Genomic DNA, 57671 nt, shown 5'->3' with positions numbered 1-57671 from the left:
CGTCTCCTGATGCACGAGGTACGAAGCCACTGGCTCGCCACCCACCGCTGCCTCGACAGCCTCGGCTACGAGGGCCGGGTAGTAGCCGCTGCGCTCGATCGCCTCACGCAGACCCTGCGTCGTCGTACCGGTCTTCGCCATGACAGCCATCCTAAGGGCCGTTCGGCGGCGCGGCCCCGGCCCGCTCCCCACCGTACGCCCCCGGTGCGCCGTCAGTACGCCGGGAGGCGACGGGCGCCCAGGTCGGGACGGGTTCCGAGCTCGGCGACGCGGACGGAAGCGCTCAGCACAGTCACACCCCGGGGTGCCACCACGACCGGGTCGAGTTCGACGGCGACGACCTGCGGATGATCGTCCATCAGCAGCGAGACCCGCAGCAGCACCTCCTCCAGCGCGGCGGCGTCCGAGGGCTCGGCCCCGCGCCAGCCGAACAGCAGCGGCGCCGAGCGGATCGCCCGGACCAGCCCGGCGGCCTCCTTGTCGGTGACCGGCACCAGCCGGTGTGCCGTATCGCCCAGCAGCTCGGAGGGCGGGCCCGCGAGACCGAAGGACAGCACGGCGCCGATGGCCGGGTCGAGCGTGCCCCGCACCACGGTGCCCACGCCCCGCGGTGCCATCGCCTGCACGACAGGGCGCAGCTCCTCGGGTGCGCCGAGCGCCTGGATCAGCTCCCCGTAGGCGCGGCGCAGCCCTGCCTCGCCCGCGATGTCCAGCCGTACCCCGCCGAGGTCGGCACGGTGCCGCAGATGGGGCGCCGTGGTCTTGAGCGCGACGGGGAAGCCCAGGGCGCGGGCCGCCTCGACGGCCGTGTCGGCGTCCGGCGCGGGGAGCGTGGGCTGGACGGCGATGCCGTAGCTGTGCAGCAGCCGGGCCGCTTCCTCGTCCGTGAGGGCACGGCCGCGCTCGGATGCCGCAGGGGTCGCGCGGGCCAGCAGCTGGGCGGCGGCGGACTCGTCGACCTCCAGGTCGGGGACCTTGCCCGGGTCGCCGGCTTCCGCGCGCCACCGGGAGTAGCGCACTGCCTCGGCCAGGGCACGGGCGGCCCGCTCGGGCGTCGGGTAGGAGGGCAGCCCGCGCCTGGCGAGCGCCTTCTGCAGGCCCTCCATCGCCAGGTGGACGACCGCCACCGGCTTGCAGGGGGCACCCTCGGTCGCGGCGACGGCCTCGACGGCTTCCCGCAGCGCGTCGGCCAGGGCCTCGACATGGCCGTCGGGTGGGGACTCCGGCCTGGCCGTGCCGGTGCCGCCGGGCAGCTCGGCGGGGACGGCAGGGATGACGGTGACCAGTACCGCGTCGGTGGCCGCTTCGCCGAGCGCCTCGCGCAGCGCCCTGCCGAAGTCGCCGGGGCCGGCCGAGCTGGGCAGCGCCACGACGGGGCGGGGGCGCAGCCCGTCGGTGAGGCAGGCGTCGTAGGTCAGCAGGCTCATCGCTTCGGTGTTGCCGAGGATGGCGACGTGCGGGCCCGTGGGCGGCGGCTGCTCGGCGAGGAGTACGCCGGTGTCCAGCAGCTCGGTGAAGGTGTCGACCATCAGGACGCCCGCCTGGCGCAGCAGCGCGTAGACGGTGGCGTCGGGGGTGCGGGCTGCCGGCGCCGCGTGGCCCGGCGGGGGCGCACTGCCGCGCTGCCGGGCACCTTTGACGACGACGACCGGTTTGCGGGCCGCGGTGCGCCGGGCGAGCCGGGTGAACTTGCGCGGGTTACCGATGGATTCCAGGTACATGAGTACGACGTCGGTCGCCGCGTCCTCGTCCCAGTGCTGGAGGAGATCGTTCCCGGAGACGTCGGCCCGGTTGCCCGCGGAGACGAAGGAGGAGGGCCCGCTGCCGCGCCGGTCCAGCCCGTCGAGCAGTGCGATACCGATGGCGCCGGACTGGGTGAAGACGCCGATCCTGCCACGCGCGGGCATCCGCAGGGAGGGGGTGGCGTTGAGCCGTACGTCCTCGCCGGTGTTGATCAGGCCGAGGGCTCCGGGGCCGATCAGCCGCATGCCGTAGGAGCGGGCGAGCCGGACCAGTTCGCGCTGCTCGTCCCGGCCGACCCCTTCGGAGAGGACGACCAGCCCTTGCACGGCCGCCTCGCCGCATTCGCCGACGACGGTGTGCAGCTGGTCGGCGGGGACGGCGAGCACGGCCAGGTCGACATGTTCGGGGATCTCCCGCACCGACCGGTGGCCGGGCACCCCGGCCAGTGTCGGGGACGCCTCCGGGGCCAGCGCGTGGTTGACCGCGTACAGCCGCCCGGCGAAGCCTCCGGCACGCAGGCTGCCCAGCACGGCACGCCCCGCTCCGCCGGGGGTACGGCTGGCGCCGATGACGGCGATGGAGCCGGGGGCCAGCAGCCGGGCGACGGAGCGGCCCTCGGCGCGCTGTTCGCGGGCCCGCATGACGGCCAGGGAGCGCTCGGTGGGCTCCAGGTCGAAGGTGAGGTGGACGGAGCCTTCCTCGAAGCTGCGCTTCTGGGAGTATCCGGCATCCGTGAACACCTTGATCATCTTGGTGTTGGCGGGCAGCACCTCGGCGGCGAAGCGGCGGATGCCGCGCTCCCGGGCGACGGCACCGATGTGTTCGAGGAGCGCGGAGGCCACTCCCCTGCCCTGCTGGTCGTCGCGGACCAGGAAGGCGACCTCGGCCTGATCCGCGGGCTCGCCGGCGGGGCGGCCGAGGTGGTCGATGCGGTCGTAGCGGACGGTCGCGATGAACTCACCGCCGATGGTCGCCGCCAGGCCGACGCGGTCGACGTAGTCGTGGTGCGTGAAGCGGCGCACATCGCGGTCGGACAGCCGGGGGTAGGGCGCGAAGAAGCGGTAGTACTTCGACTCGTCGGAGACCTGCTCGTAGAAGCTGACCAGCCGCTCCGCGTCGTCCGGAGTGATCGGCCGGACCCGGGCCGTACCGCCGTCGCGCAGCACGATGTCCGCTTCCCAGTGGGCGGGGTAGGCGCGCTCCTCGGGGCTCGGCATGGGGCCAGCGTACGGCGGAGGGAGGGTGCGTGCTCAGGGGTACGGGATGCGTCGTATCGTCGCTGGCATGAGCGCCGCCGCTTCCTGGCCCGCACCCGCCGGCTCACGGAGCACCTCGGCAATCGTGGAAAACTGGTCTAGACAAGCTTGACGAACGAAGGGCAACACCATGGTTGAGCGCCGTGTCACCGTCGGCTGGGCCGAGGGGCTGCACGCCCGCCCCGCCTCCATCTTCGTCCGTGCCGCCTCGGCAGCCGGGGTCCCGGTCACCGTCCGGAAGGGCGAGGGCAACCCCGTCAACGCGGCCTCCATGCTCGGTGTGCTCGGCCTGGGTGCGGAGGGAGGCGAGGAGATCGTCCTCGCCTCCGAGGCGGACGGTGCGGAGGAGGCCCTCGACCGGCTCGCGAAGCTGGTCGCCGAGGGGCTGGAGGAGCTGCCTGAAACGGTCTGACCGAGCGTGAGGGCTTGTGCCGTCGCGGATGCGGGCAACCGGACGTGAGGGGCACGTCCGGGGAGCACGAGGGGGCGCTGCACCGCCAGGTGCAGCGCCCCCTCGTCAATATCCGCCGCGACGGCCGAAGCCGCAACGTCCGGTCAGAGCTTCACGCCGTGCTCGCGGAGGTAGGCGACCGGGTCGATGTCCGAGCCGTACTCGGGGGAGGTGCGGGCCTCGAAGTGCAGGTGAGGGCCGGAGGAGTTGCCGGTGGAGCCGGAGAGACCGATCTGCTGGTCCGCCTTGACCTGCTGGCCGACCGAGACGCTGAGCGAGTTGAGGTGGCCGTACTGCGTGTACGTGCCGTCCTTGTGCTTGACGACGATGTTGTTGCCGTAGGCCCCGCCGTTGCCGGCCTCCACGACCTCGCCCGCGGCCACGGAGTGGACCGGGGTGTTCATGCCCGCGTGGAAGTCGATGCCGGTGTGGCTGCCGGACGACCACATGCCGCCGCCCTGCTTGTAACCGGTGGAGACGTAGGAACCCTTCACGGGCATCACGTAGGCGTTGAGCTTCGCCCGCTTGGCCTCGCGGGCGGCCTTCTCCTTCGCCTCGCGCTCCTTCTCCGCCTTCTCGGCAGCCGCCTTGCGCTTGGCCTCGTCGGCCTTCCGCTTGGCGTCCGCCTTCGCCTTGGCGGCTTCCTCCTTGGCGTCGGTCTCGGCCTTGGCCTGCTCCGCCTGGAGGGCCTGCTCGTATGCCTGCTGGTCCAGCGTCTCGGAGATCGGGCCGCCGACGACCTCGCTCACCTTGGCGTCGGGCTGGACGGGTGCGTTGTTCTGTCCGCCGCTCGCGGCGAACGCGGGGGTGGCGATGGACCCGACGACGCCCACGGTGGCGAGACCGGCTATGCCTGCCGCTCCCCCTGCGGCCCGACGGGCCTTGCTCGGACGCCTGTGCTTACCAGTGGCACGGGTGAACGCCATACGGAGGCGCACTCCTTTCCTTCCTTCTCGCCTACCGGGTTAGCTGACGGGTTCGGAGCAGGAAGGTCTCCTACGGGCCGCCTCTTGCGAGGCCGTCCGATTCACCCCAATGGGACCTGGGTCCCCGGTCCCCCTCGGCCGGTGCGCCTCGGGGATTCGGCGATCGCTGTCCGTCGGCCGCGGGTGCGGTCACTTCTGACGAACAGCGGCACCGACGCTAATCGGGCCCAACTCCGGGCGGCAAACGAATCCCTGGGTTTGTCACGTACGCCACACTCCAACTCATCAGCAACCGCGACAGAATCGGACATTGAGAAGGGCCCGGAAGGAGCGATTCCTCCTCCCGGGCCCCACTTCTGACCGACGTTCCCGCCTCCGCCCGCGGGCTCAGGAGCCGGAGACCACCTTGACGTCGCCGATCCCCAACTCCCGTACCGGATCGGCGATCTGCGAGGCGTCGCCGACGAGCACCGTCACCAGCCGGTCGGCGGGCAGCGCGCTCACCGCCGCCGCCGTGGCCTCCACCGTGCCCGTCTCGGCGAGTTGGGCGTAGAGCCGGGCCTGATAGTCGTCCGGCAGATACTGCTCGACCTGGTCGGCCAGCGTCCCTGCGACGGCCGCGGCCGTCTCGTAGCGCAGCGGCGCGACGCCGACCAGGTTCCGTACCGCGATGTCCCGTTCCTCGTCGGTCAGTCCCTCGGCCGCCAGCTTCCGCAGCACCTGCCACAGGTCGTCCAGCGCGGGCCCTGTCACATCGGTGGCCACCGAACCGCTGATGGCCAGCAGTGCGGCACCGCTGCCGTCCTTGGCGGAACGCAGCACCTGACCGAAGGCGCGCACGCCGTAGGTGTAGCCCTTCTCCTCACGCAGCACGCGGTCCAGCCGGGAGGTGAGCGTGCCGCCCAGGCAGTAGACGCCCAACAGCTGCGCGGGCCACACGCGGTCGTGCCGGTCAGGGCCGACGCGGCCGATCAGCAGCTGCGTCTGCACCGCTCCGGGCCGGTCCACGATGACGACCCGGCCGCTGTCGTCCGCGGTGATCGGCGGCATCGGACGCGGCACCGCCGCGGCTCCCGTCCAGCTGCCGAGGCTCTCGGTGAGCGCCGCCTCGAGGTCGACTCCCTCCAGATCGCCGACCACGACGACGGTGGCGGTGGCGGGGTGCACATATGCCTCGTAGAAGGCGCGTACCGCCGCCGCGTCGATGCCCCGCACCGTCTCCTCGGTGCCCTGCCTGGGGCGCGACATCCGCGATGAGGCGGGGAACAGCTCGCGGGAGAGCTCCTTGCCGGCGCGACGGGCCGGGTTGGCCAGCTCGTGCGGGATCTCGTCCAGCCGGTTGGCGACGAGCCGTTCGACCTCGCTGTCCGGGAAGGCGGGGGCGCGCAGCGCGTCGGCGAGCAGCCCCAGCGCCTTGGGCAGCCGGGATACGGGCACCTCCAGCGAGACCCGCACACCGGGGTGGTCGGCGTTCGAGTCGAGCGTGGCGCCGCACCGCTCCAGCTCGGCGGCGAACTCCTCGGCGGTGTGCTTGTCCGTGCCCTCACTCAGCGCGCGGGCCATGATGGTGGCGACCCCGTCCAGCCCCTCCGGCTCCGCGTCCAGCGGCGCCTTCAGGTTCACCTCTACGGCGACGACCTCCTGACCCGGGCGGTGGCAGCGCAGCACCGTCAGCCCGTTGGGCAGCTTGCCGCGCTCGGGGGTGGGGAAGGCCCACGGTTTCGGGGTGCCGCTGGGCGGCTGGGAGTGGAACTCCATGCTCTTGCCTGCTGTCTCCGCGATTCCCGCGGGGCTCGTGCTCGCCGCTCCCGCGGTGCGCTGGCTCGTGCTCGCCGGTGTCTCGCTCACTGGCCGGCCTCCTCGTCCTCGTTCGCCGGTGCTTCCTCGTCCGCCAGCGGTTCGTATACGAGCACGGCGCGGTTGTCGGAGCGCAGCCGCTGGGCCGCCACCTCCCGCACCTCCTCGCGGGTCACCTCCAGCACCCGCCGGACCGCGGTCAGCGCGAGCTGCGGGTCACCGAAGAGCACCGCGTACCTGCACAGTTCGTCGGCGCGGCCACCGACCGTGGCCAGCCGGTCCAGCCACTCGCGCTCCAACTGGGCCTGGGCGCGCTCCATCTCCTCCTCGCCGGGCCCCTCCTCCGCGAAGCGGCGCAGCTCCTCGTCGACCGCGGCCTGGATGTCGGCGATCTCCGCGCCGCTGGACGCCTTGATGTCCAGCCAGCCCAGCGAGGGCGCGCCCGCCAGCCGGAGCAGTCCGAAACCGGCCGCCACCGCCGTGCGGTCGTGCCGCACCAGCCGGGTGTAGAGGCGGGAGGACTCGCCGCCGCCGAGCGCGGTCAGCGCCAGATCGGCGGCGTCCGCCTCGCGGGTGCCGTCGTGCGGCAGCCGGTAGCCGTTCATCAGCGCGCGGGAGGGCACGTCCTCCTCGACGACCTCGCGCTTCTCCTCACCCATCAGCTCGGGCAGCACGCCGTCCCGCGGGGGGCGCTTGCCGTCGTGGCCCGGGATGGAGCCGAAGTACTTCTCGATCCAGGCGAGCGTCTGCTCCGGGTCGATGTCCCCGACGACGGACAGCACGGCGTTGTTGGGCGCGTAGTACGTACGGAAGAACTCCTGCGCGTCCTGGAGGGAGGCCGCGTCCAGGTCTTCCATCGAGCCGATCGGAGTGTGGTGGTAAGGGTGGCCCTCGGGGAAGATCATGGCGGTCATCCGCTCGAACGCGGTGCCGTACGGCACGTTGTCGTAGCGCTGGCGACGCTCGTTCTTGACCACGTCGCGCTGGTTCTCCATGGACTCCTCGTCCAGCGCGGCCAGCAGCGAGCCCATGCGGTCTGCCTCCAGCCACAGAGCGAGCTCCAGCTCGTGGGCCGGCATCGTCTCGAAGTAATTGGTGCGCTCGAAGCTGGTGGTGCCGTTCAGCGAACCGCCCGCGCCCTGCACCAGCTCGAAGTGCCCGTTGCCCTTCACCTGGGCCGAGCCCTGGAACATCAGGTGCTCGAAGAGATGGGCCAGGCCGGTGCGGCCCTTGGCCTCGTGGCGGGAACCGACGTCGTACCAGAGGCAGACAGCGGCGACGGGGGTCAGATGATCCTCGGAGAGCACCACCCGCAGGCCGTTGGCCAGCCGGTGCTCCGTCGCTGTCAGCCCACCGGTGGCCGGCGGGGGCGTGGCCGTGTGACCCATGGGCGTGGAGTCCCTTCGCTTGCGGGGATATCCCGGCCGGGCGCCGGGAACTGCCGACCGCCTGGCGCCTCACGCGACCGGCGGCCCTGTCACTGTATGCAACCACGCCGACAAGGTGCGAAGTTCCCGTACGGTCTACCGAGCGACCGCCCTGTCAGTGGGGCGGTCCACAATGGTCGACCGAGAGCACGACCGAGCACGATTCGGTCCAGGAGACCGGAAGCACGATCGGTCCCGGGCGACCGGAAGCACGTCGGTCCAAGAGCACGACCCGAGAGCGCAAGAGCGACAGCACGAAGCAGCGAAGGAGCCGCAGCCGCGATGGCCCGCCGCAGTAAAAGCCGTACACCGGCACCGGAGCCGGGAGAGGACTTCGAGGAGCGCATCGTCGACATCGACGTCGTCGACGAGATGCAGGGCTCCTATCTGGAGTATGCGTATTCGGTCATCTACTCGCGCGCGCTCCCCGACGCCCGCGACGGGATGAAACCCGTGCAGCGCCGGATCCTGTACCAGATGCACGAGATGGGCCTGCGCCCCGACAGGTCGTACGTGAAGTGCGCCCGCGTGGTGGGCGAGGTGATGGGAAAGCTCCACCCGCACGGTGACTCCCCCATCTATGACGCCCTGGTGCGCATGGCGCAGGACTTCTCCATGCGGCTGCCGCTGGTGGACGGGCACGGCAACTTCGGTTCGCTGGGCAACGACGACCCGCCCGCGGCAATGCGCTACACGGAGTGCCGTTCGGCGCCGGCCGCCGGGCTGATGGTCGAGTCGATCGACGAGGAGACCGTCGATTTCGGCGCCAACTACGACGGCAGCGAGCAAGAGCCCGTCACGCTGCCCGCCGCCTATCCCAACCTGCTGGTGAACGGCTCCTCGGGGATCGCGGTCGGCATGGCCACCAACATGCCGCCGCACAACCTGACAGAGGTCATCTCGGCGGCCCGGCATCTGATCAAGCACCCGGGCGCGGACCTGGAGACCCTGATGGGTTTCATTCCGGGCCCCGATCTGCCGACCGGCGGCAAGATCGTCGGCCAGGAGGGCATCAAGGACGCCTACGTCTCCGGGCGCGGCACCTTCAAGATCCGGGCCACGGTGTCGATCGAGCAGGTCACGGCCCGGCGCAAGGGCCTCGTGGTCACCGAGCTGCCGTTCGCCGTCGGCCCCGAGAAGGTCATCTCCAAGATCAAGGACCTGGTCAACGCGAAGAAGCTCCAGGGCATCGCGGACGTCAAGGACCTCACCGACCGCCAGCACGGGCTGCGCCTGGTCATCGAGGTCAAGAACGGCTTCAACCCGGAGGCGGTCCTCTCCCAGCTCTACAAGCTGACGCCGATGGAGGAGTCCTTCGGCATCAACAACGTCGCACTGGTGGACGGCCAGCCGCTCACCCTCGGCCTCAAGGAGCTTCTTGAGGTCTACGTCGACCACCGGTTCGACGTGGTGCGGCGGCGCAGCGAGTTCCGCCGCGGCAAGCGGCGCGACCGGCTGCACCTGGTGGAGGGCCTGCTGGTGGCGCTCGTCGACATCGACGAGGTCATCAGAATCATCCGGTCGAGTGAGAACGCCGCCGAGGCCAAGGCATCCCTCATCTCGCGCTTCGGCCTCAGCGACATCCAGACCCAGTACATCCTCGACACTCCGCTGCGCCGGCTCACCAAGTTCGACCGCATCGAGCTCGAGGACGAGCGGGACCGGCTCAAGGGCGAGATCGAGAAGCTGACCCGGATCCTGGAGTCGGACGCGGAGCTGCGCAAGCTCGTCTCCTCCGAACTGTCCGCCGTCGCCAAGAAGTACGGCACCCCGCGCCGCACCGAGCTGCTGGACTCCGCCGAGGTACCGGTGGCCGCCGTGCCGCTGGAGGTCGCCGACGACCCGTGCCGGGTGCTGCTCTCCTCCACGGGTCTGCTGGCCCGTACGGCCAACGGCGGCATGGAGTTCGGCGAGCCCGCCAAGCGCGTCAAGCACGATGTGATCGTCTCCGCGGTACCCGCCACCACCCGCGGCGAAGTCGGCGCCGTGACCTCGTCGGGCCGCCTGCTGCGCCTCCAGGTGGTCGACCTTCCGCAACTGCCGGAGACGTCGACCTCGCCCAACCTGGCGGGCGGTGCCCAGATTTCGGAGTTCCTCACGCTGGAGGGCGACGAGACGCTGATCTGTCTCACCACGCTGGACGAGTCCTCGCCCGGCCTGGCGATCGGCACCGAGCAGGGCATCGTCAAACGCGTGGTACCCGACTATCCGGCCAACCGGGGCGAGTTGGAGGTCATCACGCTCAAGGAGGGCGACCGTATCGTCGGCGGCGCCGAGCTGCGCACCGGCGAGGAGGATCTGGTCTTCATCACCGACGAGGCGCAGCTGCTGCGTTTCCAGTCGAGCCAGGTACGCCCGCAGGGCCGCCCCGCGGGCGGCGTTGCGGGCGTCAAGCTCACCCAGGACGCGAAGGTGATCTTCTTCGGCGCCGTCGATCCGGCCGCCGAGTCCGCCGTGTTCACGGCAGCGGGCTCGGAGGGCACGCTCGACGACTCGCTGAGCACCGCCAAGCTCACCCCGTTCGACCAGTATCCCCGCAAGGGGCGCGCGACGGGCGGCGTGCGCTGCCAGCGCTTCCTCAAGGGCGAGGACCGGCTGCGGCTGGCCTGGGCGGGCGCCACACCCGCGCTGGCCGCGACCAAGACCGGCGCTCCCGCCGAGCTCCCGGAACCCGACCCCCGCAGGGACGGTTCCGGCCTGCCGCTGACGAAGCAGATCGCGGCGGTGGCAGGCCCGGTGTAGTCACCTGCGGCAACGGGGTGGGGGCCAAGCCCCCACCCCGGGGAGGCTGCGGGAGGAATCATTCACCGGCCGCAACCAGCACGTCCGGCTCGTCCTCGTGCGCACTGTCCACATACCGGAACACTCCCCACAGGGCGCGCTCGTCCGGGCCCTCGGGACCGGCGGCGCACGCCTGGAGGCCACCGCGCAGCGCCGCTCCGTCGACCCCGGCACCGATCATCACCAGCTCCGTACGCCGCTCCTCGGACCGGGGCCGCCGCTCCGGTGCGAACCGGAGGAAGCCGCCCACGGCGTGCACCTCGTACACGTTGTCCGGGTCGGCAGCGCCGAAGTCCACATAGCCCTTGATCCGGTACAGCCCCTCGGGCCTGGCGTCCAGGAACTCCAGAAAACGGCGCGGGTCCAGCGGCGCATCCGAGACGAACTCCACCGATTCGTAGGCGGCGTGCAGGTGCTCCGCGTGGCACCCGCCCCCGGCACACCCGTGCTCCCCGTCCGCCTGCCCGTCGTCCGCGTACCCGTCGCCGTCACCGTCGCCGTACAGCAGCGAGTCGAAGGAGAGCTGTTCGACGGGTGGCCGTTGGCGCCGTACGCGGTCGAACAGCAGCGCCGGATCGACGCGGCCGAACGTGGCGGGGACGACAGGCGTGCCAGGGCTGAGCCGCTGCAACTCCGCATGGAGGGCTTCCCGGCGCTCGTCGGTCACCCGATCGGCTTTGTTGAGGACGAGCAGGTCGGCCGCACCGACATGGCGCTCCAGTTCCGGATGGCGCGCACGTACGGCCTCGAACTCCGCCGCGTCGACGACCTCCACCAGCCCGCCGTAGACGATGTACGGGCTGCCGCTGGCCAGCACCATCCGGATCAGCGTCTCCGGCTCGGCCACCCCGCTGGCCTCGATCACAAGGACGTCCATACCGGCCGAGGGGCGCGCGAGAACGTCCAGCACCTCGTCCATGTCGCTGGTGTCCACGGCGCAGCACAAACAGCCGTCCCCGAGGGAGACCATGGAGTCCACCTGCCCGGAGACCGCCATGGCGTCGATCTCGATGCTGCCGAAGTCGTTGACGATCGCGCCGATACGGGTGCCTCTCGCGCGCCGCAGCAGATGGTTGAGCAGGGTGGTCTTCCCGGAACCGAGGAACCCGGCCAGTACGACGACCGGGACCCGGCCGCCCACTGTGCCCCGCCGTGCACCGGCCTCCGCATCGCCCACGCGCTCCGCCCCTCCTGCCTCGTCCGCCCTGCGGCCTCACGGCTCCGACTCCTGCGGCCCCGCCTCAGGCGGCCGCTGAACGGCTGCCGATCGTACCGAACAGGGCTTTCCGGTCTTCCGCTCCGGGCGCCCGGGCAAGACCAGCGGCCGGCGGCGCGGCGCGCGGGAACGTGCCCGCGCACGGCACGGTTACCCAGGTTAGGCTCGCCTGTGTGAGCACGTGTGCGACGGCCTCCCAGGCCCTGGCCGAACCCCTCGCGGGGACGGCGGCGACAGCCCGTACCTGGTTGCTGATCGAGCAGCCGGGCCCATGGGGCAAGAAGGCGTTGACCCAGAGCCACCTCGACCCGGAGCTCGGGCAGGCGCTCGATGCGGCAGCCGGCGCACACGGTGGCCGGGTCGCGCTGATCCGGCGCCCCGGACGGCACGCCGACAGCTCGTCCCCGAGCGCACGGCACCGCGTGTTCCTCGCCAGTACGGCCCCGGGCGCCTCCTGGGTCCGCACGACGGTGCTGCCGGGCCATGGGCTGGCAGCACTGCGCGAGCTCGATTTCGCGGCGCTGGAGGGCGCTCCGGTACTCGGTCCCGGCTGGGAGCCGTACGAGGGCGACCCCCTCGCCCTGGTGTGCACCAACGGCAAGCGGGACCGCTGCTGTGCGCTGCTCGGCAGGCCGCTGGCGGCCGAGCTCGAAGCGTCCGGCGGGGCGGACGTCTGGGAGATCACGCATATCGGCGGCCATCGCTTCGCGCCCACGCTGCTGGTTCTGCCCTACGGCTACGCGTACGGCCGGCTCGGCGCACCCGCGGTGAAGGGCGTACTGGACGCCGTACGGGACGGCCACGTGGTGACGGACGGCTGCCGTGGCCGCTCGGCCTGGGACCGCCCGGGACAGGCGGCTGATCTGGCCGTACGGGAGCACACGGGCGAGACGCGCGCGCACGCGCTGACCGTGCGGGCCGCGCAGGAGGAGCCGGAGAGCGGGCGCCGGAGCGTCACCGTCCTGCATGTGGACGGGCGCCGCTGGCGCGTCACCCTCGCCGAGACCACCGACGGGCCTCCCGTACCCGCCAGCTGCGGCGCCGCCCCGGCCAGCCCGGTGCGGATGGATGTGGTGCGGATCGAGGAGCTGGGGGCCGGTCACACGGTCTGAGGGCGCACTGCCCGGCACCGCCCGCTCCGAGGGCCGCACAGCCGGCCATCGTCCGGCCCGGTGCATCAGCGGCACCCGGCGGATACCGTTCCGCCGCATGGCCCGCGTACGCCTTCACCAACGCGCCCGCCGCCGTCCCCGGCAGCTGCGTATCCCCGGCTGGCCGCAGCGCGTGTCGTCCCAGGTGCTGCTCATGCAGCTGGCGGTCGTCACCGGGGTGACCGCCGTGGCGACCGGGCTGTTCCTGGCGCCGTTCAGCAACCAGCTCGACGACCAGGCGTCCCGTCGGGCGCTGGCCATCGCCCAGGCGACGGCGGCCGAACCCGGCCTGGACGACCTGCTGACCGACGGCGCAGGCCCCTCCCGCAACGGACCCGTCCAGCGGCGCGCCGAGCGCATCCGGCACGCCACCGGCGCCAGCTACATCGTGGTGCTGGACACCCGCGGCATCCGCTGGTCGCACGCGGAGCCCGACCGCATCGGCCACCGGGTCTCCACCGACCCGGGGCCCGCGCTGGCCGGCCGGGAGGTGCACCACATCGACGAGGGCACCCTGGGCAGATCGGCGCGGGGCAAAGTGCCGTTGCGGGACGAGCAGGGGAAGGTCGTGGGAGCCGTCTCGGTCGGTATCGCCTACGACAGCGTGCGCGCCCGCTTCACCAGGGCCGTACCTGGACTGCTCGCGTACGCGGGCGGGGCGCTCGGGGTGGGCGCGCTCGCCGCGCTACTGGTCTTCCGCAGGCTCCAGAAGCGCACCCATGACCTGGCGTTCTCCGACATCACCGCGCTGCTGGCCGAACGGGAGGCGGTCCTGCACGGCATCCGCGAGGGCGTCGTCGCACTGGACTCCACGGGGCGGATCCGGCTGGCGAACGACGAGGCGCAGCGGCTGCTCGACCTGGACGAGCAGCACATCGGGCTGTCCCCGCAGGAGGCTCTGGGCCCCGGGCGTACGGCCAAAGTGCTGGCCGGCGAGGTACCGGGATCCGATCTGCTGACCGTCAGCGGCGGCCGGGTGCTGGTCGCCAACCGGATGCCCACCGACGACGGCGGCGCCGTCGCCACCCTGCGCGACCGGACCGAACTGGAGCTCCTCGGCCGGGAACTCGACGGCTCCCAGGGGCTGATCGATGCCCTGCGCGCCCAGGACCACGAACACGCCAACCGGATGCACATCCTGCTCGGACTGCTGCAACTGGGCATGGTCGAGGACGCGGTGGTCTATCTGAGCGAGGCCGTCGGGGTGCACCGGGCGACGGCCGAGGAGATCTCCGAGCACATACGCGACCCGCTGCTCGCCGCACTGCTGGTCGGCAAGGCCACGGTGGCCGCCGAGCGCTCGGTCGCCCTGCGCATCGCGCCGGGCACGCTGCTGCCCGACCGTCTGGTGGACCCGCCGGAGCTGGCGACCGTGCTGGGCAACCTGGTCGACAACGCCTTGGACGCCGCGGCCGGTTCGCCCGGCGCCCGGGTGACGGTGACGCTCGTCCCCGACTCCGGTGCCCGGCAGACCGGGCTCAGCCTGCGGGTGAGCGACAGCGGCCCCGGTGTCCCCGCAGAGCACCGTGAAGCCGTCTTCACGGAGGGCTGGTCCACCAAGGAACCACCGGCACACGGCCGCCGCGGGCTCGGCCTCGCGCTCGTACGACGGCTCGCGGAGCGCCATGGCGGCACCGCGCGGGTGGGCCAGGGCCCGGACGGCGGCGCGGAGTTCACCGTCGTCCTCCCGGAAGCCCTCCACCCGGAACGCGGCCCCGCGGATGTCACCCAGCGCCAGTGAGGTTGCCCGCCGGCCCGCGTCTCAGACCGCGCCGGCGCCCGTGAGGGAGCGCACCTCCGTCTCGGCGTGCCTGGCCGCGTCGGGGGCTTCACGGGACAGGAGCGTGCCCAGCCAGCCCGCGAGGAAGCCCAGCGGAATGGAGACGAGCGCGGGGTTCTCCAGCGGGAAGTACGCGAAGTCCCGGCCGGGGAACAGCGCCTGCGGGCCGCCCGAGACGACCGGTGAGAGCACCACCAGCACCACCGCGGAAACCAGCCCGCTGTAGACCGACCAGACGGCGCCCCGCGCGGTGAAGCCCCGCCAGAAGAGGGCGTACAGCAGCACGGGCAGATTGGCCGAGGCGGCTACGGCGAAAGCAAGGCCCACCAGGAACGCCACGTTCAGCTCTCGCGCGAGCAGGCTCAGCCCTACGGCGACAGCCCCGACGACGACGGCGGCCACGCGTGCCACGGCGACCTCGCCCATACGGCCCCACCGCTGCCGCCCCTGGCCCGCGGGCGGCTCCCACCCGCCAGGACGCCGCCATCCGCCCTCGCGCCGCCATTCGCCCTTGCGTGGCCCTCCTTCGGGCCGCTCTCTCCGCGCCAGCGACGCATACAGGTCATGTGCCACAGCAGCCGAGGCTGCGAGGGTGATGCCCGCGACCACGGCCAGGATGGTGGCGAAGGCGATGGCGGCGACCAGCGCGGCCAGCGCGGCTCCCCCGGTGGAATCCGCGCCACCGCCCAACTCGGCCGCCAGCAGCGGAACGGCCGCGTTCCCGGAGGGGCTCGACCTGCGTACGGCGTCGCTGCCCAGCAGCGCTGCCGCACCGGTGCCGAGGACGGTGGTCATCAGATAGAAGCCGCCGATGAGCCCGATCGCCCACACGACCGAGCGACGGGCGGCACGCGCGGTCGGCACGGTGCAGAAGCGCGCCAGGATGTGCGGCAGTCCGGCCGTACCGAGCACCAGCGCCAGACCGATGCTGAGGAAGTCGAGCCGGGAGGTCCAGCCGGCGCCGCCGTAGCGCAGGCCGGGGGCGAGGAAGTGCTTGCCGTGGCCGCTGTTTTCGGCCGCGCTGGTCAGCAGCCCGGCCAGGTCGCCACCGAAGCGCAGCAGCACCAGCACGCTGAGCGCCAGCGCGCCGCCCATCAGCAGCAGCGCCTTGACGATCTGGATCCAGGTCGTCGCCCGCATCCCACCGCAGACGACGTAGAAGACCATGAGCGCCCCCACCCCCAGCACCGCCCAGATGCGCACCGTTGCCCCGTGGTCGCCCAGCAGGAGCGCCACCAGGCTGCCGGCCCCGACCAGTTGGGCCACCAGATACAGCACCGAGACGGTCACTGACGAGCACCCCAGCGCGATCCGCACCGGGCGCTCCCGCATCCGTACGGCGACGACATCGGCGAGGGTGAAGCGCCCGCAGTTGCGCACCATTTCGGCCACCAGCAGCAGGACGAGCAGCCATGCCAACAGGAAGCCCACGGAGTAGAGCATCCCGTCGTAACCGTAGAGCGCGATCAGTCCTGCTGCACCGAGGAAGGAGGCGGCGGACATGTAGTCACCCGCGATGGCGAAACCATTCTCCATGGGGGTGAAGAGTCTGCCGCCCGCGTAGAACTCCTCCGGGGAGCCCTGGCGTCTGCTGCCCGCCCGGCGGGTGATGGCCAGCGTGGCGACGACGACGGCGCCGAACAGCAGCAGGGTCAGCCTCTGATGACCGCCGCTCACCGCGCGACCTCCGCGGCCGCGGCGGACGCCGTCCCATGGTCCAGGTCCACGGACACCGTCCCGCGGGTCATCTCCTGGGTCTGCCAGCGCAGTTCGAGCGCCGACCGGTCCCTGCGCCGCCGGGCATGGCGCGCGTACAGCCAGGTCAGCAGGAACGTGGTGGCGAACTGCCCGAGCCCGGCTGCCATACCCACGTTCAGCACGCCGGCCACGGGTCTCGCCATCAGCCCGGGCGCACTGACGGCGAGCACCAGATAGCCGAGATACCACAGCAGGAACGCCGCACTGACGGGCAGCACGAAGTGCCGGTGGCGGCGCCGGACCTGCTGGAAGTCGGCGCTGCGCTGGACGACCGCATACGCGTCGTACGCCTCGGACGTCACCGGCCGCCGCTGTCTGAGCGGCGGGCCCGGAGGGATGCGGTGGGGCTCGGGTCCGCCCGTGGCCAGGGCGTCGTACCGGTCGTCGTACCAGGGATCGTCGATGCGCATGCCCCAGGATGGGCGCAGGCTCGAGATCACTTTTGGCGCAATCCCGCCCCTTCACCCCTTCAGGTGAAGGCCCGGTCGGAGGGCGAAAGGACGGGATGGGCGCGGACGTTGATCAGACCCCGAGGTCGCTCAGACGTCGATGCGGGAGCGGTCCAGCGTCGCGGCGGAGGAGCTGATGAACTCCCTGCGCGGGGCCACCTCGCTGCCCATCAGCAAGTCGAACGCCTGCTCCGCTGCCTCCAGGTCGCTGATGTTGATGCGGCGCAGGGTGCGGTGCCGCGGGTCCATGGTGGTCTCGGCAAGCTGGTCGGCGTCCATCTCACCCAGGCCCTTGTAGCGCTGGATGGACTCCTTGTAGCGGACCTTCTTCCTCTCCAGCTCCAGCAGCGTCTGGCGCAGCTCGTTGTCCGAGTAGGTGTACAGGTACTTGTCCTGCCCCTTCTTCGGGTTGATCAGCTCGATCCGGTGCAGCGGCGGCACCGCGGAGAAGACCCGGCCCTCCTCCACCATCGGCCGCATATAACGCTGGAAGAGCGTCAGCAGCAGACAGCGGATATGCGCCCCGTCCACGTCCGCGTCGGCGAGGAAGATGACCTTGCCGTAGCGGGCCTGGTCGATGTCGAAGGTCCGCCCGGACCCGGCTCCTATGACCTGGATGATCGCCCCGCACTCGGCGTTCTTGAGCATGTCCGAGACGGACGACTTCTGCACGTTGAGGATCTTGCCGCGAATCGGCAGCAGCGCCTGGAACTCGGAGTTCCGCGCCACCTTGGCGGTACCGAGCGCGGAGTCACCCTCCACGATGAACAACTCGGTGCGGTCGATGTCATCGGCACGGCAGTCGGCCAGCTTCGCCGGCAGCGCCGAGGACTCCAGCGCCGTCTTCCTGCGCTGCGCCTCCTTGTGCTGCCGCGCAGCGATACGCGTACGGGCCGCGGCGGCAACCTTCTCCAGCACGGCACGGGCCTGCGCCTTGGCATCCCGCTTGGAGGAGGTCAGAAATGCCTTCAGCTCCTTGGCCACGACCTGCGCGACAATGCGCGAGGCTGCCGAGGTACCCAGCACCTCCTTGGTCTGCCCCTCGAACTGCGGCTCGGCCAACCGCACCGTCACCACCGCGGTCAGCCCCTCAAGAGCGTCGTCCTTGACGACGTCGTCGTCGGCGACCTTCAGCAACCGGTGCGTTCGCAGTGCCTCGTTGACCGTCTTGGTGACCGAGCGCTCGAAACCCGCGACATGCGTACCGCCCTTGGGCGTGGCGATGATGTTCACGAACGACTTCAGCATCGAGTCGTACCCGGTGCCCCAGCGCAGCGCGATGTCCACACCCAGCTCCCGCTGCACCTCGGTGGGAATCATGTGACCCAGGTCATCCAGCACCGGCACCGTCTCCTTGAAGGTGCCCTGCCCCTGGAGCCGCAGTACGTCGCACACTGCCTTGTCCTGCGCGAGGTACTCACAGAACTCACTGATGCCACCGTCGTAATGGAACGTCTCCTCGGCGACGCCCTCCTCCTCCAGCCCCCGCTCGTCCCGTACGACGATCGTCAGCCCGGGTACCAGGAACGCCGTCTGGCGGGCACGCGCGTGCAGCGTCTCCAGGGAGAGCTTGGCGTCCTTGAGGAAGATCTGCCGGTCCGCCCAGTAACGCACCCGAGTGCCCGTGCGGTTCTTGGGGATCTTCTTGCCCTTGAGCAGCCCACTGGAGGGGTCGAACGGTGCGTCGGGGCCGGACTCGGTGAAGATGCCGGGCACACCGCGGCGGAAGCTGATGCTGTGGGTCCTGCTGTGGAGGTCGACCTCGACGTCCAGCCGGGAGGAGAGCGCGTTGACGACAGAGGCACCCACACCGTGCAGACCACCGGAGGCCGCATAGGCGCCGCCACCGAACTTGCCGCCGGCGTGCAGTTTGGTCATCACGACCTCGACACCGGAGAGCCCCGTCTTGGGCTCCACGTCGACCGGGATGCCCCGGCCGTTGTCGCTGACCTCGACCGAGCCGTCCTCGTGCAGGGTGACCTCGATCCGGTCGCAGTACCCGCCCAGGGCTTCGTCAACCGAGTTGTCGATAATCTCCCAGAGGCAGTGCATCAGGCCGCGGCTGTCGGTCGAGCCGATGTACATGCCCGGCCGCTTGCGGACAGCCTCCAGCCCTTCCAGGACGAGCAGATGCCGCGCGGTGTAATTGGAACCGCCCTCGCGGTCTGCCCCGGTCAGCAGTGCGGTGGACGGCACGGACATATCGGCGGTCACGCGGTTCGCTCCTCGCTGAATTCTGCTTGAGACGGCTGGGTTGCCGCGTCAGAGGGTACCGAGGCCCAGGACGGCACGTGGTGCGCGACCCCGGAGACGGAAGTGTGCGACCCAGGAGACGGATCAGGAGAACTGCCATGCTAGCTCACCTTCGATATTCTGTTCGATAACGGGTCCGGGTGCCGCACACATCACGTTCCCATCCAGGCATGAACCATTTAGGCTCCGGGCACGTCCTCCACAACGAAGGGTTGGAACGGCCCGGAGTCGGACGACAACACAACGGCACGACGAGGACCTGCCAGCGCCACTGGCAGAGCCCGCCACCACCCACCGTCACAGATCCAACAAAAGACCGAACACACCGACGGACCACAACCGACGGCCACCGAAGGAAAGCTCCCAACCCCTGCAATACGGCCCATTCGCCGCCACCCGGCAACAATCCGGCCTCCCGGACAAAAAAGTCCGGGAATGAAGGCCAGTGCGGGAACGTTTTCGGCCTGGTTGGATGTTGACCCTGGTACGACAGCTCGTCGAGCTAGAGAAGAGGCGACGTGACTACAGTTCTGACCCCCGCGACTCCGCTGACGGCAGCCGACCGCTGTGACCGGTGCAACGCTCAGGCGTACCTGCGCGTTGTCCTTACGAGCGGCGGAGAGCTGCTGTTCTGCGCGCACCACGGCCGCAAGTTCGAGCCAGAACTCAAGAAGATCGCCGCGGAGATACAGGACGAGACGGAGAAGCTCACCGCGACTCCCGCCACCGCAGGCGAAGACGAACGATGACCTGCTGATACGACGCCTTCGCGTCCACGTCCGACGAGCTATACCGGCACAGGCCGGAACCGGCGGGCGGTCCTCCCGACATCGGGAGAACCGCCCGCCCTCGTCATTTCCCGGCCCATCCGGAATTCTTCCCGGCCCATCCGGCACTTCACCGTCTCCGCGTCCGCGCCGCCCCGCACCGACCAGCACGGCACGCGGACCCGGCATGGCGTTGGCCGGCACGGTGTTGCCCGGCACGACTGCGGTCGGCACGGCTGCTGCAACGCCATGGCGTTGCCCGGCACGGCTGGTGGCGTGCCGGGCCCCGCCGCTCAGCCACCAGGACCGTCGCCCGGCCCTGGGAGCGCCCTCGGCAGCCCTCTCAGCTCCCTGCGGGCCCGGCGGCGGCTCCCTGGGCGCGGATCACCGATTCGACCGCGGAGATCCGCGTATAGACACCCGGACGGCCCGGTTCGCCGCAGCCGATGCCCCACGAGACCAGGCCCACGAGCTTGCCCTGGGCGACCAGCGGGCCGCCGCTGTCCCCCTGACAGGCATCCTTGCCGCCATGCTTCAGCCCAGCGCACATCATGGTGGCCGGGTCGTAGGTACCGTTCGCCGATCCCGGAAATGCGCGCCGGCAGTTCGCGTCCGGCAGCACTTTCACCCGCGCGGAGTGCAGCGTGGTCGCGTAATCCCCGCGCCCCGTGGTGTCACCCCAACCGTAGACCGAGGCCGGAGTGCCCGGCCGGTAAGCCGAATCTCCCTGGTGGGCCATCGGAATGACGGACTGCTGCGGCACGGAGGACGCCAGCCGCAGGACGGCGACATCGCCCTTGTTGCTCCTTGAGTCGTAACCGGGGTTGACCTTCGTCGACTCGACGGCGATCTCCTTGCCCGTCGTACTCGTCAGATCCCCGCGCCCTGTGATCACCCGCAGGTCGTCGACCTGGGACGGATCGGCCCCCAGCACCTCCCGGCTGAGGCAGTGCGCAGCCGTGATCGCCGTACGCGTACCGACGATGGCACCCCCGCAGAACTGGCCCGAGCGCTGCGGGCCGAACCGGACACGGCTGGAGAGCGCCACGGCCCACGGGTGCGCCTCGGCGCTCACAGCGCCTCCGCCGACGACGACACGGTCTTCGGGACCCCTGTCGTGCGCGGCGCTCTGCGTGGCGGCCTGTGGGGCCGTCTGTGCGAGCAACGCCGCTATCAGCGCCGCCCCCAGGACGAGAAGACGATTTCCGGGGCGCCCCGGGGTGCGGCTGGCCTGTGTTCGCTTACAGCGCATCGACAGCATGCGACCGACCTCCTGACCGTACGGAACTGTGTGACTACCCAGGGTGTTCCGTGTCCACGCAGGCCGCATCCCGGGCCGCCCGGAATGCGGCCCGGAGATCGTTCACCGAAACGGCCATCGGGGGCCCATGCGAGTGTCGCGTCCCGGTCCCGCAACAAGGGCCCAGCTGAAACAGCACCGCGGAGGCCGGTGAACCCATGTTCGGGTTCACCGGCCTCCGCGTATGCCTGTGCTGCCTCTGCTGCTGTACCGGTCAGTCCAGGTAGTCCCGCAGGACCTGCGAGCGGGAGGGGTGGCGCAGCTTGGACATCGTCTTCGACTCGATCTGACGGATGCGCTCACGCGTCACGCCGTAGACCTTGCCGATCTCGTCGAGCGTCTTCGGCTGGCCGTCAGTCAGTCCGAAACGCATCGAGACGACGCCCGCCTCGCGCTCGCTGAGCGTGTCGAGCACGGAGTGCAGCTGCTCCTGGAGGAGCGTGAAGCTGACCGCGTCCGCCGGGACAACCGCCTCGGAGTCCTCGATCAGATCACCGAACTCGCTGTCACCGTCCTCGCCCAGCGGAGTGTGCAGCGAGATCGGCTCCCGGCCGTACTTCTGGACCTCGACGACCTTCTCGGGCGTCATGTCCAGCTCCTTGGCCAGCTCCTCCGGGGTGGGCTCGCGGCCCAGGTCCTGGAGCATCTGGCGCTGCACACGGGCGAGCTTGTTGATGACCTCGACCATGTGCACCGGGATACGGATGGTGCGGGCCTGGTCGGCCATGGCACGGGTGATGGCCTGGCGGATCCACCATGTCGCGTACGTCGAGAACTTGTAGCCCTTCGTGTAGTCGAACTTCTCGACTGCACGGATCAGACCGAGGTTCCCCTCCTGGATCAGGTCCAGGAAGAGCATGCCGCGGCCCGTGTAGCGCTTGGCCAGCGAGACCACGAGGCGGAGGTTGGCCTCCAGCAGGTGGTTCTTGGCGCGGCGCCCGTCCTCGGCGATGATCTCCAGCTCCCGCTGGAGCTTGGGTGCCAGCTTCTCCTCGGCGGCCAGCTTGTCCTCAGCGAACAGGCCCGCCTCGATCCGCTTGGCCAGCTCGACCTCCTGCTCCGCGTTGAGGAGCGGGACCTTGCCGATCTGCTTGAGGTAATCCTTGACCGGGTCGGCCGTCGCCCCAGCAGCGGCGACCTGCTGGGCCGGCGCGTCGTCCTCGTCATCGTCGGAGATGACGAAGCCCTCGTTCTCGTTCTTGACCTCGGCCGCGGGGCCCTCCTCGGGGCCGGGCTTGCCCGCGGACTTTGCGGCGATGTCCTCCGCCAGCTCCTCGTCGCCCTCGAGGAGTTCGTCGACGACAGACTTCTTGGCTGCTGTCTTCTTGGGCGCGGCCGTCTTCTTGGCCGCGGTCTTCTTCGCCGCGGTCTTCTTGGCTGCGGCCTTCTTCGCGGGCTTGGGAGCGGCCTCCTCCCCGGCAGGCTCCTGCCCCGGAGCAGCACCCGTGGCGGAAGCGGTGGGGGCGGCCGGGGCAGCGGGAGCCGCACTCGCGGGAGCGGCCTTCTTGGCCTGGGTGGTCTTGGCGGCGACCGTCTTGGTGGCGGTGCGCTTGGCCTGGGTCTTCGCTGCGACGCTCTTACGGGTGCGTTTGGGCGCCTCGGCTGCACTCACCATCAGCGTCACACCCTCCTCGTCGAGGATCTGGTTGAGGCTGCGCAGAACGTTCTTCCACTGGGTTGGCGGAATCTGGTCAGCCTCGAAGGCCCGACGTACGTCGTCGCCGGCGATCTGCCCCTCAGCCTTCCCCCGCTCGATGAGCGCCATCACGGACTCGGATTCGGCGATCTCCGCGGGGAGAGTACGGGATGTGCTGGCCGACACGAACAACCTCTCGGAACGATGGAAACGGCGGACCGCCGGCGGGGATGAACCGACGGCGCGGGCGGAGCAGTGGAGAAATAACGGGTAGGAACAAGAGCCCCGGACGGAGCGCCCGTATTCCCTCCTCCGCTGTCACCTCTTGAGTCATCGCATGGGAGCTGGAAGCGTTACGCCCAATTCACGTGGCCCGAGTCACACCGCATACCCGCTCCTTCGCGATGATAACCGGATGATTCGGGTGCCCGTGTGGGTGAGCGCGGGCTCCTCATGTGGGTGAGCGGGGCACTCTCGGACTCTCGCTCGGGCTTTGGCTTGGACTTGAGCGCAGACTCGGGCTGGACTCGGGCTTGCGCTCAGACTCGGGCGAGGGCTTGCGGAGGGCGCGTGCGGATTCGGGCGGATCCGGGCCGCGATTCGGGCGGATCCAGGCCACCCTGACTCGGGGTGTGGGGCTCAGCGGCGGCCCCGGCCCGGGCGTGGGGCTGGTGGGTGTTGAGCTCCGGGCGCGGGGACCGGGTAGGGGGCTCACGATCGGGCAGGGGACTCACCCACCGGTGCGGCTCGAGGTCGCCGGCTCAGGTACGGGTCCGAGGTACGCATGCTCCGCGGAAGGCTCGGCCGCGATCCCGGACCAGGCACCTGTCCGGGTTGCAAGGACCCGGGCAGACAGGGACCACGACCTCCCGCGAGCCGCCGACGAGACGCGGGGGCGGATTCGCAGGTACGGCCGTGCCACCGGAGGACGGAAGCACGGCCGTACGAACCACGGAGCCCCCGGGCGCGAGCCGAAGCGGGCCCCGGCCCCACGGTCGGGAGCCGATCCCGCAAGTGCGGGTCCGACCTAGGGTGCGGTCCGGCCCCCTGCACGCCGAGTCCGCATCGGTCCGCGCCGAAACCCGGCCCCATCCGGGCGGACAAGCTGCCGGAGACAACGCCCGGAACCGCGCAGGCACGAACCACAGAGCGAGCGTCGGCGAGGCGGCCCTAAAGCAGCCGGCCGAACCCTGAGCGCGCCCGCGCCGGTCAGTGTTCGCGTGGGGCGGGCACCACATGGTCCGCCCCGCCGGCAGTACCGGCACCGCCCGGCTGACCCGGCTGACCCGCCCCGGCGGGCACTCCGTGGGTCCCCGGCTGCCCAGCCTGCGCGGGCGGCGTCGCCTGAGTGGGCTGACCGGAAGCCGCCGGAGCAGGTGCGCCCTGCGCAGGCTGCGCGGCGGCCACCGACTCGGCGTGCCCGCTCAGCACCTGGCGCATGGCGGCCTCGGCGACGGCTGCCTCGCCCGCGACGAGCGCGTCGACGACCCGGCGGTGGTGCGCGACGGCGTTCTCCGTGGGGTGCTCACAGCAGGCGGTCGGCCCGCCCGAGACCTGGAGGGCTGAGGAGACGATGCCGGAGAGGTGCTCCAGCATCCGGTTGCCCGCGGCCTGGAGAATCAGCCCGTGGAACTCGGCGTCGGCGCGCGAGAACGTGAGGGTGTCGCCCTGGGCGTGCGCGTGGCTCATGATCTCCACCATGTCGCCGAGGCGCTGGTGCACGTCGTCGTGGCTCTGTCCGGCGGCGAGGCGGGCGGCGAGGGGCTCGATGGCCCAGCGCAGCTCGCACAGCTCGCGCCGCTGCCCCTCCCGCTGCGGCCCGAAGGCCCGCCATTCGATGATGTCGGGGTCGAGCAGGTTCCAGTCGCTGACGGGCCTGACCCGGGTGCCGACGTTGGGGCGCGCGCTCACGAGCCCCTTGGCCTCGAGGACGCGCAAGGACTCGCGTACGACCGTACGTGAGACCTCGAAGCGCTGGCCGATCTCTTCGGGGACGAGCGGGCGGTCCGCGCCCAGGTCCCCCGAAACGATCATCTGGCCGAGCTGCTGGACGAGTTGGCCGTGCAGGCCCCTGCCTCGGCTACCGGACGCACGTCGGCCCACTCGGTTCATCTCAGCCTCGGAACCCTCCCACGCCGAGGCGTTGGTTGTGGTACGCGCCGTTCCCGTGGACTCGGCGTATGCGTAGCGGTCGAGCTCGCCCGGGCCTACGAGGCCGGTGTCGACGGGGCGAGCCGCGGTCATCATGGAGTGCGCAAGGGTAGTCACGACCCTTGTGTCGGCCGAGGTCAGGGCGGTCTTGAGGGCTTTGGTGAAAAGCACACGAAAGGGTGATCGCTGGCTTCCTTGCAATTGACGCCTTATCGGAATGAACGGACCACATCATTGGTGGTCAGAGCCATCTGCCGCCCCTGAGTGCCGGATTGGCACCGAAGGCATGTGAACACCTGGCGGATTCAGGAAGATTCCGCCCTAGCACAGCCCAACGCATCCCCGTTACACCGCCATCCGTAGTCGCCCCCTGCCGCCTTCCCCGCCGACTACCGCTGTCTCGGCCGGCCGCGCAGGGACATGAGGGTGTACGCACAGAACAGGACGGTAACCGACAACGCGAGGGCCCGGCCCACGGGTTGCGACACGATCCCCGTCGCCACGGCGCCCGACTGATCCGCCGCCGAGGGCCAGGGAAAGAGCAGCACCGAGCGCAGACGCTCCGGCAGACCCTCGAACGACTGACCCCCGGCACCCAACGCAGCCTTCCGTACCAGGGGCGCCACCAGTGCAGGCACAGCCACAACGGCAGCCACACCCAACGCCGTCGACCGGAACACCCCGGCTGCCAACAGCCCTGCCCAGGCACACCCGACACAGAGCGCAAGCACCGCCATTACTTGCACCCCCAGCGAGGGCACCATGCCCCCGGCCTCAGGCCCGCCGGGCACGGAGAAGCTGGTCAGACTGGCGATGTCGAATGTGTGGTCGGAAAACGAGAGGGCGAGACTGTCCGCCCCGTAGAACAGGGTGAGCGCCGCCGCGTTGCATAGTGCGGTTGCCAGACACAGGGCCACTGCCGTACCGGCCGTCACCACGAGCTTGGCCACCAGCAGCCCGAGTCTGCGCGGCACCGGCACTTGCGCCGGTACAAGCGCCGGATACCTGAACTCGTCTCCGAACGCCATGGCCCCCACCAGACCCGCCGCCACTGCTGCCGGCGGCACGAAGAACGTTGACCCGGGCGGCCATCCGGTGAGCAGCTTCAGACCAGACACGCTCCCCGTCGCAGCGCCGGCCGAGACCCCTGCGTCCGTTCCGGCCACCACGAGAGAGATCCCCAGCCCGCAAACCAGCGCCAGGACGATCAGCACCCACGTTGTCCCAACACCGAACAGCCGCAGCAGTTCGTAGCGGAGCGGGGCCACAGGGCCTGGCCTGCGAACCGCAGGAAACTCCGGAAGCAGACCCGCCGCCTTACGCCTGGCACTTCCGGCCCCGCCTGGGCCTGCGCCTGCGGCGGAGGCAGTGTCCCGAGACGGCGAACCGCCCGTTGCGGTAGCCCTCTCCTGGCGGCTGCGCCGGTCCCGGGGTCGGGCCTGGGACTGGGCCTGAGGTTGGGGTTGGGCCTGGGTCGTCTCGGCGCTTCTCCCGGCCGCTGCAGCTGATGCGGCGGAAGCAGCGGTACCGGAGGCAGCAGAGGCCGAAGATGGCGAGCCGGAGACGGGCGAGCCGGAAGCTGGCCCCCTCTTGGCCACTGCCGCGTCGACGGCGGGAGCCGCCGCGGGACCCGAGGCCGAGCCCGAGCCCCCAAAGACCTGGGACGCATTCGGGCCCGGTGACTCGGGAGCCGGGTCCGTGCCGAACGGTGCGGGCCCACCGGAAGAGTGATTCGTCGACCGCTGTGACTGGCCAACCGGATCCCCGGAGTAACCCCCTGCCACAGTTCCCGACTTCTCGTGCCCCACCGGCACGAGCGCCTCCGGGACCTGCCCGCCCTCCACCGTCGGCTCCTGCCCTTCCACGGGCCGCCACCCGACGGCCGGGGGCGCTTCCGCCCTGCCCTGCCCCGCCTCGGTGCCCCACTCACCACCCGCATCGGATGCCGAAGCAGCGCCTGCGCCGGTTCCGGCTTTCGGCTCCACTTCTGCCGCGGATGCGCCGCTCCGCGCCGGTGCGCTGCTTCCCGGCTGGTAGCTGCCGGGCGCCGGAACCGAAGCGTGCCCGGATGCGGCGACATCCCCCCTTCCCTCCCGCGTTGCGGCATCCCCGCGTTCCGCCTGATCCACATCGTCCACACAACAGACCCCCACGTCTGCCCCCTTCGCTTCTTCCCCTGTGCTCCCGGCGGTCGCAACTCCCTCCGAGCCCTCCGCCTCCCGCCGGGAGGTTCGTCCGTCCGCCCGGTTCAGCGGCCCCGGCCGGGAGCTGTCCCCGGCGTCCCCGATCTCCTCCGTCAGCTCGTGCACGAGAATCCCGTGCCGGTAGGCGGACTCCCCCACCGCGGCGCAGTTGCTCCCGTAGACCGAGACCCGGCTGCCTCCCTCGCACACCACCTCGAAAGCCCCGCCTCCGCCGCCCGCCCGCTCAGCGCTCCGCGCCTCCTGCGCGAGCACAGCCGCGAACCGTTCCGCGTGCGGTGTCCTGATCGCCACCCGGGGACGGAGCCTGGTCCGGGAAAAGTCGGCCGTCTTCTGATCGGCCACCAGCCGACCGCGGTCGATCGACACCACCCGGTCTGCGAGCCGCGCTGCCTCTTTGGGATCCCGCGATGTGAGGAGCACCAATCCGCCCTGCTCCGCGTATGCACGCAGCAGGCCGTGAAGCCAGCTGGCCTCCCGCGGCGACAGCCCGCGGGTCGGCTCGTCCAGCACCAGCGTGTGCGGGTCCCCCAGCAGCGCCGCCGCCATCCCGACCCTGCGGTCCATCCCGAGCGAGAAGTCACCGAGTCGTTGGTCCGCCAGCCCGCTGAGCCCGACCACGTCCAGGACCTCGTCCGCCCGCTCGATCGGCACCCCCGCCACCGGGGTCAGCATGCGCAGATGACCCCGAGCCGTGCGCGCCGGGTGGCCGGGTACATCGCCGAGCAGAACGCCGATCTCCCGGGCTGGGTGGGGGATCCGCTGCACCGGACGCCCCCGGAAAAGTGCCACGCCCCGCCCCGGAACGAGTTGCAGCATCAGCCGCAACGCCTCGCTCTTACCCGAACCAGCCGGGCCCAGCAACACGGTGACCTGTCCGGAGCGTGCCTCGAAAGTGAGGTCGTCGACACGCGGTAGGCGCTTGCGCCGGACCGCACTGGTCAGTCCGATGGCCTGAATCATCGCTTCTCCCGCAGAACGCGTGGCGGACGCACCTCTGCAAGATAACGTGGCATTTCCGACTTTCCGGGTAGCCGCTCGGCCAGCCCCGCTGTCCGCCGCGGAAGCAGGGCACGACTGCCCTTCTGGTCTCAGACCTCTGGACGCAGCATGGGCGGGTTGAGCAGCGTGGCCCCTCCAGCACGGAACAGCTGTGCCGGCCGACCGCCCTGACGGGTCGTCGTCCCACCGGTCGGCACCAGAAACCCGGGCGTTCCCGTCACCTTGCGGTGGAAATTCCGCGGATCGAGCGCCACACCCCACACGGCTTCGTAGACCCGTCGCAACTCCCCCACCGTGAACTCGGGCGGACAGAAGGCGGTGGCGAGCGAGGAGTATTCGATCTTGGATCGGGCTCGTTCCACCCCGTCCTGCAGGATCTGATCGTGGTCGAACGCGAGCGGCACCTGCTGCTCAGCCTCCCATCCGGCCCCGTCACCCACGCCGAGAAGCGTGTCTGTCGGCGCCCATCGGGCACTGCGCGCATCTCCGCCCGCGATGGGCGAGGGCAGGTCCGGTGCGAGGACGAGGTACGCGACGCTGACCACCCGCATTCTGGGATCCCGCTGGGGCGCGCCGTAGGTGGCGAGCTGTTCCAGGTGTGCACCTGCGTCCTGGTCCTCCAGGGCCTGTGAGCGCAGTCCGGTCTCCTCGGTGAGCTCGCGTGCAGCTGCTGCCTCCAGATCCTCGTCGCCTCGCACGAAACCGCCCGGCAGCGCCCACCGGCCCTGATACGGAGGCTCCCCGCGGCGTACGACCAGGGCATACAGCGCGTCCTTGCGCACGGTGAGCACCACGAGGTCGACGGTGACAGCGAAGGGCGGGAAGGCCGACGGGTCATAGGGCATGGCGTGATCATAGTCGTCTCCTTGACGATAAACAGTCCGTTCCGCGGTACCACTCGCACCTCCTTCACCCTCGTCCGGAGCCAGTGGGACAGGCACTCACGACCGGGCCTCCCCCTCCGTCCCCTCCGTCCCCTTCGGCCGCTCGTCCCCTCCGTCGCCCTGTTCCGATCCCGGTCCGCTCCTCAAGCAGCGGCGCACCAGCTTCGGATCGAGCCCTTCGTTGCAGGCGTGGTGCAAGAGCTGGGCGAAGAGATAGTCGGGGTCGGTTCGCAGAGCGAGTCCGAGCGCGACGCGGGCGGTCGGAACGTCGCCCCCCGACCAGGCGACCCAGCCCGCCAGCGTGAGCAGGGCCGCGGCGTACCCGATGTAGGGGCCCGCACAGCGCCGGGCCAGTGCTCGCCAGAGCCGCAGGGCGGGACCAACATCCGCGCCCTCCATCCATTCGGCCGCCTCGTCACGGGTCTCCCGGTCCTGCAGTCCGAGGATTGCTGAAGCAGCTTCGTCGTGGCTGAGCAGTCCGTCGTCGTGCGCGTCCTGGCCGACATTCGTCGCCGCTGTGGGGGAGCACCGCTGGAAGCGTTCCATCAGCCGACCGATGAGGGCCAAGGTGTCGGTCCGCACCTGCTTCCGGCCTTTGGAGGACAGCATGCGTGGAGTAAGTTCCGCGCTGACGCTGTCCAGGACCCGGGTCTGTTCCTCGGCGAACGGCGGTCCCAGCGGGAGAAGACGCCTCTCCATCTCGCGCAGTGAGCCGTGCATCGGCACACCGGCATACGCGGCTGCTACGGCCATCGCCGAGGTATTGGCCTCAGCCAGGGGAACGCCCTCGGGCGGGCAGCAGCGTGGATCGGGGCAGACATAGGAGTAGTACCTGCCTTCCGAGAGGCACAGGGCCTCGTAGACAGGCATCTCCAGATTTCCGCAGGCGCGGCGCAACTCTTGCACGAGAGGGCGCAACCGCTCCATGACATCCCTGCCGGTGTGGCCTTCGCCAGGTTCCTGGCAGAGGAAGATCAAGGCGCCGTCGGGCCGGGCACCCCGGGCTTGTGAGCTGGAGTCCAGACACTCGGCGATCTGCGGGGCGAAGGCCGGCCAGCTGCTCTCGGTCTCGGGGATTCCGATCCTGAGGCGCCCACCGAAGCGTCCGCGCTCGCCGTGGAGGGCTACGACGACGAGGGAGTCGTCCGGATAGAAGCCGAGCAGATAGGGCAATGCCTCGGCGAGTTCGGCGGGGTCTCGCAGGGAGACGCTTGCCTGCGGCGGGGTGGTTGTCTCCTGGGGGTAGGGAGAGGTCGGTTCGTTGCCGCGAGGTTCGCGGTCGTGCTGTGTCATGCCCCGACGTTCGCGCACATCGCAAAATCGAGGTCGTCAGTTATCCACAGCCGAGCCGACTCCTATGTTTGTCATATTAATCCCGGGTTTTCCACAGGCCGGGTACTCGGATGTCGGAGACATCGGGTTGCATGGACGCATGAGTGACACACAGCTGCGGCAAGAAGCCGACTCGGTGCTCGCCGGCCTCGTCGGCGACCGCGAGGGTACGGCCCGGCTGCGCGCCGATCAGTGGCGAGCCATCGAGGCGCTGGTCGCGGAGCGGAGAAGGGCACTGGTCGTCCAGCGCACCGGCTGGGGGAAGTCGGCGGTCTACTTCGTGGCGACCGCTCTTCTACGCAAGCGTGGGTCGGGGCCGACGGTGATCGTCTCCCCGCTGCTGGCACTGATGCGTAACCAGGTCGAGGCCGCCGCGCGAGCGGGAATCAATGCCCGCACGATCAATTCCGCGAACCCGGAGGAGTGGCGGGCCATCGAGGCAGAGGTCACCGCCGGACAGGTCGACGTGCTGCTGGTCAGTCCGGAGCGCCTCAACAATCCGGATTTCCGTGATCACGTCCTGCCCAGCCTCACCGCCTCCACGGGCCTGCTGGTCGTGGACGAGGCACACTGCATTTCGGACTGGGGCCACGACTTCCGCCCGGACTACCGGAGGCTGCGGACCATGCTGGGGGAGCTGCCGTCCGGCGTCCCGGTACTGGCCACCACCGCCACGGCCAACGCGCGTGTCACAGCCGACGTAGCTGACCAGCTCGGCACCGGAGGTGCGACAGAAGGCAGTGGCAACCAGGCAGGATCTGCCCCCGCGCTGGTACTGCGCGGATCCCTGGACAGAGAGAGCCTGAGCCTCAATGTCCTGCGGCTCCCGGATGCTTCGCACCGTCTCGCCTGGCTGGGAGAGCACCTCAAATCCCTACCTGGCTCAGGCATCATCTACACCCTCACGGTTGCAGCCGCCACAGAGGTCGCGGCCTTCCTCCGCCAGTGCGGACACGAGGTGACCTCCTATACGGGCAAAACGGAGAATGCCGACCGTGAAGCTGCCGAAGCCGACCTCCTCGCCAACCGCGTGAAGGCTCTGGTAGCGACATCGGCGCTCGGCATGGGCTTCGACAAGCCAGATCTCGGCTTCGTCGTCCACCTCGGCTCACCCTCCTCCCCCATCGCCTACTACCAGCAGGTCGGCCGGGCGGGCCGCGGTGTGGACCATGCGGAGGTGCTGCTGCTGCCCGGCCAGGAGGACGAAGCGATCTGGCGCTACTTCGCATCACTGGCCTTTCCTCCGGAGGAACAGGTGCGGCGCACCCTCGATGTGCTGGCGGCCTCGAACGGCCCGATGTCGCTGCCCGCTTTGGAGCCCCGGGTTGAGCTGCGCCGCTCCCGGCTGGAGATGATGCTGAAGGTCCTCGACGTGGACGGAGCGGTGCAGCGGGTCAAGGGCGGCTGGACCGCCACGGGCCGGCCGTGGCACTACGAGGCCGACCGCTACGAGTGGGTCGAACGACAACGCCAGGCCGAGCAGCGGTCGATGCGCCACTATGCCGAGACGAGCGAGTGTCGGATGGAGTATCTGCGGCGCGAGCTGGACGACGAGGCAGCGGCTCCTTGCGGCAGGTGCGACAACTGCGCAGGCAGCAGATTCAGCCCGGATGTGGACGAGTCCCTCGTTGTGGCAGCCCGCGGTGAGCTGCGCAGGCCCGGGGTGCGGATCGAGCCCCGGAAGATGTGGCCCACCGGTATGCAGGCCGTCGGCCTGGACCTCAAGGGGCGGATTCCTGAGCAGCAACAGGCATCGACCGGGCGAGCCCTCGGTCGGCTGTCCGATATCGGCTGGGGGAACCGGCTGCGTCCGTTGCTGTCCGCTCAAGGAGGAGACGGGCCGGTTCCGGAAGATGTGCTGCACGGTGCGGTGACCGTTCTTTCGGACTGGGCCAGAGGGCCCGGCGGCTGGACCTCGGGGGCACCGGACGCATCCGAGCGGCCGGCGGGCATCGTGGCAATCGAGTCCCGTACCCGTCCGCAACTGGTGCGGTCATTCGCGGAACGGATCTCCGATATCGGCCGCATCCCGCTGCTCGGAGCGGTGACATGCGCGGATGAGTTCGGAGTGCTGAACGCGGCACGCAGCAACGGAGCACAGCGTCTGCGCGCTGTCCACGAGACGCTGGCGCTCCCGCCGGAGCTGGCTGAGTCCCTCCCCCTCCTGGAGGGCCAGCTCCTGCTGGTGGACGACTACACCGATACAGGGTGGACGCTCGCCGTGGCCGCACGGATGCTCCGCCAAGCCGGCGCGAAGGGGGTGCTGCCATTGGTTCTCGCAACCCAGAATTGACCGTAAGGCGTGCTCGGCCAGGGGTGCCGCAATACCCGAACGGCTCGGAATGAACGCGGCGTTGCAACTTGAGACGCGTTGCAGCCCGAGACACGTTGCAGCTCAGGACGTGACCTCGACGTTGCAGGTTCCGGAACCGGCGTCGGGTGCGCCGTCACCGGTCCGCACGCCGCCTCACTCCCCTCGTCCCCGCACGGGCTTCGCGGCCGGGCGCGCACCACGTCCCCGCTCAACTTCACACTGCTCGTCCCCACGCGGTCCTCGCCCTTCGAGTCCGGCGCACCATCGAGATCAGCGCCGCATCGAGGTCAGCGTCAGATCACGTCGGCGCCGGACACGGCGAGGGGCGCGGGTCAGAGCAGGGCGCGTACGCGCTCGGGGTCGCCGCAGACAATGAGCTGCTCGGTGGCCTTCCCCAGGGCCGCCGGAAGGGCTGCCGCCGCCTCCGAGTCGGTGCCGCCGTTGACGGCGAGCAGCACGATGGGGCGCTGGGTGGTGCTGGCCACGACGGAGGCGTGGGCACAGAAGACGTCCTCGGCGTCGGCGAGTTGGCGCCAGTAGGACTCCTCACCGAAGGAGAGTTCATGCTCTGCCCAGGGGTGCTGGCCACCGGTGGTCAGAAGCAGGATCTCACCGGGCGCCCGGCCTTCGTCGAGGAGCTTGTCAACGGTCTCGTCGGCAACCTCCACCGCGGTCGTGTCGGTCGCGGCGACGAGGTGGATCCGGGCCGTGGCGACCGGGGAGGCCGGCTTCGCCGAAGTCGGCGGGTTCGACTGGCGAGGGCCGCCGGGACGGCCCGGAGTGTTGGGGCCTCTGCTGGCGGCGCGCGGTGGTGCGGGGCGCGGCGCTTGGCGAGGGCCGGGAATAGGGGCTGCGGTGCGGGATGCCTGCGGAGTTCGGGATGCTCCCGCTGATGTGCGGGCACCCGGGACGCTCTCGTAAATCTGTGGCTCCTCGGGAGTGAGAGGCATGAGGTGTTGTCTATCAAAGGACGGAAACAGACGTGTCAGCGGGTACGGGTTACGCGGGTATTCCCGCGGCTGAGTTCCGGTACTTCGTGACGGTGCCGTCCGACCGTTCCGGATCAGAAGAGGCCGATCTGCTCTGTTGGCTCGCTCCGGATGCGCTTGAGGTGCTTCCAGCGGGTCAGGGCATCCATATATGCCCAGGACAGCCGGTGGTGCGGGGTGGGACCGATCTTTTCCAAGGCCGCCTTGTGCACCGGTGATGGGTACCCCGCGTTGTCCTCGAATGCGAACTCGACGTGTTCGGGGGCGAGTTCGGCCATAAGGGCATCGCGACGCACCTTGGCGATGACGGAAGCAGCCGCGACGGCGACGCACGACTGATCGCCCTTGATGACGGTACGCACGCGCCAGGGCGCTCCGAGGTAGTCGTGCTTGCCGTCCAGAATCACGGCGTCGGGGCGCTGGGGCAGGCCGTCCAGGGCGCGGACGGCGGCGAATCGGAGGGCGGCGGTCATGCCGTGTTCGTCGATCTCCTCCGGGGTGGAGTGACCGAGAGAGTAGGCGGTGACCCAACTGGTCAGTTCTTCGGCGAGCTCGCTGCGGCGCGGCTCGGGGATGAGTTTGGAGTCGGTAAGGCCGGCAGGAGGACGACGCAGGCCCGTGATTGCGGCGCAGACCGTCACGGGTCCAGCCCAAGCTCCACGGCCGACCTCATCCACTCCGGCGACAATCTTGGCGCCGGTGGTGGCGCGGAGCGAACGCTCGACGCGATGGGTTGGAGACTCGTACGGCATGGCAATAACTAGCGTATCCGCTGCGGGGGCGGCGAGTTCAGCGGAGTCCGCCGAAGACGGCGAAAGACTCCGGAGAAGGCACCGTTGATCGCGGAAGGGGGTGAATTGGTAACGGAGAGTCCGCGAAATGGAGCGCACACTCGCGACTTCCGGCTCCGAGATCCTCAGCGCACGGCATCGAGCAGCCAGCCGGGAAATCCCTCGGTGCGTTCGTGCCATTCCTCGGGCGGAGCCGAGGCGGGTCCCGCCGCGGCCACGATGCCGCCGACAATGGCGCAGGTGGTGTCCACGTCGCCGCCGGCGCTCGCAGTGGTCCAGAACGCCGCGCGGAAGTCGCCAAGATTCCGGGCAGCAGCCCAGAGCGTGAACGGCACCGTGTCCTGCGTGCTGGTGCGCCGACCGCAGCCGAGCACCGCAGCGACCGTGCCGACGTCGGCGTAGTCGAGCAGATCGGCGGCACGGCGCAGCCCCGCTTGGACGGCGCTGCGCGGGACGAGTTCCTGGACGCGGGCCAGGAGCCTCTCGGGGGTGAGCGGTGCGGTCGACGCGTGCGACGCGGTCGGCGGCGCAGTCGACCCGCCTCCGGCCTCGCCGGGGCCCCGGCCCGCGCCGCCGCCCGCGCTCCTGCCGCCCTCGTCCTCACCTGCGCATTCGCCTTTGCCTGAGCCGCCGTCCGTACCATCGTCCGCGCCCACGCCCACCCCTGCGCCCACGCCTGCGCCTGCGGCGGCGCCCCCATCCCCGTCTTCTTCCACGCGGTCGGGCACCTCGGGGCGGCCTTGCTGGTCGCCGGCAACGAGGGCTGCGGCTGCGGCAACCGCGCGCGTACCGGCGACGGCTTCGGGGTGCCGGTGGGTGACCTCGGCGGAGCGTTCGGCCTCCGCAGCCGCGCGCTCGGGGTCGCCGGCGAACCAGGCGCCGAGCGGGGCCACCCGCATGGCGCAGCCGTTGCCCCAGGAGCCCTGCCCCTCGAAGAGGGAGGCGGCCAACTCGCGCCAGTCACCACCCTCCTGGCGGATGAGACGCAGCATCCGGTTCACCGCGGGGCCGTAGCCGCGGTCGAAATCGTGGTGCTCGGAGAAGGAGGCGGCCAGTGCGCCCTGGTCGATATGACCGTGCGCCGCGAGGACGGCCACCACGGAGGCGGCCATTTCGGTGTCGTCGGTCCACTGCCAGTGGCCGGGCGGCAGCTCCCGGCGGCGCAGGCAGGAGAGATTGGCGGGAACGAAGAACTGGGAGCCCAGGGCATCGCCCACTGCCAGGCCGCGCAGGCTGGCGAGGGCACGGGAGACCCGCTCACGGCGGGCAGGGTCGGGGGCAGGGAATCGAGCACTCATGTCCCGACGATGTTAGCGGCGACTCCCGTAGGAGCGCGGACTCCCATAGGGGCGAGGGGGCTGCCAGCGTTCGAACGGCCGGTCGAGGTGGTAGCGGCCTTCGGGTCCGAGAAGGAGGGCGCGGGTCTCACCGTTGCCGGGGTTGGAGAGGCATTCGAACTCCTCCACCGTCCAATGGAACCAGCGCATGCAGAACAACCGCATGGTGAGTCCGTGCGTGACCAGCAGTACGTTCGGCGGGTTGTCGGGCGCCTCGAAGCTGCGCCACAGGCTCTCCAGGAAGGCGCCGACACGGTCGTAGACGTCGGCGCCGGACTCGCCTTGGGCGAAGCGGTAGAAGAAGTGGCCATATGCGTCGCGGTACTTCTTCTGCTGCCGCACGTCCTCCCGGTCCTGCCAGTTCCCCCAGTCCTGTTCGCGGAGCCTGGGCTCCTCGCGGACCCGCAGCTGGGCGGGGCCGATGCCGAGCGCGGCGAGGGTTTCGCGAGTGCGACGGTAGGGCGATACGTAGGCGGAGACGCGTTCCTCGCCGAAGACCTCACGGAGCTGCTTGCCTGCCTCTTCAGCCTGGCGCAGCCCGCGCTCGGTCAGTGGCAGTGCGTGATCGGGCACCCGCTCGTAGATGCTGTCGTCGGCGTTTCCCTCCGACTCTCCGTGGCGGAGCAGGACGATACGGCGAGGACGTGCCATGAGCCCCACCCTAGGTCAGACGGTCCAGGAGGGCTCCAGATCGATCACGTCTCCGGTGACGTGGGAGACGTCAGCCCCGGTCTGGGCTCGCAGTGCCAGCCGCTCCACACGCTCAACCCGATACTTTCCGTACTCGGCGGTGGAGTCCCACATCGAGAGGACCAGGAACTCGTCCTCCGTGTTCGCCTGGGCGAAGACGCCGCGCAGCATTCCCGGGGAGCCTGCCATGGCCGGGTTCCACACCTTCTCCTGCATCAGCGTGTAGTGCTCGATCCGGTCGGGTCGCACCCGGCAGTGGGCCACGCGCAGCAGATCCGCGTCCGTGAAGACGGGACGGAAGCCGGTCTTCACATCGAAACGGTATTCGAAGAGCCTGACCTGCATGTCCTTGTATGTACCGAGCTGGGCGGCGTGCAGCCGGTCGTGCGAACGCGCCATGAAGGAGTCGTAGAAGGCCCGGCTCTCCCAGAAGCCGAAGAGGTGGACGACTCCTTCCCGGGACCGACTCCACCCGCCGCCCTGCCCCCGGAAACCGGGCTCGCCGAGCAGACCGGCCCATTTCCGCTGTGCCCGTGCGAACCCCGGACGGTCGATGACGGTGCAGCGCATCCACTTGACCAGCACCGCGCTATCGTACGGCCATCCCAGCGACCCCCCGCCCCGGGAGAGAGCACCCTGCGTCTCGTACTGACGTGTCCCACTCCCGGTCCGCCTCTGGCCCCATTTCCGGTCTGCCTCTGTACTCCACCTCCGGCCTGTCTCACCTCACCACCTCTGATGCGCCTCCCTTCACGGGGGCAGAGGCCGACGGCGACGGCTGCGCGGAGGTGGTCGCCGCGGCGGTATGCGGCGGTTGACCACATTGCTGTCTGCGGACACGGACGCCGGTGAGGCCCGGGTCGCCGGGTACGACGTACGCCGCGAGGGGAACCAGGTGCGCGCGTCGATCGGGGTGACAGGACAGTTCTCCGCCGTGGACGAGTTGCTGACCGGACGGGAGAATCTGCGGCTGTTGGCCGACTCGGCCACCTCGACCGGCGCTGCATCGGAGACGGTGGTTGAGCAACTGCTGGCGCGGTTCGACCTGGTCGATGCCGCGGACCGGGGCGCCGAGACGTACTCCGGCGGCCTGAAACTGCGTCTCGATCTGGCGATACCCCTGGTCGCGGGGCGGCGGTTGATCTTCCTCGACGAGCCGACCACCGGTCTCGCCCCCTCCCCCGGTCTCGGCTTCGCCGGCCGGGTGGACCCCCAACGTCGCCGTGGCCTATGGAAGATCGTGCGGGAACTGGTGGCCGACGAGGCCATGGCCTTCCTGGCCCCCAGTCCGAATCCGGAGACCGCGAGCAGCTGGCCGATGATCTTCATTCTGCTGCCGTTCGTGGGGAGCGGGTTCGTGGGGAGAGGGTTCGTGCCGGTCGAGTCGATGCCCACCAGGCCGCGATGGTTCGCCGAGCACCAGCCGTTCACACCGGCCAAGGACGCCTTCCGCGGTCTGCCGACCGGATCGCCGGATGGGTCGTACCTGCTCTGGGCCGTCGGCTGGTGCGTGGTGATGGGATCGGTCGGCTACCTCTGGTCGCGGCGGCTACCGGACCCGCACCGCGAACAGGAGAATGACCCGATGCTGACCATCGGCGAGCTGGCGTCGTACGCCGGAGTGACGGTGCGCGCGGTGCGGCACTATCACGCCAAGGGCCTGCTGCCGGAGCCGGAGCGGGACCACTCCGGCTATCGGAGGTACGGCGCCGGCGCCGTGGTGGAGCTGATCAAGATCCGGAGCCTTGCCGAAGCCGGCGTCCCGCTGGCGCGCGTACAGGAGCTGCTCCGGGCTGACGAGGAGGAGTTCGCCGCGGCGGTCGCAGACATCGACAAGCGGCTGCGGGCGGAGATCCGTGAGCGGCAGCGGCACCGCGAACGGATCGCCCGCCTCGCCGCCGGGGACAACCTGGCGCTGCCCCCGGAGGTGGTCGATTTCCTCGACCGACTGCGGGCGCTCGGGGTCGACGAGCGGATCGTCCACGTCGAACGCGACGGCTGGATTCCGCTGGCAGCACACTCACCCGAGCGCGTCCAGGAGTGGGTGGCCCGCAAGCGGGAGCAGCTTGCCGACCCGCAGCTCATCGACTTCTATCTCACCCTGGGCCAGGCTCTCGACCGGCCCGACGACGACCCACGGTTGATCGAGCTGGCCACCAAGTTGGCCGCCTACATCTCGCAGATGGCCGACGAGCGGGGCGAGGACTACGTCGACGACGCCGATATCGAGCCACCGTTCGTCAAGCTGATGGACACACTGGCCTTCGACACCGCGCCGCCGGCCCGTCGCCTGATCGAGCTGCTGAAGCAGCGTGGCTGGACCGGCTGGACCAAGCTCGAGCGCGTGGACCCGACGCGCGGTGCGGCCGGAGCACGGCAGGAACACACCGGTTGCCGGAGCGAGCCGCGAGGCAGCTGATCCGGTCCCGCTTGACGGGTTCGCCCCATCGGACGGCGGTGCTGAGTTCGCCCATCGGACGGCGGTGCTGAGGTGGACGCCGAGCAAGTCGGCGAATCCCAGGGGTGGGAGCCCCCGCAGGCGCGGGAGCGCAGGGCGCTGTTACGGCCGGTGTTCCCTTACGCGGGCGGGCCCTGATCTCCTCCACCCGCAAGCGGGTAACGGCAGAGAGGGAGCCGGCCCGAGGCCGGCTCCCTCTCTCATGTGCGGATCAACGACGTCAGCAACGGATGCTCAACGCTGCATCGGACGCTTTCCCGCTCGTTGTCAGCTGCAACCGCTGGTCGAGCCGCAGCCCTCGCACAGGTAGCAGCTGCCCGCGCGGCGCATCTTGGTGCCGCAGGAGAAGCACAGGGGGGCGTCGGCGTTGAGCCCGAGCTGCATCTCCATCAGTTCCGTGGAGTTGTGGGCCTCCCTCGGTGCGGGCGTCGCGGCCTCGGGCTCGGCAGCCGTCCGCTGCGTGTCCTTGGCGTCCTTGGCCTCCTCCACAGGGGCCGTCGACTGCTCGGCCTTGGGGGCCGACTGCGCCAGGGCGTCGGCGTCGAACTCCTCCTCCGACGCCTCGTAGGAGCCCGTCTCCAGGTGGCGCTGGCGCTCGGCCGCCGAGTGGATGCCGAGTGCCGAACGGGTCTCGAAGGGGAGGAAGTCCAGCGCCAGGCGGCGGAAGATGTAGTCGACGATCGACTGCGCCATCCGCACGTCAGTGTCGTCCGTCATACCTGCCGGCTCGAAGCGCATGTTGGTGAACTTCGAGACGTAGGTCTCCAGCGGAACGCCGTACTGGAGGCCGACCGAGACCGCGATGGAGAAGGCATCCATCATGCCCGCCAGGGTGGAGCCCTGCTTGGACATCTTGAGGAAGACCTCGCCAAGGCCGTCGTCCGGGTAGGAGTTGGCCGTCATGTAGCCCTCGGCGCCGCCCACCGTGAAGGAAGTGGTGATGCCGGGACGGCCCTTGGGCAGCCGACGGCGGACCGGGCGGTACTCGACGACCTTCTCCGGCTCGGGCGCCTCCGCCTTCTTCTCCTCCTTGGCCTTGGCCGAAAGCGGCTGGCCGACCTTGCTGTTCTCGACGTAGACGGCCAGCGCCTTGGTGCCGAGCTTCCAGCCCTGGAGGTAGATCTCCTCGACGTCCTCGACGGCGCTACTCGCGGGCATGTTGACCGTCTTGGAGATGGCGCCGGACAGGAACGGCTGGGCTGCCGCCATCATCCGTACGTGGCCCATCGGGGAGATGGAGCGCTCGCCCATGGCGCAGTCGAAGACCTCGTAGTGCTCGGGCTTGAGGCCGGGTGCGTTCACGACGTTGCCGTGCTCGGCGATGTGCTCGACGACGGCCTCGATCTGCTCGGGCTGGTAGCCGAGGCGCTTGAGGGCCTTGGGGACCGTGTTGTTCACGATCTGCATGGAGCCGCCGCCGACGAGCTTCTTGAACTTGACCAGGGCGAGGTCGGGCTCGACGCCGGTGGTGTCGCAGTCCATCATCAGGCCGATGGTGCCGGTCGGTGCCAGCACCGATGCCTGCGCATTGCGGAAACCGTTTTTCTTACCGAGCCGCTGCACGTCCTGCCACGCCTCGGTGGCCGCCGCCCACACCGGGGTGTCGAGGTCGTCCATCCGGGTCGCGGCGTCGTTGGCGTCGCTGTGCTGCTTCATGACCCGGCGGTGCGCCTCGGCGTTGCGGGCGTACCCCTCGTACGGGCCGACCACGGAGGCAAGTTCGGCCGACCGCTTGTAGGAGGTGCCGGTCATCAGGGAGGTGATCGCACCGGCGAGGGCCCGGCCGCCGTCGCTGTCGTAGGCGTGGCCGGTGGCCATCAGCAGGGCGCCGAGGTTGGCGTAGCCGATGCCCAGCTGGCGGAAGGCGCGGGTGGTCTCGCCGATCTTCTCGGTCGGGAAGTCGGCGAAGCAGATGGAGATGTCCATCGCCGTGATGACCAGCTCGGTCACCTTCGCGAAGCGCTCCGCGTCGAAGGACTGGTTGCCCTTGTCGTCGTCGCGCAGGAACTTCATCAGGTTGAGCGACGCCAGGTTGCACGAGGAGTTGTCCAGGTGCATGTACTCACTGCACGGGTTGGAGGCGGTGATGCGGCCCGTCTCCGGCGAGGTGTGCCAGTGGTTGATGGTGTCGTCGTACTGGATGCCGGGGTCGGCGCAGACGTGGGCGGCCTCGGCCATCTTGCGGAAGAGCTTCCTGGCGTCCACCTCCTCGACGACCTCACCGGTCATCCGGGCGCGCAGCGCGAACTTCGAGCCGGACTCGACGGCCTTCATGAACTCGTCGTTCACACGCACCGAGTTGTTGGCGTTCTGGTACTGGACCGACGCGATGTCCTCGCCGCCCAGGTCCATGTCGAAGCCCGCGTCCCGCAGAGCGCGGATCTTCTCCTCCTCCTTGACCTTGGTGTCGATGAACGCCTCGACGTCCGGGTGGTCGACGTCCAGGACGACCATCTTGGCGGCCCGGCGGGTCGCACCGCCCGACTTGATCGTGCCGGCGGAGGCGTCGGCACCGCGCATGAAGGAGACGGGGCCCGAGGCGTTGCCGCCCGAGGAGAGGAGTTCCTTGGAGGAGCGGATGCGGGAGAGGTTCAGACCGGCTCCGGAGCCGCCCTTGAAGATCATGCCCTCTTCCTTGTACCAGTCGAGGATCGACTCCATGGAGTCGTCGACGGACAGGATGAAGCACGCGCTGACCTGCTGGGGCTGCTTGGTTCCGACGTTGAACCACACAGGGGAGTTGAAGGCGAAGATCTGGTGCAGCACGGCGTAGGCGAGTTCGTGCTCGAAGGTCTCGGCGTCCTCGGGGGAGGCGAAGTACCCGTGCTTCTCACCGGCCGCCCGGTAGGTCTTCACCACCCGGTCGATCAGCTGCTTGAGGCTGTTCTCCCGCTGCGGAGTCCCCACGGCACCGCGGAAATACTTGCTCGTGACGATGTTGACCGCATTCACCGACCAGAAGTCGGGGAATTCGACGCCACGCTGCTCGAAGTTGATCGAGCCGTCGCGCCAGTTGGTCATGACGACGTCGCGGCGCTCCCAGTTCACCTCGTCGTACGGGTGCACTCCGGGGGTCGTGTGGATGCGCTCGATGCGCAGTCCGTTGTTCGCCTTGCTGCCCTTAGCGCGGGAGCCGCGTGCCGGGCCGCTCGTCGTCTCTGTCATTCCGCCTCCCTGTGTGGGACATAACGCCCCAACATGCCCCGGTTCTTCCCCGAGAACTGTGCCTGTCTGGTGACCCGGACACGGTGCGTGTCCAGGCCAGGTCTCTGTGTACGCCGAGGCCGTGCCCCGGCCTGTGGGCCCCGCACCGCGGGGCCGGCCGCCGTCAGTCGGCGGCAGTGGCCGCGGGGGCGCCGCCGGCCCCGCCGGGCTGTCCGCCCGAGGCGTCCCCCGCCCGGACTTCGGCACCGCCGAGGGGTGTGGGCACCCCCGGCGACGCCTGCGCCTCTCCCCCGGCCGTCCGGCCCCTCCCGGTCCGGGCCCCCTCGCGGGCAGCGGTCTCCTCCTGGCCCCCGGCGGTTTCGCCGTCCTGCGCTCCGGGGCCGGAGTCACGTGGGTGTGCTTCGCGCAGTTCGGCTATGGCCGCCTCGAAGTCCTCCAGGGACTCGAACGCCTTGTAGACCGAGGCGAACCGCAAGTAGGCGACCAGATCGAGGTCCTGGAGCGGGCCGAGTATGGCGAGTCCGACGTCGTGCGTGGACAACTCCGCGCTCCCGGTGGCCCGGACGGCTTCCTCGACCCGCTGTCCGAGTTGGGCGAGGGCGTCCTCGGTGACGGGGCGCCCCTGGCACGCCTTGCGGACTCCGGCAATCACCTTGTCCCGACTGAAGGGCTCGGTGACACCACTCCGCTTGATCACTGTGAGTGATGCGTTTTCCACGGTCGTGAAGCGGCGGGAGCAGTGCGGGCACTGGCGCCGCCGCCTGATGGCCGCTCCGTCGTCGGCTGTACGGCTGTCGACCACGCGGCTGTCAGGGTGCCGGCAGAAGGGGCAATGCATCGTTTCCACCCTCCCAGGGCCCATAGGACCCTCACCGTGCATGACAGATCACGCCGCGGCACCCCCGTCACAGGGGCCCCTCGACGGGCCACCAGCATAGGCGAAGTCCCCCCGGCGTGAGCACCCAGGGACACAACTTCTGGTGGCGCGCGCTCATCAAACCACTAGATCTGGTAGCCGATGGTCAAGACGGCCACCACGCGTGTCGCCCCCCGGCGCGGCCCACGAGCCTACGCGAAGCGGGGCGGCGGGAAGCCGCCGGGGCACGCCTGCCAGACTGTGCGGGACGGCGGCGGCGTGCCGCGGGCAGTGCGGCGGCGGAACGGCGAGGGCGCGGCGGTGACCCGAAGTGGCGACGCAGCGGGATAAAAGTTCGACGACATAAGTAATTACGGACAGCGACGGGCGGCAACGGGAAACAGCACGCGGAAACACCGTGGCGGCAGCACGAACCGCGACGGGGAAACGAACAGCGAACGACGGGCGCGATGTTTGCGTGGCGCATCTGAGACACATGACAGAGGCACACGTACGCGGCGCCCACACATTCCGAAAGGACCCGCCACGCCCCGGCGAGCCAGACGGCGCGGCCCATACACCCACCGAGCTGCAGAAGTCAGGCGAACTCCGGATTTTCACTCGAACGTGTGTTTGGCGCAACCTTTCGAAACCAACTACCGTTGTCCAGCTAGGGAGAACTTCTCGAGAGGGGCCGACGACGTGACCACGACCGCAGACAGCGCCACCATCACCTCCCAGAACCGCACAGCTCCGGCAGCGGCTCAGCCAATTGACGAAATTCAGCCCGTGAATGACGCCATGAACGCAGAGATTCAGGAAGGCCAACAAGCGAAGCGATCGCTTCCCGGCCGACCTCCAGGCATCCGCGCCGACAGCTCGGGGCTCACCGACCGGCAGCGTCGGGTGATCGAGGTGATCCGCGATTCGGTCCAGCGGCGCGGCTACCCGCCGTCCATGCGGGAAATCGGCCAGGCGGTCGGGCTCTCCAGCACCTCCTCGGTGGCGCACCAGCTGATGGCCCTCGAGCGTAAGGGCTTCCTCCGCCGTGATCCGCACCGTCCCCGTGCCTACGAGGTCCGCGGCTCGGACGCCCCGAGCAGCGCACAGGCCGCCGCCGACACCACGGGCAAGCCGTCGGCCTCCTACGTTCCGCTGGTCGGCCGTATTGCGGCGGGCGGCCCCATTCTCGCCGAGGAGTCGGTCGAGGACGTCTTCCCGCTGCCCCGCCAACTGGTCGGCGACGGCGAACTGTTCGTCCTCAAGGTCATCGGCGACTCGATGATCGAGGCCGCGATCTGTGACGGCGACTGGGTCACCGTACGCCGCCAGCCCGTCGCCGAGAACGGCGACATCGTGGCCGCGATGCTGGACGGCGAGGCCACCGTGAAGCGCTTCAAGCGCGAGGACGGGCATGTATGGCTGCTGCCGCACAACTCCTCGTATCAGCCGATCCCGGGCGACGATGCGACCATCCTCGGCAAGGTCGTCGCCGTGCTGCGCCGGGTCTGACCACTCGTAGCCTCTCTATACGGCGTACGACGAACAGCCGCGTACGACAGACAGCTGGGCGGCCCGCTCGCGGGCCGAAGGCTTACGGGCCGCTGGTTCCCTCCGCACCGGAACCGGCGGCCCGCCGTTGTATGCAGACGGCCGCCGTCGCCGTCGACTCTGGCGCACGCTCGCGCTGCTACGCCTGCTTGGCCGCCTCGTCGATGGCGGCGAGGGAGCGACGGACCTGGTTGCGGTCCGTCGTGTACCAGAAGTCCGGCATGGAGGCCCGCAGGAAGCTGCCGTACCGGGCCCGCTCCAGGCGCGGGTCCAGGACCGCGACCACGCCGCGGTCCCCCGTCGCCCGTACGAGCCGGCCCGCGCCCTGCGCCATCAGCAGCGCCGCGTGGGTGGCCGCCACCGCCATGAAGCCGTTGCCGCCGGCCTCCTCGACCGCCTTCTGCCGGGCGCTCATCAGCGGATCGTCGGGCCTCGGGAACGGCACCCTGTCCATCACCACCAGCTGGCAGTTGGCGCCCGGCACGTCCACGCCCTGCCACAGCGAGAGCGTGCCGAACAGACAGGTCTCCGCGTCGTCCGCGAACCGCTGGATGAGCTCTCCCAGCGTCTCCTCGCCCTGCAGCAGGATCGGCAGACCCAGTCTGCCGCGCAGTTCCTCGGCGGCGGCCCGCGCGCCGCGCATAGAGGAGAAGAGCCCCAGCGTCCGGCCGCCGGCCGCCTCCACCAGCTCCGCGAGCTCGTCCAGCATGTCATTGCGCTGGGCGTCCCGGCCCGGGGGCGACAGATGCTTGGCGACGTAGAGAATGCCCTGCTTGCGGTAGTCGAACGGGGAGCCGACGTCCAGCCCCTTCCAGGGCGGCGTCTCGGCCTCTTCGCCGTCGGTGTCGCTGCCGATCCCCTCCGGGGCGAGACCGAGGGAGGCGCCGACCCCGTTGAAGTCCCCGCCCAGCTTGAGGGTGGCGGAGGTGAGGATGACGGAGCGGTCGGCGAAGAGTTTCTCGCGCAGCAGGCCGGACACCGACAGCGGTGCCACCCGCAGCGAGGCTCCGTAGCGCTCGTGCCGCTCGTACCAGATGACGTCGAAGTCGGAGTGCTCCAGGATGCGTTCGGCGACATCGTGGACGTTCTCGATCGAGGCTTTGGCCTGCTTGCGGACCGCGTCCTCGTCCTGGACGGACTTGTCCCTGGTGTTGCCCAGCGCGCTCAGGCAGGTGCGCCCTGCGTCACGCAGCGCCATCAGCGCGTACTCCAGGTCCTCCGGAACGGTCTCCAGCCGGCCCGGCAGGGCGAGCTCCATCAACCGTTCGAAGGTTTCGGAGGCGGTCTGGAGCTGGTCGGCTGCTTTTTCGTCCACCAATTTGGCGACACGGCGCACCGCGCGGTTGACGCTGCCGGGGGTGAGCTCGCCCGTGGCGACGCCGGTGACGCGGGAGACGAGCTCGTGTGCCTCGTCGACGATGAGCACCTCGTGGCCGGGGAGCACGGGGGCGCCCTCGATGGCGTCGATGGCCAGCAGCGCGTGATTCGTGACGATCACCTCGGCGAGCTTGGCACGCTCCCGGGCAGCCTCCGCGAAGCACTCGGCACCGTACGCGCACTTGCTGGCGCCCAGGCACTCGCGGGAGGAGACGGAGACCTGGCCCCAGGCACGGTCGGAGACGCCCGGCTTCAGATCATCGCGGTCTCCCGTCTCCGTCTCGTCGGACCAGTCGCGCAGCCGCAGCAGGTCCGTGCCGAGCTTGGAGGTGGGGGCCGCGCTCTCGAAGGGGTCGAAGAGCCCGCTCTCCTCTTCCTGCGGAACCCCTTCGTGCAGTCGGTGCAGACACAGGTAGTTCGACCGGCCCTTGAGCATGGCGAACTCGGGGCGGCGGCGCAGCAGCGGATGCAGTGCCTCGACGGTGCGCGGCAGATCGCGCTCGACGAGCTGGCGCTGGAGTGCGAGCGTGGCGGTCGCGACCACCACCCGCTCACCGTGAGCCAGCGCGGGAACCAGATAGGCGAGCGACTTTCCGGTGCCGGTGCCCGCCTGTACGAGGAGGTGGCGGCCGGTCTCGACAGCCTCGGCGACGGCCTCGGCCATGGCGGCCTGACCTGCGCGTTCCGTGCCGCCAACGGCGGTGACGGCGGCCTGGAGGAGTTCGGTGACGGCGGGCTTGCTCATAGACCCGACACCTTACGCGGCACCACTGACACCCCGCCCAGCTGCTTCCCACCTCGAACGGTTGCTTCCAGCCAGCACGGTCGACACGTACGGGTGCGCCCTGTGCGCACACGCGCACTCTCGGTCGGTCTTCGGTGGTTCGGAGCCGCCCTCCGCGTGACGGTTGCCGTCCTCAGTACAGCGGATTGCGCACCGTTCCATGGACCGCGGCGTGCGGGCGCTCGGTTCTGTCGCGGTAGCCGTCGGCGTGCAGCCGGTTGCGGTTGAGGCAGAGCCGCTCGATGCGCGGGGTCAGCAGGTCGAAGGTCTCGAAGCGGGGCTTCAGTCCGGGGAAGCGCTCGTGGTACCGGTCGATCTCCGCCCGAACGAGTGCCCAGAAATCGTCCTCACTGACGCCGAGTTGCGCCTCGCACAGCGGGGCCAGATAGCGGAAGACGCCGACGAAGAGCGCGGAGTGGATGAACTGGGTGAGGAACATGGGCGGTTCGCTGAGCAGCACACCTCGTACGTCCTCCGGCATGGAGTCGAGCTCGGGAACCGGCTCCGCGCTGACGTTGACGTCGTCCACGAAGTCCTTGATCGCCAGCCGGACCGGTACGTCGTGCCCGTCGAAGACGACGATGGCGTTCTCCCCGTGCGGTGAGAAGACCGTGCCGTAGCGGTAGAGAAAGTGCAGCAGCGGCGGGAGCAGCGACCCGAACAGGTGCTTGAGCCAGACCCGGGGCTCCAGCCGGGAGCGCGCCACCAGTTCCGCTGCGAGGGAGTTGCCGTGCACATCCGTGTGGATCAGGGAGGCGAGCGTGCGGGCCCGTTCGTCCGGACCGAGCAGCGGGATGAGGGGTTCGCGCCAGATACAGCCGAGAAGTTCGCGGTACTGGTAGGGCGCATCGGCCAGCGGCTCGTACACCGGGTGCGTGACGGCCACCGAGGCGACCTCGCCCAGCAGGATCACCCGGCACTCCTCGGACAGGAACGCGTCCTGCTCGCACAGTCGCTGCACCCAGCCGGTGACCGACGGCGCTGCGAGCGTACGGTCGGTCGGCAGACCGCGCCACACCAGCGTGTTGAGGATGGCGAGCGGCAGCTTGACGGCATGCCGGTCGGGCCTGCTGATGTTCAGGAACGTACGGATGGACTGTTGCGGCAGCCGCAGATCGCCGTCGCTGGGCAGCGGAAGGATCTCCTGCGCGGCCAGCTGCGCGGCGAACAGCGGCACGACCGTCTCATCCCACTGCCAGGGGTGCACGGGCATGCAGAGGTAGTCCCCGGGGGACACTCCGCGCGACCGCAGCCTCTGGTGGAAGGCGGCGACTGTCTCCTCGCTCAGCTCGCGCGCGTACAGCCGCTCCGCGTCGGCCAGCCGGGACACCCCGTGGTAGCTCGCCAGGCGCCGGTGGACGGCGAGCCACGGCAGCGGTCGTGCCGTGCGGATCTCGGGTGCCCAGCGTGCGGCGTCGGCGCCGGAGAAACCGAGCCGCCCCTTGTTGGCGACCAGCCAGGGGTGTCCGACCATATGTCCCTCCAGCTCGGCGTAGCCCAGCGAGGCGAGGTCGGCGACGGGCAGTTCGGAGGCCAGCAGTTGGGTGTCGGCAGTGAGCGTGGCGGTCAGCTCGCGGATGTAGTGACCGGCTGTTTCGCCGCTCAGTCCGAGCAGCGTGCGGGCACGGGAGACGAAGCCCAGCGGGTCCAGTCCGGGCTCCAGGGAGGCGGCGTCGACGCTCCAATGACCGTAGGCCCCCCGGCGGGCCCGGAAGCGGACGGTGAGGCCGTCGTCCACGGGGAGGACGTAGCACCCGGGTGTGGCACCGGGCGCGGGCTGCGGCTGAAGGATCTCCTCGTAGGAGAACTCGGCGATCATCTTGGCGAGCAGCCGCCGGGACGCGCGGTTCCAGGGGTCGGACCCTCTTTCGAGGCCCGCGGGGACGGCTAGCGGGGCTACGTCATGGGAGGAGGATGAGGACGAGGTTCGGGACACGGGAGTTGCTCCTTGTGGGAGGCGTGGATTCAAGTGGCGGTGGCCGCGGAGTACGCGGGCCGCGGCCACCGGGTCAGAGCGCGTGGCGCAGCTCGCGGTCCCGCACCATCAGGGCCGCGCGCTTGGCGGGGAGCTGGATCTCGGCGGTGAGCCGGAAGCCCGCACCGAGGAAGGCGGCGACGGAGGGGACGTTGCGCACGTCCGGTTCCGCCAGCACGCGCGTACACCGGGGGCGCTGGTCCAGGACGAGGTCGGCGACCGTACGCAGCAGCAGCGAGCCGAGCCCTCTTCCACGGTGCGCGGCTGCACCGATGAGCAGATGCAGACCGGTGTCGTGCGGCCGGGTACGGCAGTGCCGCGCGAGCGGGTCGAGGTCGGCACGGTAGAGCTCCCAGTAGCTCATCGGCGCGCCGTCCAGCACACCGAGGCAGGGAATGCTGCGTCCGTCGCCCTCCAGCTGGGGGCGCAGATGGGCCTCGGTGACCCGTTCGGGACCGGCCAGCTCCCAGAAGGCCGCAACCATGGGGTCGTTCATCCATGCGGAGATCAGCGGCAGATCGCGGGCGAGGTGTACGGGCACCAGCTGGAACCGGCCCGCGTCGGTCACCACCGCGGGCCAGTTGGCGGGGCTGTCGGGTGCGTCGGCGTGCTCTCTGCCGGCGTTGACGCAGGAGGCGGAGAAGGCGTGGGGCCGGGGCTCGCGCCGGGGCGGCGGCCCGGATCGTTCCCGCGGCAGTCCGAGGTTGAGAGTGTCCTCCCCGGCGGCGGTGCCGCGGTGGGCTGTGAGGGGGTCGTCGCTGCTGGTGCTGGAGCCGGGCTCCGCCGGGTCCGCGCCGGGGGTATCGGCCGGCGGTGCGGAGCCCGGCTGGGGGTGCGGCATGACGACGTCTCCTCTCTGCGAGGGGCCGAGGGCCAGGGGGTCAGGGGATGAGCGGGTTGCCGAGGGTGACGTAGACGGACTGGGTGTCGACCGGGCCGACGAGTTCGTCCATGCCGTGCAGCCGGGTGAGGAGGTTCGCCTTGCAGCGCAGCGTCGGGGAGTCGAGCAGCAGCGCGGGCAGCGGCGAGGCGGGCTCCTCGCGTGCGGCGCCCTGCAGGAAGCGCCGGAATGCCGCGAGCAGCAGCCGCTCGTCGGCGAGCTGCTGGGAGCCGAAGGCCCCGATAAGGCCCAGGACGTTGTTGATGCCCAGGTAGTAGGCGAATCGCTCGTCGGTGACGTCGTCGGCGACGAAGGTGTCGCTCGCCAGGCCGACCTGCACCCCGGGCAGCCGACGGCTGATCGCGTCCTGGTGGGAGGTACGGAAGTAGTAGCCCTGGTTGTCCCGGTAGCGCCCGCCCTGTGGCCAGCCGTGTGCGTCCAGCAGTACGACGGTGTTCTGCTGGTGTGCCTCCAGGGCAATGCCCCCATGCGCGTCCAGCCAGAGGATGGGTCGGACGACGGCGTCCAGATAGCGCAGGAACCACTCGGCAGCCACCGCCCCCAACTGCCGCCGGGAGCGCTGCGCGAGCGCATGGATCACTCGTCCGAGCCGGGAACGCAGCGCGACGGGCGGGCCGTGCGATCCGGGGTCGGGTGCGGACCGGGCGGACGTGGTGCGGAGGGGTACGCCAGGGGCGGGCGCGAGAGGGACGGGAGCTGTCAGTCCGGCGAGGCAGACGGCGTCCTCCCCCGCGCCGAAAGGGTTGTGCCGGATGACGGTGTCGAAACCGGGCAGCCGTCCCTCACCGGGCACGTCGACGCCGAGCCAGGCCGGATCCCGCACGATGTCGAAGCCCGGGTGGGCCGCCCGCCAGGCGCGGCCCAGATCTCCGCGGAGCAGCCGGTGCACCTCCACGCCGCGCAGCAGCTCCTTGCGGAGGTTCTCGCGGCGGGAGTTGGTGATACGCAGCCCGACGGACAGCTTGAGCATCGCCACGCTGTCCGGCCGGAAGACAGTACGTACCGAGGAAGTCGGGCTCCAGCGCTCCCCCATCTGCCCCAGATCGTGCAGCAGCCCCGCGTCCAGCAGTGTGCGGACGGCGGGGCTGTGGCGTACCTCCCGGGCCTGCCAGGGGTGCAGGGGCAGGGGCACGTACTCTTCGGGGATCCATCCGGCCAGTGCCTGCCCGCTCAGGCGCAGCGCGAGTTGGGTGGCGGAGACGGGTTTGCCGCGATCTGTCCATGCGGAGTCCCCCGCCAGCGCCGAGCGGTGGACGGCCATCCAGTGCAACGGGAAGCTGCCGCGCAGTTCGGGCGAGTAGGCGCTTTCCTCCGCGTCGGAGAACCCCTCGCGGCTCTTGGGGGTGGGGTGCAGGGGGTGACCGAAAACCAGCGCCTGCTCCCCGTCGAGGAACGGGCTGGTGGCGGGAGAGGGCTCCGGGTGGTTGCGACGGTCGGCCAGGAACCGGGCGGTGCGCTGTACGGAGTCGGCGACACGGCCCACCAGCGCGGTGTTCTCGGCGGCGCTGGCGCCCTCGTAGGCATCGGTGCCGGCTTCGGTACCGATGGGACCGGGCCTTGTCCCGTCGGTGCTCCGGGCGGTGTGTGCGGCCTCGCGCCCGATCAGGGCCGCGACCGCGACGGCTTGCAGCGGGGCGGCGGACTCGGGCGCTCCCTCGAGAGAAGGCGGATCGAAACGGTGCCAGCCGACGGGTGACCAGTGCCGTACCGGAACCAGCAGCGCGCTGCCGCTGGCGGGCAGCGGGATGCGGAGCACGCCGTTCCGGGTACGGGCCGGAGCCGTCTCGCGCACCCAGCACCGGAGCAGGCTCTCCAGCGCTGCGGCGTCGGCGGCTGCGCGCGGATCCGGGTGCTCCAGGGGATCGCGGTGGTGCGGTACTTCGGGGTGCTGTCGCGATTCGGGGTGCTGTCGCGATTCGGGGTGGTGTCGCGAGTCGGGGTGGTGCGGTACGTCGGGGTGCTGCGGTACTTCGCCGTTTTGCGACGATTCGGGATGCTCCGGCGGCTCGGGGGGCTGCGTGGCGATACGCCGCTCCTGTTGCGGCACCGTCGGTTCGATCAGGTCAGCGGGCCTCCGACGGACCGGGTCCTTGGGCTCGTCGGCTCCGGAGCGCGCGTTCACTGAAGTCTCCTTGGCTGGTGTCGACTGGGCGCGCTGGGCAGCGAGCCACACTCCCCCATACGCACCAACGAGGTGAACGGCCCCGGATCACGGGCTCGTTGAAGTTCCCCCTCCGGATGGGGCGGAATACAGAGCAATCCGGGGGCGCGCTGCGAGCGGGTGTGCGCTGGGGGAACCGCGGACCCTGGTGTGCCCGTCCCGAACACCACCGGGCATAGTGGGGGCCGCCCCGCCCCGGCGAGGTGCATGACAAGTCAAGAGGCACGAGATCCATTCAGGGGGAGTTCAGCGATGCCATCGATAGCCAGGTCCGCGCGGCGCCGTCCGGCGCTGGCCGCGGCCGCGGTCGCCGCCGTGTTGGCGGTCACCGCTACGGCCTGCGGCCCGGAGGACAACAAGGCGGACGACAAGCCCAGCAAGGCTGCCTCCCAGGAGAAGAAGCCGAGCCGGGACGCGAAGAAGGACCTTGGACTCCCTGACGACCTCCCGAAGGATCTGCCGACCTCCCTGGACGACCTGGACGCGTGGAAGAAGGGCGCCTGGAAGAACTGGGACCGGGACAAGTGGCTGAAGGAAGCCAAGCAATTCTTCAACCCGATCATCCGTGACCTGTGGAACCCGGACCGGATGAAGGACGCGGACGGCAACGACCGCAAGGTCGACGACTCGGACATCGACGACAAGCCCAGCGGCGGCAGCGACGGCACCGGCGAGGACGAGGGCGTCACCGATCCGACGCCGAAGGAAGTCAAGGCCGCCGCGGTCAAGAGGCCGTACACCCAGGACGACCTGCCCGTCGGCAAGGTCTTCATGGACACCCCGAAGGGTGCCATGGTCTGCTCCGGCTCCGTTCTGAAGGATCCGCGTCACCCGGGGAAGTCCAACCTGGTCGCCACCGCCGGGCACTGTGTGCACGGCGGCGCGGGCAAGGGCTGGTACCGCAACGTGGTCTTCGTCCCGGACTACAACCCCAAGGGGCTGTCGAACCAGCAGCTGGCGAACGCCTCCAAGGGTGACGTCGCCCCCGACGGCATCTGGTGGGCCAAGCACGCCCGTACCACCAAGCACTGGATCCAGAACGGCGCCGAGCGCGGCGGCAAGGGTGCACAGCAGGACTTCGCGGTGCTCCAGATGCAGCCCGAGGACAAGAGCACCGGCCCCTCGCTGGAGGAGAAGGCCGGCGGCGCCGTCAAGGCCGCCTTCAGCACTCCCCGGGTCAAGTCGATCAAGAGCCTCAGCGCGGTGGGCTACCCGGCGGCACCGCCCTTCGACGGCGCCCGGATGTACCGCTGTGCCGACAAGCCGAGCCGTCTCACGATCGACCCGGAGCAGCCCACCATGTACCGCATCGGCTGCACCATGACGGCGGGTTCGTCCGGCGGCCCCTGGCTCGACGCCTCGGGCACCCGGCTGCTCTCGGTGACCTCCATCGGTCCCATCACCGCCGACTGGCTGGCCGGCGCCCGCCTCGGCAAGGAGGCCAAGGCCGTCTTCGACGCGGTCAGCAAGGAGGGCTGAGCGCCGATGCGGCGAGAACACCCCGCGCATGACGCGCGCTTTCCGTACGAGTCTTCAAGGGGACCCCGAACCATGTCACGTATACGCAGCGCCGGACGTGGGCGTCCGGTCCTGGTCACGGCGGCACTGGCCGCCGCCCTCGCCCTCACCGCCACCGCCTGCACGGGCGACGGTGACGGCAAGAAGAAGACGGACGCCAAGCCGGCCGCCTCCGAGGGCGCCCAGGACTCCGGCGGCGGTAAGGACCAGATCGGCATCCCCGACAAGCTGCCGAAGGACCTTCCCACCTCCCTCCAGGACCTCGACAAGTGGAAGCAGGGCGCCTGGAAGAACTGGGACAAGGACCAGTGGGTGCGTGAGGCCAAGGACTTCGTCAACCCCTACATCAAGGGCCACTGGGACCTGGGGCGGATGAAGAAGGCCGAGGACAACGAGAAGAAGGTCCCGAAGAACGTCAAGAGCACCTCGGGTTCCACCAACACCGCGGAGCCGCGCCCGGTCAAGGCGGACGCCGTGAAGACGCCGTACACCCGGAACGCGGCTCCCGCCGGCAAGATCTTCATGGACACTCCGGAAGGCCCGATGGTCTGCTCCGGCACGGTCATCAAGGACCCGCGCCACCCGGGCAAGTCCAACCTGGTCGCCACCGCGGGCCACTGCGTCCACTCCGGCAGGAGCGGCGGCTGGCTGCGCAACATCACCTTCATCCCGGCCTTCAACGACAAGGGCCGCTCGATGCCGGCGGTCAACAGCTCCCCGCCGCAGGAGGTCGCCCCGTACGGCGAGTGGTGGGTGAAGTGGGCCCAGACCACCAACTACTGGATCCAGAAGGGCGCCAAGTCCGGGGGCGGCGGCTCCCAGCAGGACTTCGCGGTGCTGCGCGTCGAGCCGGTGAACAAGTCCGGCAAGTCGCTGGAGGAGACCGTCGGCAACGCCATCAAGGTCAACTTCCAGTCGCCCTCGTCGTCCCGGATCCGCGGCGTCAGCAACTACGGCTACCCGGCGGCGCCGCCCTTCGACGGCGCCCGGATGTACTCCTGCACCGACCGTCCCGGCGCGCTGACGATCGACCCGTCGCAGCCCGCGCTGTACCGCATCGGCTGCACCATGACGGGCGGTTCCTCCGGTGGCGCCTGGCTGATCAAGGGCGCGGGCGGCAAGCCCGAGCTGATCTCCGTCAACTCGATCGGCCCGCACCCGGCCACCTGGCTCGCGGGGCCGCAGCTGGGCCCGACGGCCAAGCAGGTCTTCAACGCCGCAAGCCGCAAGGGCTGACCGGTTGACCGGCTGGGGCACACCGCACCAGCACTGAACAAGGGCCCGCCCCCTCCCGGAAGCCGGGAGGGGGCGGGCCTTCTTCTGTGCAATTTTCGGCTGCCCTTGCGGTGCGGCCTCGGCTACGGCCGGGCGGCCAGCGGCTGGAATGCGCGCAGCTCCGCGGCGAGCTCCTCGTGCACCCGGGCCTTGAGCAGCGTGCCCTGTTCGAGGTGCTCCTCGGAGAGCACCTCGCCCTGGTTGTGCACCCGAGAGACGAGCTTGCCCTCGGTGTAGGGCAGCAGCACCTCCAGCTCGACGGAGGGGCGCGGCAGCTCGTTGTCGATCAGCTCCCGCAGCTGGTCGACGCCCTGCCCGGTGCGCGCGGAGACGACCAGTGCGTGCTTCTCGGCCCGCAGCAGCCGTTGCAGGACGAGCGGGTCGGCCGCGTCCGCCTTGTTGACCACGACGATCTCGGGTACGTCGGCTGCACCCACATCGCGGACGACCTCGCGCACGGCGGCGAGCTGTTCCTCCGGCGCGGGGTGCGCGCCGTCCACCACATGCAGGATCAGGTCGGCGTCACCGACCTCCTCCATGGTGGAGCGGAACGCCTCCACCAGATGGTGCGGAAGGTGCCGGACGAAACCGACGGTGTCGGCCAGCGTGTAGCCCCTGCCGCTGGGGGTCTCGGCCTTGCGCACGGTCGGGTCCAGGGTGGCGAACAGTGCGTTCTCCACCAGCACGCCTGCCCCTGTGAGCCGGTTGAGCAGCGAGGACTTGCCCGCGTTGGTGTAGCCCGCGATGGCGACCGAGGGCACCTTGTTGCGCTTGCGGTCCTGCCGCTGCACCTCGCGGCCGGTCTTCATCTCCGCGATCTCCCGGCGCATCTTCGCCATCTTCTCGCGGATCCGCCGCCGGTCCGTCTCGATCTTGGTCTCACCAGGACCACGGGTTGCCATGCCGCCGCCGGCCGAACCGGAGCCACCGCCACCCATCTGCCGGGAGAGCGACTGGCCCCAGCCGCGCAGCCTGGGGAGCATGTAGTTCATCTGTGCCAGCGCCACCTGCGCCTTGCCCTCTCGGGACTTGGCGTGCTGGGCGAAGATGTCGAGGATCAGGGCCGTGCGGTCGACGACCTTGACCTTGACGACGTCCTCGAGGTGGATGAGCTGGCCAGGGGTCAGCTCACCGTCGCACACGACGGTGTCGGCACCGGTCTCCAGGACGATGTCCCGCAGCTCGGCGGCCTTGCCGGAGCCGATGTACGTGGCAGCGTCAGGCTTGTCCCGGCGCTGGATCACGCCGTCGAGCACCACTGCTCCGGCCGTCTCGGCGAGGGCTGCCAGCTCCGCGAGGGAGTTCTCGGCGTCGTTCGCCGTACCGGAGGTCCAGACGCCGACCAGCACGACACGCTCCAGGCGCAGCTGCCGGTACTCAACCTCTGTGACGTCCTCCAGCTCGGTGGAGAGACCGGCCACTCGCCGCAGCGCCGCCCGGTCGGAGCGGTCGAGCTGATCACCGTCACGGTTCTCGTCGAACGTGTGACTAAGAGCGACGTCCTCTTCCATCAGGGCGTCGGCTCGGCGGTTCGTCTTGGCGATGCGCTGGCCGTTCTGTGGAAGGGAAGAGGAGTGGGTCAAGTGGATCCTTAAGGTCGAGGGAAGCTTACGTACCGCACAACGCCCTGGCGGCGAGGAAGATTCCCCGGGCACCGGGCCCGTCCTGGGCGGACCCGCCGCCGCGCGGCGCGGTCACAAGGATGGTCGCACGGCGCTGCGACGTCGTCACCCGTATTTGCCGCCCTTCCCGGGCGCTCCCGGGGGGCTGCGGCGACCAGGACTACGGGCGGCGGCTCTTTTCGACCGTCCTCGCGGAACTCGCGTCCGTTTTCCCCGCCGGGCTCTTGGCCGGCTTCTTCTGGGTCCAGTCCGGGTGCCCCGGCATGGGCGGGGTGGTCTTCCCGTAGAGCCATTTCTTCAGGAATGCGCTCTGGTCCTTGCCGGAGATCTCGCTGGCCAGAGCGATGAAGTCGGCGGTGGTGGCGCTGGAGTCGCGGTACTTGCGCGGCCAGGCGCGCTGCAGCCGTGCGAACGCCTCCTTGCCGATCCGCTCACGCAGTGCGTAGAGAACGACGGCGGAACCGTTGTAGACGATCGGGCTGAACAGCTCGATCTTCCCGCTCTTCCGGGTGGGGAGGAGGGCTGCGGGAGGCCCGTGACGCTTGCGCCAGGCGTCGGACTGCTCGTACGAGGCGCGCGCCCGCTCGTCGACCGAGAAGCCGCCCCGTTCAGCGCCGTACGCCCACTCGTACCAGCTCGCATGGCCCTCGTTCAGCCACAGATCGGTCCAGCGGCGCGGGGAGACGCTGTCGCCGAACCACTGGTGCGCCAACTCGTGCACCATCAGTGACTCCCTGTACCAGTCCGGGTACTTACGGGAGGACAGCAGTTCGCTCTCGAAGAGGGAGAGAGTCTGTGTCTCCAGTTCGAAGCCGGTGTCCGCCTCGGCGGCCAGCAGCCCGTAGTTCTCGAACGGGTACTCCCCCGCATGCCGCTCCATCCAGGCGATCTGCCGGGACGTCTCGTTCAGCGCGGGCTCCAGCGCCTCGCGCTGCTTGACGGGTACGACGTGGCGCAACGGCAGCCCGTGCGGGCCTGTAGAGCGCACGACAGTGGAGCGGCCGATCGACACCTGGGCCAGCTCGGTGGCCATGGGGTGGCCCATCCGGTACGTCCAGACGGTGTCCTTCCCCGCGCGGGACCGCCCGGCCGGCAGCCCGCCCGCCACGGCTGTCAGCCCGCGCGGCGCCCGTACCCGGAAGGTGAACATGGCCTTGTCCGCAGGGTGGTCGTTGCCGGGGAACACTCGGTGCGCGGCGTCGGCCTGGTTGGCCATCGCCAGACCGTCCTTGGTGCGCACCCAGCCGCCGTTCTTGATGGTGGGGTCGCTGGTGTGCCGGACCTCGATGTGCAGCCAGGAACCCCGCCGCAACTGTGACTGCGGACTGACCACCAGATCCTCGCCCGCGCGGGCGTGCCCGGCGGGCTGCCCGTTGACCTCGACCGAGCGGACGTCACCGCCTGCGAAGTCCAGGTTGAACCGGTCCATGGGCCCGGCGGTGACCCGCGCATCGATGACGGTCCGGGCAGTGAGCGGCTTGCTGTTGTCACCGCTGTAGTCGAAGGAGATGTCGTACGCACGGACGTCGTAGCCGGGGTTGCCGAGGTGCGGGAAGAGGTGGTCGCCGATACCGGCCGCCTGGGGTGCGGGGAGCGCGGCGCCGATCAGGGCGAGGGCCGTGGCGGTGGTCGTACCGGCGATCGCA

38 protein-coding genes, 1 pseudogene and 1 riboswitch (2 of these 40 cut by a window edge) are annotated in these 57671 nt (G+C 70.2%); of the genes and pseudogenes, 11 read left to right on the top strand and 28 right to left on the bottom strand.

Going from position 1 to position 57671, the window contains the following annotated elements:
* Window positions 1–141, bottom strand: partial view of a DUF5998 family protein gene (locus ACTWP9_RS08225; RefSeq protein ID WP_099884820.1) — the 5' end (the start) only. The gene continues 462 nt to the left of window position 1, outside the view; 141 of the gene's 603 nt are visible here — the first part of the coding sequence; the start codon lies at window positions 139–141; its stop codon lies off the left edge, out of view.
* A gap of 71 nt (window positions 142–212) precedes the next feature.
* On the bottom strand, window positions 213–2960 hold the full coding sequence (locus tag ACTWP9_RS08220) for a bifunctional acetate--CoA ligase family protein/GNAT family N-acetyltransferase (RefSeq protein WP_443245343.1): 2748 nt from the start codon (window positions 2958–2960) through the stop codon (window positions 213–215).
* Between the two features lie 169 nt (window positions 2961–3129).
* Here ACTWP9_RS08220 and ACTWP9_RS08215 point away from each other — a divergent pair, with 169 nt between their 5' ends.
* Complete coding sequence (locus ACTWP9_RS08215) at window positions 3130–3411, top strand: HPr family phosphocarrier protein (protein WP_443245342.1); 282 nt, start codon at window positions 3130–3132, stop codon at window positions 3409–3411.
* A 143-nt stretch (window positions 3412–3554) separates the two neighbouring features.
* On the opposite strand, the gene ACTWP9_RS08210 is transcribed toward ACTWP9_RS08215, so the two are convergent.
* The 3 genes from ACTWP9_RS08210 to ACTWP9_RS08200 form a co-directional block, all read right to left on the bottom strand.
* Window positions 3555–4376 (bottom strand): M23 family metallopeptidase, encoded by an 822-nt coding sequence (locus ACTWP9_RS08210; protein ID WP_443245341.1) that lies wholly within the window; start codon window positions 4374–4376, stop codon window positions 3555–3557.
* A gap of 14 nt (window positions 4377–4390) precedes the next feature.
* Window positions 4391–4548: riboswitch (cyclic di-AMP (ydaO/yuaA leader) on the bottom strand.
* 215 nt (window positions 4549–4763) lie between these two features.
* Entirely contained in the window at window positions 4764–6134 is a 1371-nt protein-coding gene (locus ACTWP9_RS08205) for a M16 family metallopeptidase (RefSeq protein ID WP_443245581.1), read from the bottom strand.
* Between the two features lie 86 nt (window positions 6135–6220).
* Entirely contained in the window at window positions 6221–7561 is a 1341-nt protein-coding gene (locus ACTWP9_RS08200) for a M16 family metallopeptidase (protein ID WP_443245340.1), read from the bottom strand.
* Window positions 7562–7882: 321 nt separating this feature from the next.
* On the opposite strand from ACTWP9_RS08200, the gene ACTWP9_RS08195 reads away from it, so the two are divergent.
* Window positions 7883–10342, top strand: a complete 2460-nt coding sequence (locus ACTWP9_RS08195) for a DNA gyrase/topoisomerase IV subunit A (protein WP_443245339.1) — start codon at window positions 7883–7885, stop codon at window positions 10340–10342.
* Window positions 10343–10400: 58 nt separating this feature from the next.
* On the opposite strand, the gene ACTWP9_RS08190 is transcribed toward ACTWP9_RS08195, so the two are convergent.
* Window positions 10401–11558 carry a CobW family GTP-binding protein gene (locus ACTWP9_RS08190; protein WP_443245338.1) on the bottom strand — a complete coding sequence of 386 codons (1158 nt, stop codon included), beginning with the start codon at window positions 11556–11558 and terminating at the stop codon, window positions 10401–10403.
* 212 nt (window positions 11559–11770) lie between these two features.
* On the opposite strand from ACTWP9_RS08190, the gene ACTWP9_RS08185 reads away from it, so the two are divergent.
* Window positions 11771–12709, top strand: a complete 939-nt coding sequence (locus ACTWP9_RS08185; protein WP_443245337.1) for a sucrase ferredoxin — start codon at window positions 11771–11773, stop codon at window positions 12707–12709.
* A 97-nt stretch (window positions 12710–12806) separates the two neighbouring features.
* Entirely contained in the window at window positions 12807–14489 is a 1683-nt protein-coding gene (locus ACTWP9_RS08180; protein ID WP_443245336.1) for an ATP-binding protein, read from the top strand.
* A gap of 21 nt (window positions 14490–14510) precedes the next feature.
* On the opposite strand, the gene ACTWP9_RS08175 is transcribed toward ACTWP9_RS08180, so the two are convergent.
* The 3 genes from ACTWP9_RS08175 to ACTWP9_RS08165 all read right to left on the bottom strand — a co-directional run bounded on the left by ACTWP9_RS08175 (window position 14511) and on the right by ACTWP9_RS08165 (window position 18949).
* On the bottom strand, window positions 14511–16205 hold the full coding sequence (locus tag ACTWP9_RS08175; RefSeq protein ID WP_443245335.1) for a solute symporter family protein: 1695 nt from the start codon (window positions 16203–16205) through the stop codon (window positions 14511–14513).
* Complete coding sequence (locus tag ACTWP9_RS08170; RefSeq protein ID WP_443245334.1) at window positions 16202–16696, bottom strand: DUF485 domain-containing protein; 495 nt, start codon at window positions 16694–16696, stop codon at window positions 16202–16204. Before ACTWP9_RS08170 ends, ACTWP9_RS08175 begins: the two co-directional genes overlap by 4 nt.
* Before the next feature lie 129 nt (window positions 16697–16825).
* Window positions 16826–18949 carry a DNA gyrase/topoisomerase IV subunit B gene (locus ACTWP9_RS08165; protein WP_443245333.1) on the bottom strand — a complete coding sequence of 708 codons (2124 nt, stop codon included), beginning with the start codon at window positions 18947–18949 and terminating at the stop codon, window positions 16826–16828.
* Between the two features lie 557 nt (window positions 18950–19506).
* Here ACTWP9_RS08165 and ACTWP9_RS08160 point away from each other — a divergent pair.
* Entirely contained in the window at window positions 19507–19737 is a 231-nt protein-coding gene (locus ACTWP9_RS08160; protein ID WP_443245332.1) for a DUF7455 domain-containing protein, read from the top strand.
* Window positions 19738–20098: 361 nt separating this feature from the next.
* On the opposite strand, the gene ACTWP9_RS08155 is transcribed toward ACTWP9_RS08160, so the two are convergent.
* The 6 genes from ACTWP9_RS08155 to ACTWP9_RS08130 all read right to left on the bottom strand — a co-directional run bounded on the left by ACTWP9_RS08155 (window position 20099) and on the right by ACTWP9_RS08130 (window position 30222).
* Complete coding sequence (locus ACTWP9_RS08155) at window positions 20099–21016, bottom strand: S1 family peptidase (protein WP_443245331.1); 918 nt, start codon at window positions 21014–21016, stop codon at window positions 20099–20101.
* Window positions 21017–21269: 253 nt separating this feature from the next.
* Complete coding sequence (locus ACTWP9_RS08150) at window positions 21270–22877, bottom strand: RNA polymerase sigma factor (RefSeq protein ID WP_443245330.1); 1608 nt, start codon at window positions 22875–22877, stop codon at window positions 21270–21272.
* 1023 nt (window positions 22878–23900) lie between these two features.
* Window positions 23901–24938: a FadR/GntR family transcriptional regulator gene (locus ACTWP9_RS08145; RefSeq protein ID WP_443245580.1), complete on the bottom strand. Its 1038-nt coding sequence runs from the start codon at window positions 24936–24938 to the stop codon at window positions 23901–23903.
* A gap of 293 nt (window positions 24939–25231) precedes the next feature.
* The gene (locus ACTWP9_RS08140) at window positions 25232–28006 is read right to left on the bottom strand and encodes an ABC transporter ATP-binding protein (protein ID WP_443245329.1); all 2775 of its coding nucleotides are present in this window, start codon (window positions 28004–28006) and stop codon (window positions 25232–25234) included.
* A 128-nt stretch (window positions 28007–28134) separates the two neighbouring features.
* Window positions 28135–28890, bottom strand: a complete 756-nt coding sequence (locus ACTWP9_RS08135) for an NUDIX hydrolase (RefSeq protein ID WP_443245328.1) — start codon at window positions 28888–28890, stop codon at window positions 28135–28137.
* Window positions 28891–28986: 96 nt separating this feature from the next.
* A complete protein-coding gene (locus ACTWP9_RS08130) occupies window positions 28987–30222 on the bottom strand; it encodes a DUF4192 domain-containing protein (RefSeq protein ID WP_443245327.1) in 1236 nt (411 codons plus the stop codon).
* Between the two features lie 139 nt (window positions 30223–30361).
* On the opposite strand from ACTWP9_RS08130, the gene ACTWP9_RS08125 reads away from it, so the two are divergent.
* Complete coding sequence (locus ACTWP9_RS08125; protein WP_443245326.1) at window positions 30362–32554, top strand: RecQ family ATP-dependent DNA helicase; 2193 nt, start codon at window positions 30362–30364, stop codon at window positions 32552–32554.
* A 353-nt stretch (window positions 32555–32907) separates the two neighbouring features.
* Here the strand turns inward: ACTWP9_RS08125 and ACTWP9_RS08120 are convergent, their stop codons facing one another.
* The 5 genes from ACTWP9_RS08120 to ACTWP9_RS08100 form a co-directional block, all read right to left on the bottom strand.
* The gene (locus ACTWP9_RS08120; RefSeq protein ID WP_443245325.1) at window positions 32908–33243 is read right to left on the bottom strand and encodes a hypothetical protein; all 336 of its coding nucleotides are present in this window, start codon (window positions 33241–33243) and stop codon (window positions 32908–32910) included.
* Window positions 33244–33638: 395 nt separating this feature from the next.
* Window positions 33639–34316, bottom strand: a complete 678-nt coding sequence (locus tag ACTWP9_RS08115) for a ribonuclease HII (RefSeq protein ID WP_443245324.1) — start codon at window positions 34314–34316, stop codon at window positions 33639–33641.
* Window positions 34317–34480: 164 nt separating this feature from the next.
* The gene (locus ACTWP9_RS08110) at window positions 34481–35653 is read right to left on the bottom strand and encodes an ADP-ribosylglycohydrolase family protein (RefSeq protein WP_443245323.1); all 1173 of its coding nucleotides are present in this window, start codon (window positions 35651–35653) and stop codon (window positions 34481–34483) included.
* 12 nt (window positions 35654–35665) lie between these two features.
* A complete protein-coding gene (locus tag ACTWP9_RS08105; protein WP_443245322.1) occupies window positions 35666–36343 on the bottom strand; it encodes a histidine phosphatase family protein in 678 nt (225 codons plus the stop codon).
* 15 nt (window positions 36344–36358) lie between these two features.
* The gene (locus tag ACTWP9_RS08100) at window positions 36359–36967 is read right to left on the bottom strand and encodes a YdbC family protein (RefSeq protein WP_443245321.1); all 609 of its coding nucleotides are present in this window, start codon (window positions 36965–36967) and stop codon (window positions 36359–36361) included.
* Between the two features lie 220 nt (window positions 36968–37187).
* On the opposite strand from ACTWP9_RS08100, the pseudogene ACTWP9_RS08095 reads away from it, so the two are divergent.
* Window positions 37188–37535 (top strand): annotated as a pseudogene (locus ACTWP9_RS08095) (ATP-binding cassette domain-containing protein); the annotation flags it as partial.
* A 432-nt stretch (window positions 37536–37967) separates the two neighbouring features.
* Window positions 37968–38801 carry a MerR family transcriptional regulator gene (locus ACTWP9_RS08090; protein ID WP_443245579.1) on the top strand — a complete coding sequence of 278 codons (834 nt, stop codon included), beginning with the start codon at window positions 37968–37970 and terminating at the stop codon, window positions 38799–38801.
* 306 nt (window positions 38802–39107) lie between these two features.
* Here the strand turns inward: ACTWP9_RS08090 and ACTWP9_RS08085 are convergent, their stop codons facing one another.
* Entirely contained in the window at window positions 39108–42005 is a 2898-nt protein-coding gene (locus ACTWP9_RS08085) for a vitamin B12-dependent ribonucleotide reductase (RefSeq protein ID WP_443245320.1), read from the bottom strand.
* Window positions 42006–42168: 163 nt separating this feature from the next.
* Window positions 42169–42843: a transcriptional regulator NrdR gene (nrdR, locus tag ACTWP9_RS08080; protein ID WP_443245319.1), complete on the bottom strand. Its 675-nt coding sequence runs from the start codon at window positions 42841–42843 to the stop codon at window positions 42169–42171.
* A 720-nt stretch (window positions 42844–43563) separates the two neighbouring features.
* Between nrdR and lexA the strand changes: the two genes are divergently transcribed.
* A complete protein-coding gene (lexA, locus tag ACTWP9_RS08075) occupies window positions 43564–44373 on the top strand; it encodes a transcriptional repressor LexA (RefSeq protein WP_443245318.1) in 810 nt (269 codons plus the stop codon).
* Window positions 44374–44551: 178 nt separating this feature from the next.
* On the opposite strand, the gene ACTWP9_RS08070 is transcribed toward lexA, so the two are convergent.
* The 4 genes from ACTWP9_RS08070 to ACTWP9_RS08055 form a co-directional block, all read right to left on the bottom strand.
* Window positions 44552–46534, bottom strand: coding sequence for an ATP-dependent DNA helicase (locus tag ACTWP9_RS08070; RefSeq protein ID WP_443245317.1), 1983 nt, complete (start codon window positions 46532–46534; stop codon window positions 44552–44554).
* 172 nt (window positions 46535–46706) lie between these two features.
* The gene (locus ACTWP9_RS08065; RefSeq protein WP_443245316.1) at window positions 46707–48509 is read right to left on the bottom strand and encodes an IucA/IucC family protein; all 1803 of its coding nucleotides are present in this window, start codon (window positions 48507–48509) and stop codon (window positions 46707–46709) included.
* Between the two features lie 73 nt (window positions 48510–48582).
* A complete protein-coding gene (locus tag ACTWP9_RS08060; RefSeq protein WP_443245315.1) occupies window positions 48583–49389 on the bottom strand; it encodes a GNAT family N-acetyltransferase in 807 nt (268 codons plus the stop codon).
* 40 nt (window positions 49390–49429) lie between these two features.
* Window positions 49430–51571 carry an IucA/IucC family protein gene (locus ACTWP9_RS08055; protein ID WP_443245314.1) on the bottom strand — a complete coding sequence of 714 codons (2142 nt, stop codon included), beginning with the start codon at window positions 51569–51571 and terminating at the stop codon, window positions 49430–49432.
* Window positions 51572–51862: 291 nt separating this feature from the next.
* On the opposite strand from ACTWP9_RS08055, the gene ACTWP9_RS08050 reads away from it, so the two are divergent.
* Window positions 51863–53089, top strand: coding sequence for a trypsin-like serine peptidase (locus ACTWP9_RS08050; RefSeq protein ID WP_443245313.1), 1227 nt, complete (start codon window positions 51863–51865; stop codon window positions 53087–53089).
* 72 nt (window positions 53090–53161) lie between these two features.
* Entirely contained in the window at window positions 53162–54364 is a 1203-nt protein-coding gene (locus ACTWP9_RS08045) for a trypsin-like serine peptidase (RefSeq protein WP_443245312.1), read from the top strand.
* 122 nt (window positions 54365–54486) lie between these two features.
* Here the strand turns inward: ACTWP9_RS08045 and hflX are convergent, their stop codons facing one another.
* Together hflX and ACTWP9_RS08035 are read right to left on the bottom strand one after the other, a co-directional pair.
* Window positions 54487–55986: a GTPase HflX gene (gene hflX / locus ACTWP9_RS08040; RefSeq protein ID WP_443245311.1), complete on the bottom strand. Its 1500-nt coding sequence runs from the start codon at window positions 55984–55986 to the stop codon at window positions 54487–54489.
* A gap of 199 nt (window positions 55987–56185) precedes the next feature.
* A protein-coding gene (locus ACTWP9_RS08035; RefSeq protein ID WP_443245310.1) for a M1 family metallopeptidase crosses the window boundary here: on the bottom strand, window positions 56186–57671 show its 3' portion. It continues 59 nt past the right edge of the window; only the last 1486 of its 1545 coding nucleotides appear in the window; its start codon lies beyond the right edge, outside the window; its stop codon occupies window positions 56186–56188.

This window comes from Streptomyces sp. 3N207 (genome assembly GCF_052246355.1).
Taxonomy (GTDB): domain Bacteria; phylum Actinomycetota; class Actinomycetes; order Streptomycetales; family Streptomycetaceae; genus Streptomyces.
This window is presented reverse-complemented; position numbering and strand designations above follow the sequence as displayed.

What these genes read in the sequence shown, in the direction of transcription:
- ACTWP9_RS08130 (WP_443245327.1), bottom strand. Translation starts at nt 30,222, where the DNA reads ATGACACAGCACGACCGCGAACCTCGCGGCAACGAACCGACCTCTCCC.
- ACTWP9_RS08060 (WP_443245315.1), bottom strand. Translation starts at nt 49,389, where the DNA reads ATGCCGCACCCCCAGCCGGGCTCCGCACCGCCGGCCGATACCCCCGGC.
- ACTWP9_RS08195 (WP_443245339.1), top strand. Translation starts at nt 7,883, where the DNA reads ATGGCCCGCCGCAGTAAAAGCCGTACACCGGCACCGGAGCCGGGAGAG.
- ACTWP9_RS08215 (WP_443245342.1), top strand. Translation starts at nt 3,130, where the DNA reads ATGGTTGAGCGCCGTGTCACCGTCGGCTGGGCCGAGGGGCTGCACGCC.
- ACTWP9_RS08070 (WP_443245317.1), bottom strand. Translation starts at nt 46,534, where the DNA reads ATGAGCAAGCCCGCCGTCACCGAACTCCTCCAGGCCGCCGTCACCGCC.
- ACTWP9_RS08205 (WP_443245581.1), bottom strand. Translation starts at nt 6,134, where the DNA reads ATGGAGTTCCACTCCCAGCCGCCCAGCGGCACCCCGAAACCGTGGGCC.
- nrdR (WP_443245319.1), bottom strand. Translation starts at nt 42,843, where the DNA reads ATGCATTGCCCCTTCTGCCGGCACCCTGACAGCCGCGTGGTCGACAGC.
- ACTWP9_RS08050 (WP_443245313.1), top strand. Translation starts at nt 51,863, where the DNA reads ATGCCATCGATAGCCAGGTCCGCGCGGCGCCGTCCGGCGCTGGCCGCG.
- ACTWP9_RS08140 (WP_443245329.1), bottom strand. Translation starts at nt 28,006, where the DNA reads ATGATTCAGGCCATCGGACTGACCAGTGCGGTCCGGCGCAAGCGCCTA.
- ACTWP9_RS08210 (WP_443245341.1), bottom strand. Translation starts at nt 4,376, where the DNA reads ATGGCGTTCACCCGTGCCACTGGTAAGCACAGGCGTCCGAGCAAGGCC.
- ACTWP9_RS08085 (WP_443245320.1), bottom strand. Translation starts at nt 42,005, where the DNA reads ATGACAGAGACGACGAGCGGCCCGGCACGCGGCTCCCGCGCTAAGGGC.
- ACTWP9_RS08220 (WP_443245343.1), bottom strand. Translation starts at nt 2,960, where the DNA reads ATGCCGAGCCCCGAGGAGCGCGCCTACCCCGCCCACTGGGAAGCGGAC.
- ACTWP9_RS08135 (WP_443245328.1), bottom strand. Translation starts at nt 28,890, where the DNA reads ATGCCCTATGACCCGTCGGCCTTCCCGCCCTTCGCTGTCACCGTCGAC.
- ACTWP9_RS08125 (WP_443245326.1), top strand. Translation starts at nt 30,362, where the DNA reads ATGAGTGACACACAGCTGCGGCAAGAAGCCGACTCGGTGCTCGCCGGC.
- ACTWP9_RS08115 (WP_443245324.1), bottom strand. Translation starts at nt 34,316, where the DNA reads ATGCCGTACGAGTCTCCAACCCATCGCGTCGAGCGTTCGCTCCGCGCC.
- ACTWP9_RS08145 (WP_443245580.1), bottom strand. Translation starts at nt 24,938, where the DNA reads ATGATGACCGCGGCTCGCCCCGTCGACACCGGCCTCGTAGGCCCGGGC.
- ACTWP9_RS08105 (WP_443245322.1), bottom strand. Translation starts at nt 36,343, where the DNA reads ATGGCACGTCCTCGCCGTATCGTCCTGCTCCGCCACGGAGAGTCGGAG.
- ACTWP9_RS08180 (WP_443245336.1), top strand. Translation starts at nt 12,807, where the DNA reads ATGGCCCGCGTACGCCTTCACCAACGCGCCCGCCGCCGTCCCCGGCAG.
- ACTWP9_RS08155 (WP_443245331.1), bottom strand. Translation starts at nt 21,016, where the DNA reads ATGCTGTCGATGCGCTGTAAGCGAACACAGGCCAGCCGCACCCCGGGG.
- ACTWP9_RS08170 (WP_443245334.1), bottom strand. Translation starts at nt 16,696, where the DNA reads ATGCGCATCGACGATCCCTGGTACGACGACCGGTACGACGCCCTGGCC.
- ACTWP9_RS08200 (WP_443245340.1), bottom strand. Translation starts at nt 7,561, where the DNA reads ATGGGTCACACGGCCACGCCCCCGCCGGCCACCGGTGGGCTGACAGCG.
- ACTWP9_RS08110 (WP_443245323.1), bottom strand. Translation starts at nt 35,653, where the DNA reads ATGAGTGCTCGATTCCCTGCCCCCGACCCTGCCCGCCGTGAGCGGGTC.
- ACTWP9_RS08090 (WP_443245579.1), top strand. Translation starts at nt 37,968, where the DNA reads ATGCTGACCATCGGCGAGCTGGCGTCGTACGCCGGAGTGACGGTGCGC.
- ACTWP9_RS08045 (WP_443245312.1), top strand. Translation starts at nt 53,162, where the DNA reads ATGTCACGTATACGCAGCGCCGGACGTGGGCGTCCGGTCCTGGTCACG.